This is a genomic window from Citrobacter sp. CtB7.12, assembly GCF_001297795.1.
Classification (GTDB): Bacteria; Pseudomonadota; Gammaproteobacteria; order Enterobacterales; family Enterobacteriaceae; genus Citrobacter_A; species Citrobacter_A amalonaticus.
Window position 1 is genome coordinate 1 of sequence record NZ_LIFT01000016.1, and the last position, 57,671, is coordinate 57,671.

The 57,671-nt window shown below is 50.7% G+C and carries 40 protein-coding genes, 1 tRNA gene and 2 pseudogenes (1 of these 43 running past the window's edge); 23 read left to right on the forward strand and 20 right to left on the reverse strand.

Annotation, left to right across the window (positions count from 1 at the left end):
- The first annotated feature begins 19 nt into the window (after positions 1–19).
- The 4 genes and pseudogenes from AOY24_RS17240 to AOY24_RS17250 all read left to right on the forward strand — a co-directional run bounded on the left by AOY24_RS17240 (position 20) and on the right by AOY24_RS17250 (position 2,698).
- Positions 20–592, forward strand: a complete 573-nt coding sequence (locus AOY24_RS17240; protein WP_054177078.1) for a DUF1349 domain-containing protein — start codon at positions 20–22, stop codon at positions 590–592.
- Positions 593–630: 38 nt separating this feature from the next.
- Positions 631–1,299 (forward strand): annotated as a pseudogene (locus tag AOY24_RS17245) (MFS transporter); the annotation flags it as partial.
- A gap of 99 nt (positions 1,300–1,398) precedes the next feature.
- Positions 1,399–1,503 (forward strand): annotated as a pseudogene (locus tag AOY24_RS25415) (hypothetical protein); the annotation flags it as partial.
- Positions 1,504–1,711: 208 nt separating this feature from the next.
- On the forward strand, positions 1,712–2,698 hold the full coding sequence (locus AOY24_RS17250) for a sugar-binding transcriptional regulator (RefSeq protein ID WP_054177044.1): 987 nt from the start codon (positions 1,712–1,714) through the stop codon (positions 2,696–2,698).
- Between the two features lie 40 nt (positions 2,699–2,738).
- Here the strand turns inward: AOY24_RS17250 and AOY24_RS17255 are convergent, their stop codons facing one another.
- From AOY24_RS17255 to mtnK, 4 genes are all read right to left on the reverse strand, one after another.
- On the reverse strand, positions 2,739–3,743 hold the full coding sequence (locus AOY24_RS17255; RefSeq protein WP_054177045.1) for a multidrug DMT transporter permease: 1,005 nt from the start codon (positions 3,741–3,743) through the stop codon (positions 2,739–2,741).
- 103 nt (positions 3,744–3,846) lie between these two features.
- Entirely contained in the window at positions 3,847–4,488 is a 642-nt protein-coding gene (locus AOY24_RS17260; protein ID WP_054177046.1) for an L-fuculose-phosphate aldolase, read from the reverse strand.
- Positions 4,489–4,518: 30 nt separating this feature from the next.
- Positions 4,519–5,634, reverse strand: a complete 1,116-nt coding sequence (gene mtnA / locus AOY24_RS17265; protein WP_054177047.1) for an S-methyl-5-thioribose-1-phosphate isomerase — start codon at positions 5,632–5,634, stop codon at positions 4,519–4,521.
- A gap of 9 nt (positions 5,635–5,643) precedes the next feature.
- A complete protein-coding gene (gene mtnK / locus AOY24_RS17270; RefSeq protein ID WP_054177048.1) occupies positions 5,644–6,903 on the reverse strand; it encodes an S-methyl-5-thioribose kinase in 1,260 nt (419 codons plus the stop codon).
- Between the two features lie 937 nt (positions 6,904–7,840).
- Here mtnK and AOY24_RS17275 point away from each other — a divergent pair.
- The 4 genes from AOY24_RS17275 to AOY24_RS17290 all read left to right on the forward strand — a co-directional run bounded on the left by AOY24_RS17275 (position 7,841) and on the right by AOY24_RS17290 (position 11,895).
- Positions 7,841–9,049: a PfkB family carbohydrate kinase gene (locus tag AOY24_RS17275; RefSeq protein ID WP_054177049.1), complete on the forward strand. Its 1,209-nt coding sequence runs from the start codon at positions 7,841–7,843 to the stop codon at positions 9,047–9,049.
- A 21-nt stretch (positions 9,050–9,070) separates the two neighbouring features.
- Positions 9,071–9,832: a glutamine amidotransferase gene (locus tag AOY24_RS17280; protein ID WP_054177050.1), complete on the forward strand. Its 762-nt coding sequence runs from the start codon at positions 9,071–9,073 to the stop codon at positions 9,830–9,832.
- Positions 9,833–9,898: 66 nt separating this feature from the next.
- Entirely contained in the window at positions 9,899–10,864 is a 966-nt protein-coding gene (locus tag AOY24_RS17285; RefSeq protein WP_054177051.1) for a DMT family transporter, read from the forward strand.
- Complete coding sequence (locus AOY24_RS17290) at positions 10,864–11,895, forward strand: phosphotriesterase (RefSeq protein ID WP_054177052.1); 1,032 nt, start codon at positions 10,864–10,866, stop codon at positions 11,893–11,895. The genes AOY24_RS17285 and AOY24_RS17290 overlap by 1 nt, the downstream gene beginning before the upstream one ends.
- Before the next feature lie 218 nt (positions 11,896–12,113).
- Here AOY24_RS17290 and AOY24_RS17295 read toward each other — a convergent pair whose 3' ends face one another.
- Entirely contained in the window at positions 12,114–13,031 is a 918-nt protein-coding gene (locus AOY24_RS17295; protein ID WP_054177053.1) for a hypothetical protein, read from the reverse strand.
- Positions 13,032–13,446: 415 nt separating this feature from the next.
- Between AOY24_RS17295 and AOY24_RS17300 the strand changes: the two genes are divergently transcribed.
- The 4 genes from AOY24_RS17300 (at position 13,447) to AOY24_RS17315 (ending at position 25,132) form a co-directional block, all read left to right on the forward strand.
- Entirely contained in the window at positions 13,447–14,025 is a 579-nt protein-coding gene (locus AOY24_RS17300; protein ID WP_054177054.1) for an inovirus-type Gp2 protein, read from the forward strand.
- A gap of 107 nt (positions 14,026–14,132) precedes the next feature.
- On the forward strand, positions 14,133–14,342 hold the full coding sequence (locus AOY24_RS17305) for an AlpA family transcriptional regulator (protein ID WP_077266533.1): 210 nt from the start codon (positions 14,133–14,135) through the stop codon (positions 14,340–14,342).
- 1,169 nt (positions 14,343–15,511) lie between these two features.
- A complete protein-coding gene (locus AOY24_RS17310; RefSeq protein ID WP_054177055.1) occupies positions 15,512–18,799 on the forward strand; it encodes an STY4851/ECs_5259 family protein in 3,288 nt (1,095 codons plus the stop codon).
- 12 nt (positions 18,800–18,811) lie between these two features.
- On the forward strand, positions 18,812–25,132 hold the full coding sequence (locus tag AOY24_RS17315) for a DEAD/DEAH box helicase (RefSeq protein ID WP_054177056.1): 6,321 nt from the start codon (positions 18,812–18,814) through the stop codon (positions 25,130–25,132).
- A 71-nt stretch (positions 25,133–25,203) separates the two neighbouring features.
- On the opposite strand, the gene AOY24_RS17320 is transcribed toward AOY24_RS17315, so the two are convergent.
- The 5 genes from AOY24_RS17320 to AOY24_RS17340 form a co-directional block, all read right to left on the reverse strand.
- Positions 25,204–26,565, reverse strand: coding sequence for a restriction endonuclease subunit S (locus AOY24_RS17320; RefSeq protein ID WP_054177057.1), 1,362 nt, complete (start codon positions 26,563–26,565; stop codon positions 25,204–25,206).
- Entirely contained in the window at positions 26,562–28,151 is a 1,590-nt protein-coding gene (gene hsdM, locus AOY24_RS17325; RefSeq protein WP_054177058.1) for a type I restriction-modification system methyltransferase, read from the reverse strand. The genes AOY24_RS17320 and hsdM overlap by 4 nt, the downstream gene beginning before the upstream one ends.
- Positions 28,152–28,222: 71 nt before the next feature.
- Complete coding sequence (gene hsdR / locus AOY24_RS17330; RefSeq protein WP_054177059.1) at positions 28,223–31,735, reverse strand: type I restriction-modification system endonuclease; 3,513 nt, start codon at positions 31,733–31,735, stop codon at positions 28,223–28,225.
- Positions 31,736–31,971: 236 nt separating this feature from the next.
- Positions 31,972–33,237: an integrase arm-type DNA-binding domain-containing protein gene (locus AOY24_RS17335; protein ID WP_054177060.1), complete on the reverse strand. Its 1,266-nt coding sequence runs from the start codon at positions 33,235–33,237 to the stop codon at positions 31,972–31,974.
- A 198-nt stretch (positions 33,238–33,435) separates the two neighbouring features.
- Positions 33,436–33,520, reverse strand: a tRNA-Leu gene (locus AOY24_RS17340).
- A 201-nt stretch (positions 33,521–33,721) separates the two neighbouring features.
- Between AOY24_RS17340 and AOY24_RS17345 the strand changes: the two genes are divergently transcribed.
- Positions 33,722–34,741: an NAD(P)-dependent alcohol dehydrogenase gene (locus AOY24_RS17345; RefSeq protein WP_054177061.1), complete on the forward strand. Its 1,020-nt coding sequence runs from the start codon at positions 33,722–33,724 to the stop codon at positions 34,739–34,741.
- Positions 34,742–34,765: 24 nt separating this feature from the next.
- On the opposite strand, the gene idnK is transcribed toward AOY24_RS17345, so the two are convergent.
- Complete coding sequence (gene idnK / locus AOY24_RS17350; protein ID WP_054177062.1) at positions 34,766–35,308, reverse strand: gluconokinase; 543 nt, start codon at positions 35,306–35,308, stop codon at positions 34,766–34,768.
- A 217-nt stretch (positions 35,309–35,525) separates the two neighbouring features.
- Between idnK and idnD the strand changes: the two genes are divergently transcribed.
- The 5 genes from idnD to AOY24_RS17375 all read left to right on the forward strand — a co-directional run bounded on the left by idnD (position 35,526) and on the right by AOY24_RS17375 (position 41,365).
- Positions 35,526–36,569 carry an L-idonate 5-dehydrogenase gene (gene idnD / locus AOY24_RS17355; RefSeq protein WP_042999263.1) on the forward strand — a complete coding sequence of 348 codons (1,044 nt, stop codon included), beginning with the start codon at positions 35,526–35,528 and terminating at the stop codon, positions 36,567–36,569.
- Positions 36,570–36,580: 11 nt separating this feature from the next.
- Complete coding sequence (gene idnO, locus AOY24_RS17360; protein WP_042999262.1) at positions 36,581–37,345, forward strand: gluconate 5-dehydrogenase; 765 nt, start codon at positions 36,581–36,583, stop codon at positions 37,343–37,345.
- Positions 37,346–37,408: 63 nt separating this feature from the next.
- Entirely contained in the window at positions 37,409–38,728 is a 1,320-nt protein-coding gene (gene idnT / locus AOY24_RS17365; RefSeq protein ID WP_042999261.1) for a gnt-II system L-idonate transporter, read from the forward strand.
- Between the two features lie 57 nt (positions 38,729–38,785).
- Positions 38,786–39,784 (forward strand): LacI family DNA-binding transcriptional regulator, encoded by a 999-nt coding sequence (locus AOY24_RS17370; RefSeq protein WP_042999260.1) that lies wholly within the window; start codon positions 38,786–38,788, stop codon positions 39,782–39,784.
- Between the two features lie 78 nt (positions 39,785–39,862).
- Positions 39,863–41,365: a helicase HerA-like C-terminal domain-containing protein gene (locus AOY24_RS17375; RefSeq protein WP_054177063.1), complete on the forward strand. Its 1,503-nt coding sequence runs from the start codon at positions 39,863–39,865 to the stop codon at positions 41,363–41,365.
- A 63-nt stretch (positions 41,366–41,428) separates the two neighbouring features.
- On the opposite strand, the gene lptG is transcribed toward AOY24_RS17375, so the two are convergent.
- From lptG to ytgA, 3 genes are all read right to left on the reverse strand, one after another.
- On the reverse strand, positions 41,429–42,511 hold the full coding sequence (lptG, locus tag AOY24_RS17380; RefSeq protein ID WP_054177064.1) for an LPS export ABC transporter permease LptG: 1,083 nt from the start codon (positions 42,509–42,511) through the stop codon (positions 41,429–41,431).
- Entirely contained in the window at positions 42,511–43,611 is a 1,101-nt protein-coding gene (lptF, locus tag AOY24_RS17385; protein ID WP_042999257.1) for an LPS export ABC transporter permease LptF, read from the reverse strand. The genes lptG and lptF overlap by 1 nt, the downstream gene beginning before the upstream one ends.
- Positions 43,612–43,673: 62 nt before the next feature.
- Positions 43,674–43,724 (reverse strand): protein YtgA, encoded by a 51-nt coding sequence (gene ytgA, locus AOY24_RS25420; RefSeq protein WP_211180521.1) that lies wholly within the window; start codon positions 43,722–43,724, stop codon positions 43,674–43,676.
- A 153-nt stretch (positions 43,725–43,877) separates the two neighbouring features.
- Here ytgA and pepA point away from each other — a divergent pair, with 153 nt between their 5' ends.
- The 3 genes from pepA (at position 43,878) to AOY24_RS17400 (ending at position 48,787) form a co-directional block, all read left to right on the forward strand.
- On the forward strand, positions 43,878–45,389 hold the full coding sequence (pepA, locus tag AOY24_RS17390) for a leucyl aminopeptidase (RefSeq protein WP_044253264.1): 1,512 nt from the start codon (positions 43,878–43,880) through the stop codon (positions 45,387–45,389).
- A 99-nt stretch (positions 45,390–45,488) separates the two neighbouring features.
- The gene (gene holC / locus AOY24_RS17395) at positions 45,489–45,932 is read left to right on the forward strand and encodes a DNA polymerase III subunit chi (protein WP_042999255.1); all 444 of its coding nucleotides are present in this window, start codon (positions 45,489–45,491) and stop codon (positions 45,930–45,932) included.
- Entirely contained in the window at positions 45,932–48,787 is a 2,856-nt protein-coding gene (locus AOY24_RS17400) for a valine--tRNA ligase (protein ID WP_042999254.1), read from the forward strand. The genes holC and AOY24_RS17400 overlap by 1 nt, the downstream gene beginning before the upstream one ends.
- Positions 48,788–48,841: 54 nt before the next feature.
- Here AOY24_RS17400 and AOY24_RS17405 read toward each other — a convergent pair whose 3' ends face one another.
- Complete coding sequence (locus AOY24_RS17405) at positions 48,842–50,041, reverse strand: YjgN family protein (protein WP_054177065.1); 1,200 nt, start codon at positions 50,039–50,041, stop codon at positions 48,842–48,844.
- Positions 50,042–50,231: 190 nt separating this feature from the next.
- On the opposite strand from AOY24_RS17405, the gene AOY24_RS17410 reads away from it, so the two are divergent.
- On the forward strand, positions 50,232–50,729 hold the full coding sequence (locus tag AOY24_RS17410) for a GNAT family N-acetyltransferase (protein ID WP_044253259.1): 498 nt from the start codon (positions 50,232–50,234) through the stop codon (positions 50,727–50,729).
- Between the two features lie 6 nt (positions 50,730–50,735).
- On the opposite strand, the gene AOY24_RS17415 is transcribed toward AOY24_RS17410, so the two are convergent.
- From AOY24_RS17415 to rraB, 3 genes are all read right to left on the reverse strand, one after another.
- Positions 50,736–51,566, reverse strand: coding sequence for a hypothetical protein (locus AOY24_RS17415; RefSeq protein WP_044253257.1), 831 nt, complete (start codon positions 51,564–51,566; stop codon positions 50,736–50,738).
- Between the two features lie 87 nt (positions 51,567–51,653).
- Positions 51,654–52,418, reverse strand: coding sequence for a tRNA isopentenyl-2-thiomethyl-A-37 hydroxylase MiaE (miaE, locus tag AOY24_RS17420; protein ID WP_054177066.1), 765 nt, complete (start codon positions 52,416–52,418; stop codon positions 51,654–51,656).
- Between the two features lie 61 nt (positions 52,419–52,479).
- Positions 52,480–52,905, reverse strand: a complete 426-nt coding sequence (rraB, locus tag AOY24_RS17425) for a ribonuclease E inhibitor RraB (protein WP_042999249.1) — start codon at positions 52,903–52,905, stop codon at positions 52,480–52,482.
- Between the two features lie 163 nt (positions 52,906–53,068).
- On the opposite strand from rraB, the gene argF reads away from it, so the two are divergent.
- Positions 53,069–54,073 carry an ornithine carbamoyltransferase gene (gene argF, locus AOY24_RS17430; RefSeq protein ID WP_044253254.1) on the forward strand — a complete coding sequence of 335 codons (1,005 nt, stop codon included), beginning with the start codon at positions 53,069–53,071 and terminating at the stop codon, positions 54,071–54,073.
- 95 nt (positions 54,074–54,168) lie between these two features.
- Here the strand turns inward: argF and AOY24_RS17435 are convergent, their stop codons facing one another.
- The gene (locus tag AOY24_RS17435) at positions 54,169–56,616 is read right to left on the reverse strand and encodes a molybdopterin guanine dinucleotide-containing S/N-oxide reductase (RefSeq protein WP_046401402.1); all 2,448 of its coding nucleotides are present in this window, start codon (positions 56,614–56,616) and stop codon (positions 54,169–54,171) included.
- A 27-nt stretch (positions 56,617–56,643) separates the two neighbouring features.
- Positions 56,644–57,671, reverse strand: the 3' portion of a protein-coding gene (locus AOY24_RS17440; RefSeq protein ID WP_054177067.1) for a NapC/NirT family cytochrome c. It continues 73 nt past the right edge of the window; only the last 1,028 of its 1,101 coding nucleotides appear in the window; the start codon falls outside the window, past its right edge; it ends in the stop codon at positions 56,644–56,646.

Genomic DNA, 57,671 nt, shown 5'->3' on the forward strand with positions numbered 1-57,671 from the left:
GGATGACAGGAGAATAATGATGAGTTGCAAGTTTGAATGGATCAATGAGCCCGCCATATGGCGCTACGAAAATAACGCCCTGTCGGTAATCACAGATGATCATACCGATTTCTGGCGTCGTACCTGGTACGGGTTTGAGCGTTTTACCGGTCACATCTACGCTACTGACGTAACAGGAGATTTTACTTTTCAGGTCAGGATCCGCGCAGACTTCACCACACTTTATGACCAGGCCGGAATTATGATGCTCTCTGACGAACAGCACTGGCTCAAAGCTGGCATCGAATTTAACGATGGAGCACCTGCAATCGGGAGTGTACTCACGCTGGGAAATTCCGACTGGGCTACAGGACTCTTTCCAGGGGATCCGAAGGAGTTCTGGCTGCGTCTGACCCGTAAGAAAGATGCGTTACGATTGCAGTACTCCTCAGATGGACAGCACTGGCCATTACTTCGCTTATGCTATTTCCCCACGGGCCCAGTAAGAACGGGCGTCATGTGTTGTACACCTCAGCGCCAGGGATTGGAGGTAGAATTTCTTGATCTCAGACTGACTCCTGTGATGGATAAAGGACTGCACGATCTGAGCTGATAAAATTCAATAAATTATAAAAAACGGAGAATCCGTTTATGAAGCCATTTTCGGGAGGCCTTAGCAGGTATTGCAGTGTTCTATTATTTCCACTGGCGATGCTCATCTACGATTATTCAGCCTATCTGATCACGGCTCTCATCCAGCCGGGCATCATCCGCATTTTCCGTGAGCTTCAGGTTGATATCACCCAAGTACCCGCCTCTATCAGTCTTTATTTGGCCGGAGGTCTGGCGTTCCAGTGGTTTCAGAGGCCTCTCTCCGACCGGATTGGTCGCCGTCATGTTCTGCTCACAGGTGTAATGATCTTTGCCCTGACCTGGCTGAGCATGATGTTTGTCACCTCGATCGAACAGTATTTTACTGCCCGTTTTATACAGGTAACCAGTATTTGCTTCATCTCCACCGTTGGTTATGTATCAATACAGGAGGCCTTTGATGAAAAGGATTCCATCCGTATTATGGCGGCTCTGACCTCCATCATATTGCTTGTGTCTGTCATCGGCCCACTGGCTGGAGCAGGTTTAATGCCCTTTATGCACTGGAAGCTGTTATTTGTGATCATCGGAGTGATGAGTCTGATGTCCTGGGCCCTGCTGATGTTTAAAATGCCGGAGACTGTCAAATGTCAGGGCCGAAGTTTTCATCCTGGAGATGTATTATCCGATTTTATCCGCGCCTTCAGACATCCGGTGGTACTGACGGGTGAATCGCCACGGATAATCTAGACACTTCTGAGCTGTGATTGGACTGTCGTGGGGTCAGTTCCATAAATGACTCCGAGGTGTCTGTTAAACTCGTTGAGATTCACTGCTGGCGAAAACTACGACGGTCACTATCTGCGAGGTGACGAACTGCAGGTGATTAAAAAAGAGAGCGATATTGAACCGTTGATTGTGCTGAAGGAGTAACCTCTCTCTAAAACTGATGAACCTGGGACATCACTCCGGCTTTTTAGACTGGGGAAAACGAGATCGGTCGCTCAATGAGTATGCTGATTCAGGTAATGTCAAAGAATAAAATATCTGTATAAAATCATGCTACTGGCAATTTGCATCAAATCTCCGGGTAAACAGGGTCAAGATGAGAATTTTCCCGGCATAATACAGGGATACAAAAGTGGATAGAGATCAAACAAACAGCAGCCTGTTCAATGGTGATCCCGTACTTCATGCAACATGGCTGTACTATCAGGAAGGCAAAAGCCAGACTGAAGTTGCAGCTATCATGGGGGTGTCCCGCGTCACGGTTGTCAAATACCTGCAAACAGCCCGGGAAAATGGACTGGTTCATATCAACCTGGATGTGAATGTCTTTGGATCTATCGACGCTGCTTTGCAAATTCGCGATAAATTCAATCTCCAGAGAGTGATCATCGTGCCTGATGGCGAACATGCCGGAAAACGTGATGATACAAAGCTGATGCGGACTCGCCTTTCACGTGCCGGTGGCATGTATCTGAATCAGGTAATTGAGAATGGTGATGTGCTGGGAGTTGCCTGGGGAAGAACAATTCATCAGATGAGCAAAACCATGACGCCGAAGTCATGTAAAAATGTCACCGTTATTCAGATGCTCGGTTCCATGCCCTCTCAACCAGACCTGACGATTATTGAATCCTCATCGCAAATCGCTTACAAGCTTTCAGGCCGTGTCGCCTCGCTGCACGTGCCCGCCGTGGTATCAAGCGCCAGACTGGCCATGGAGTTACAGGCAGAGCCTATTATTCGATCGAATTTTGACGTTCTGACTCGCTGTACGAAAGCCTTTTTTGTCGTGGGTAACGCGCTTGATGAAAATCCCCTGATTCGGGTGGGCGTGCTGAATAAGAAGGAAATGCAGACGTATCGTGATTTAGGCGCAGTAGGTGTCATTTGTGGCCGCTTCTATGATAAGGAAGGGATGCCCGTCGTGGCGGATGTTGACCAGCGTATTCTGGGAATCAGTCTGGCTCAGTTAAGGCAGATTGAACGGAAGATCTTCCTTGCTGGTGGGGAAAGAGGCTATGACGCAACGTTGGGTGCCCTGCTGGGAGGATATGTCACGGACCTGATTGTTGATGAAGGAACGGCAGAGTTTTTGCTGGCGTGTGAATTACCACACTAAAAGAATGAACAACTGCCCCATGTGGATATGGGGCAGGATTTTATTGATTAGCGGCGATAATAAGAACAATACCCACAATATATGAAATAAACATAGTCAGCAGCAGTTTATTGGTTCCGGCTGGCGCACTGGCAAATTCTCTCCAGATGAAGACTCCCCAGATCACGGCAATCATTGTGGCACCCTGTCCCAGACCGTAGGAAATGGCATAACCCGCCTGACCAGACGCAATCAGACTGAATGCCAGACCGACACACCAAATCATACCGCCCAGCCAGCCGCAAACATGATCCCGTAAACTCCCGGAAAAATACATTTTCCCGTTGACCGCTTCTCCTGAAATAGGCTTTTTCATGACCAGCGTGTTAAGGACAAAGTTCGACAAAAACAGCCCCGCGGCAAACAGAACAAGTGCTGAGTACGGCGTCATCAGACCGCTGGCAGGCTGGCTGAAATTGTCAGACATGGAGTCCGCCAGGAAGCGGAAAAACCATCCCATGATGATACCCGCCAGAATGGCAGTAATGAGACCTTTATTACGGCGAGATTTATCCGCCTCCTGCGTGACACGACCATAGGCTATCGCGGTAAAAATAATGGCGATCACAACGCAGGCGACACCGAGGAACAGAATGAGCGGATCGCCCTGCGGATTGCCGATATAGGTGGTGATCACACCCAGAGCCAATGCCAGCCCCACCCCCACAGGAAAAGCTACCGCCATACCGGCAAGATTAATAGAAGCGACCAGAAGAATATTGGAAATATTGAAGATAATCCCTGCCAGTATTGCCGACATCAGACTACTGCTGCTCGCCTGCTGAATATCAGGTATAAAACTGCGACCGGCTTCGCCCATAGAACCCAGCGTGAAGGCAAATAACAAAGAACACAGCAATAATCCAATTGAATAATCCCAATAGAATAGAGGGAACTCCCATTTTTTATTGCTGACAAGTTTGGTTGTATTCGCCCATGAACCCCAGCAAATCATGGTAATAAAACACATTATTATGGCGACAGCATACGATTCCACGATAAACATAAATAACTCCTTGTGGTAGTTATAATCAATCGTTGTGGACAGAGGGGATAGCAGCCATTCCGCGAATGGCTGCTATATGTTATTAATTAAAATAAAGCTGTAATTACGCTTTCAAACCATATGTTTTGAATTTTTCAAGAACAATGGTCATTTCGGCTTCAGACAGAACGGGAACATCGTGATGTAATCCGCCACATTTGATGTATAAATCAGCCAGCGTCTCGGTTTCACCCGCCAGCCACAACGTCTTTTCCAGCGTGACGTCCATGGCCAGCATACCGTGGTGCTGCATCAGCAAGGACTTACTTTCTCTGATCCCTTTAGATACACCGTCAGCCAGTTCAGGGCTGCCAAAGGTATAATAGGGAATACAGGGAATATGATCCGTCCCCGATACCGCCACCATATAATGAATGGCCGGAATTGAATGATTATGTATTGCCACCGCCGTGGAATTCACCGCATGCGTATGTATGACAGCATTCAATTCTGGTCTGGCTTTATAACACGCCAGATGAAATAACCATTCACTTGATGGTATTTTACCCGCTTCAGGTATTCCCTTATCGTCTACAAAGACAATCATGTCCGGCGTCATCTTTGAATAAGCGATCCCACTCGGCGTAATCAACATGCCACCGGTATACCTGGCACTCACATTACCTGATGTTCCTTGATTAAGACCTGACGCATTCATTTCCCGACAAGTGGAAATGATATTTTCTGCTAACTTAATCCTTTCCATTCCTGCTCCTTAACAGCAGTGGTCGTCGTTTTAATGCTGCTCATCCTGGAGTGCTTTACTCTTCAGGTCAGCAAACATATCCGCCAGCGCTGACTTACTGGCAGCACAGACTCCGCGCTCAGTAATGAGGCCGGTAATGTAGCGGGCAGGCGTGACGTCGAAAGCGTAGTTCCCACAACGGGTTCCTTCAGGGGCGGTATTGACCCAGCTCAATTCTCCCTGAGGGTTTATCCCGTAGACATGGGACTGCTCTTTTCCGTCACGTTGCTCAATCGGAATGCTTTTTCCGTCCTCGATAGTCCAGTCAATAGTGGGAGAAGGTAACGCGACGTAGAAGGGAACATGGTTATCATGGGCCGCCAGCGCCTTAAGATAGGTACCAATTTTATTACAGACATCCCCCCTGGCCGTAGTTCGATCGGTCCCCACAATGCAGAGATCAACGTCACCGTGTTGCATCAGGTGGCCACCCGCGTTGTCGGCGATCAGGGTGTGAGGAATACCGTGTGAGCCCAGTTCAAATGCCGTGAGTCCGCCCTGATTACGTGGCCGCGTTTCGTCCACCCAGACGTGAACAGGGATTCCGTTTTCATGCGCTTTGTAGATCGGAGAAAGCGCTGTTCCCCAGTCTACAGTCGCCAGCCAGCCTGCGTTACAGTGCGTCAGGATATTGACCACACTCCCGGCCAGTTTTTTCTGGGCTATTTCGCGGATGACTTCTGCACCATGTAATCCAATTTGTTCACACAACGCGACATCTTCCTCGGCAATTTCTGCCGCCAGCGCCCAGGCCACATCCTTGCGCTCTGATACACAGAGATCCTTCAGTGTGGCTATCATCCTGTCGAGAGCCCATTTGAGGTTAATTGCCGTTGGTCGGGTTTTGATAAGAAGGTCATAGTAACGCTGCAGACCCATGTCACTGGCATCGTGATTCATTCCCAGCGCGATACCATAGGCTGCAACGACACCAATAAGCGGAGCGCCACGAACCCACATCTCCTGAATAGCCGTAGCGGCCATTTCCGCAGAGGTAAGCGCCACCACCTCGAACTTAAAAGGCAACTTAGTCTGATCGATGATTTCTACCGCTTTTCCATCCCCGGAAACCCAGACCGTACGGTAGTGTTTACCTTTAATATTCATAATGACCTCTTACTTAACCTTCGCAGACTGGATGACGGAATCCATATTTTTAAACTGGCGGGCATTGACGATAAGATCGCGCGCCATGGTCAATGCACGTCGTTCACATTCTGCGCGAAGCTCTGTATTTTCAATCTGTTTCAGCTCGGCAACGCCAGCAAAACCAATGATCCGGCGATTCATTTCCATGCCGGCATTCACCAGGGAATCTTCAAGCAGCGTGGCAAAAAACTGATCCTGTGCGTCCTCAAGAGCGGCACTGTTCTGTTGATACATTTCTGTCGGCCACGCGTCACCCTGTGTTTTGTTGTCCCAGAGCTGGCGGAACTCCCGGGTGAAAACGGACCAGGTTTGGACAATCTGCTGAAGCAGCCATTCCTGATAGTCAGCGCGACGTTGCTCATTCGCATCCCACCCAGGGCGTGAGAAGAACGCCAGCAGAAGGTTGCCAATATAGTTGCCGATATCAAACGCCATTGGCCCCATGAAACCGAACTCCGGATCAATCACTTTGGTATCCGTGTCGGTCACCATGATTGAGCCTGAATGAAGGTCGCCATGTAACAATGCCTGCCCTTCTGTCATAAATTTATACTTATAACGCATGGCAACCTGGAGCATCTCTACATCAGCCCAGGCCTTATGGACGGCATCGTCCAGCTCAGGAGAAGTCCAGTTATTCCGTTCAGCGTTGTAATAGGGCTCTGTGAAGATCAGATCTTCCGTAATTTTGCACAGCTCATGATTCAACGCGAACTCGGCAGTAAGCGCTTTTTTCTGTTCTGCTGACATGCCAATGTCAGACGTATTGAAGAGAGTCTGTGCTAAAAATCTGCCGATATCTTCAGCTAGCTTAGGGAATTTTTTACCGTTGATCAGTTCCTTACGCAGGATTACGTGAGGCGTCAGATACTCCATGGCAAACAGTGCCATCTCCGGGTCATAAAAATAGACCAGGGGAATCAGTGTGTGACCTGCGTACTTGGCTTCCTGACATAAGACGTTGTACTCAAAGCCCGCACGGCTCAGAGATAAAGGCCATCCTTCGCCTCCTGCACGAAGCCAGGGCAAAGCTTGTTTTACAATGATGGTTTTATGTGTCCCCTCAACGATAAACACCATGTTCAGGTTTCCGTCCCCCACTTCTGAAACTTTCCACTCATCAGGTAAACCTCCTGGTTCACATGAAGGGGTCAGTCTGGACGAGAGATAACCAGGCAGCGTGTCACATGTCAGCGGCTTGTAGCCTGATGGAATTGAATCCGTCATAACAGTTCTCCTTGTCTACACAGAACGATAATCAACTTGTCACATGACAACTATAAATTGTCATGTGTAAACTTGTATGTGATGCATGTAGATTATTTAAACAGAGATAACCAGAGCAATGATGCATGTCATTGTGATGCTTACAGATCCAGGAGAGATAATAATAAAATTAATAATTAATATTCATGTAGTTATGAAATAATAAGAGTATCATCAGAGGAGTTAACACAGGTTCTCTTAAGCGAAAATGACGTACGGGCGTGACAGAGAAAACTGCACACAAAACAATACATATGTATTTGTGATTTATCCATTGTTTAAGGATTATAGATTTTTTTGCTGAGGCTTTTGATAATCCGCTGCTGAAAAAACCGAAATGCGCACCTTCTTTGTTCAAAAAAGCAGAGAGCCGCCCTTTGAACTCGCTTACTGGCACAAGAATTCAACAGACAGTTATCCATTGCTGACACTCTCAATGATGGCTTTGTGTGGTGTATGGCGCCCTTCCCGTTAACAAACTGTAAAGTGACGTCTTTAGTCTGCATACCGATACGCTGCCCGCCATGTGCGGGCATTTTTTATTCACATTTTTGTCATCCGCAGACCCGGTTTTCATGTACTGCACAAACATTGAGGTGTAACCATAAGTCGCATCCTTAACCTCCACTCGGCGAATGATACATTCTGTTTTTCCGAAGCACGTGTTTAATCTACGTTAATAACCAACAACGTCATAAATTATTTTTCACAAATACATCAACAAACACCCGTTCATCCGATTTATCTAACAAATTAAGCGAAGGTATCTATAACCTCCAGGATAAAGAGAATAACCTTTACTTTTTTTTGCTTTTTTTTGGTTTTGCGAACAATTTTACGGATACCATCACAGCCCTAAATAACAGGAGTATTACATTTGAACTCAGTGAGGTGACGTATGAAAACAGAACGCCATCATGAAATAATAAAATTAATCAGCACAAAAGGTTTTGTTCGTGTAGCTCATCTTTCTCGCCATTTAAAGGTAACGAAAGAAACGATTAGAGCAGATCTTAATGAGCTTTCCCAAAGAGGCTTATTAAATCGCTGTCACGGTGGTGCTTATATCGATATTCATTCTCTTGATAGTGTCACCAAAAATGAAATCATTCACGTCCTTGAGTCTATAGACTCACATGACATAATAACAAGGGGCCCTCCTGTTATGAAAGACAACGTTTGTGTTTTGGGTTCATTTAATGTTGATATTATAAATTATCTACCACGACTTCCCACTGCAGGAGAATCCTTGCTTTCCGGAAAATTGATATTCTCACCTGGAGGCAAAGGATGTAATCAGGCCCTGGCGGCCAGTCATGCGGATGCGAGTGTGACTTTTATTACTAAAATAGGCTCCGATCATTTTAGTGAATACGCCAGTTCTTTCATCAATGCGTCAATCATAAAAAAATCTGTCATTTATAAGTCTGAAGATGTTCAGACTGGCACTGCTTCAATTCTGGTCGATGAGGGTACTGGTGAAAACATGATAGCGATTTTCCCTGGTGCCAACATGACATTGTTGCATGATGAAATTTCGCTACAGCAAGATGCGATAACGGAGTCAAATATTTTGCTTTTACAGCTAGAAACAAACCCTGAGGCTTTAGAACGCGCTATTGAAATTGCAAAGAGAAATAATACCTCAGTTATTATAAATCCCGCTCCTTATAACTCATGTGTTAACCATTTACTGGATGGGCTGGATTATCTGACGCCTAATGAAACCGAAGCAGGATTACTCACTGAAATTTCTGTAATTGATACTACGTCAGCAATGGAAGCTGCAAAGGCAATCTATCACAAAGGTGTAAAAAACGTCGTTATTACTCTTGGCAAAAAAGGATCTGTGGCCTATGACGGCAAAAGATTCATTATTTCCCCTGCTTTTCCTGCTGTCGTAAGGAATACAGCCGGTGCCGGTGATGCATTTAACGGAGCATTGGCATCAGAGCTTGCACGAGGACGCTCTCTGGAAAATGCGTTACTCTACGCCTCCGCATTTTCATCACTGGCAGTAGAAACTACCAATGCCTCAGATATGCCTGATAACAAAGCAGTTCTACATCGAATAAAAACAACGCAGTATCGTCAGGAAATTTATTAAATAACCATAAAGGAACCTAACATGAACGCAGAGACTTCCTCCTTAAAAATCCTGTTTATTGGTGAGTCATGGCATATCCATATGATTCACTCAAAAGGTTACGACAGTTTCACATCAAGTAAATATGAAGAAGGTGCAACATTTTTACTGGAAAACTTACGCCAAAACAACGTGTCCGTCACTTATATGCCAGCTCATCAGGTGCAGATTTCTTTCCCGCAAGAGCAGGCAGAACTGGAGCAATATGATGCCATCGTCATTAGCGATATCGGCAGTAACACGTTCCTTCTGCAAAATGATACTTTTTATCACTCCAGAATCAAACCTGACGCGCTGGACATGATAAAAGAGTATGTCAAAAATGGCGGAGGATTATTAATGATAGGTGGATACCTTTCGTTTATGGGAATTGAAGCCAAAGCAAATTATAAAAATACTGTATTAGCTGAAGTTCTTCCGGTAATTATGCCAGATGGCGATGATCGTATCGAAAAACCCGCCGGTGTGTATGCCTCTCCGGTTGAGCATGAGCATGAAACAGTCTTAGGTTTCTCCGACTGGCCCATTTTTCTGGGCTATAACAAAGCAGTGGCAAAAGAAAACGCAACCGTTGCATTAACTATCAATAACGACCCTCTCCTTGTTTATGGATGTTTTGAAAAAGGCAGGACAGCCTGTTTTATGAGTGACTGTTCACCACACTGGGGTAGCCACGAATTTCTGAACTGGAAATATTACACTCCGATGTGGTTAAACATTCTGCGTTATATCGCCAGCAGTTAATAATAACGGGTCAGAAGCTTATATCTTCGGACCCATTCCTGACTGATTAATATACAGGATGGACTTATGAACAAAAGCAAATATTCTGTTCCTTTACTGATGCTTGCAACAATTCTTGCGGGTACGCTTTCTCCAATGCAGTCTGCTGTTAATGGCGAACTCGGTCACTGGCTCAACGATGGAAATGCCTGCGCAGTGATTTCTTTCGCCAGTGGTTTAGTCGTGATGTTCTTTATAATTATGGCCAAAAAAGAAACCCGTCAGCAATTTGCCTCTATTCCTTCACTGATAAAACAGCGGAAAATACCGCTATGGAACTGGTTTGCTGGTCTGTGTGGGGCAATGGTGGTGTTTTCTGAAGGTGCATCCGCCAGCGCGCTCGGCGTGGCAACTTTTCAAACAGCGTTAATCTCGGCACTCATTCTTTCTGGTTTACTGTGTGACCGATTTGGTATTGGGGTTAGCGAGAAAAAATACTTCACTTCATACCGGATTATCGGAGCCATTTTCGCCGTTGTCGCTACGGTGTTTGTGGTTTCTCCTCAGTGGCGTTCCACGTCGTTTATCCTTCTGGCCATTCTGCCATTTATGGCTGGTTTACTCGCTGGATGGCAACCTGCCGGTAACGCGAAAGTCGCGGAAGCGACTGGATCGATGCTGGTATCAATCACCTGGAATTTCATCGTCGGTTTTACCGTCCTGGGTATCGCCCTTCTCGTCAGGATCTCGCTTGGTCACGTCAGCTTCCAGTTGCCTGATACATGGTGGATGTACCTCGGCGGACCACTGGGGCTTATGTCCATTGGATTGATGGCGATTCTGGTTCGTGGACTGGGATTATTGATGCTGGGCGTGGCCTCCACCGCCGGACAGCTTCTTGGGTCAGTGCTTATTGATGTACTGATTCCGGCGCTTGGCAATACCGTCTATTTTGTCACCCTGGTAGGAACGGTATTTGCCCTTGTGGGAGCGATTGTCACCACCATCCCCGACTTCAAACAAGCACGGCTGGCGAAAGCGGAGGCACAGTAATGAAAGGTTATTTGCAGACTGTTACCGGTTCAATACCTAAGGAAGAGATGGGCTTAACTTTGCCACATGAGCACCTCTTTAATGACCTGTCTTCTGTCGTTGATAAACCCTTTTATAGCTGGTCTGAACAGATCGTTGACTCCTGCGTTTGCCCGGAGAAACAGTGGGCACTTAAGCACGATCCATACTGCTGCGCTGATAATATGAGTAAAAAGGAAATTGAAGACGTCATTGAGGAGATAACAAGCTTCATGGCGTTGGGGGGTAAAACCATTGTCGATGCCACAGGCTCTGCGTCGATTGGTCGCGATCCGTTATCGCTTTATGAAGTTGCCCGCCGAACAGGTATTAACATTGTCGCCTCTTCTGGCCCGTACCTTGAAAAATTCGAAGGAGAAAAACTTCATCAGCAAGTGGACATTCTTGCCCGGACTATTGATCGTGAACTGAATGAAGGGATTGACGGAACGGATATCCGGGCAGGAATGATTGGCGAAATCGGTGTCTCTCCGGAATTTACCGATGCGGAGAAAAACGGTCTGCGAGCCGCCTCACTGGCCTGGAAAGACAATCCGGATGTTTCAATCAATATTCACATGCCTGGGTGGTTAAGACGTGGAGATGAGGTTCTGGATATCGTTCTGGGAGAAATGGGAGTCTCCCCAAGGAAAGTTTCCCTGGCTCATTCAGATCCATCCGGAAAGGACCTTGATTATCAACGCCGTATGCTCGACAGGGGAGTCTGGCTGGAGTTTGATATGATTGGGCTCGACATTACGTTTCCGAAAGAAGGTGCGGCTCCTGGGGTACAGGAGACAGCCGATGCCGTCAGCAAGCTCATTGAACTGGGGTATGGAGATCAGCTTGTATTAAGTCACGATGTTTTCCTGAAACAAATGTGGGCAAAAAATGGAGGGAACGGATGGGGATTTGTGCCAAACGTCTTCCTGGGCTATCTGTCCAGCCGCGGGGTCGATGCGGAGTCAGTGAAAAAACTTTGTGTTGATAATCCGGCAAATCTCCTGGCCTGACAATTACCCGGCAGCCCGAACGACGTGCGGGCTGCATCTTCCCCCACTGACCTTTATGAAAAGAGAGTCAATACGGTTCCCGCTATACGCTTACTCTTTCACAAGTATGTGCTCTGTACGTAACGGGACAAAGAGGGAGATAGATAGAAGACCCCGGGTCGACTCAGATTCATCACTACATTGAGAAATCAGACCAACAAACCACTGGGATCACAACGCTATTTAGCGGATCGCCGATAAGATTTTGATGACTGCCAGGCATGTTTCATCTTCTCAATAAACTCCAGCTTCTCTTCAGGTTGGACGTTCCACACATCTATAGCCGCAATAATCATGTCATAACGCATAGACGTATTATATGGGCGAAGATAGCCTACTATTCGTTCTTTTCCTTTGAGATAGTCCCAGAGATATACTAACTGAGTTTCATCATCACGTGATATCCATTCAAAGTCTGTCAGAAAAAAATCGTATTGCTCAAGCCAGCGTTTATGTAGTTTTTTAAAATAAGAGATCTTATCTCCAAGTGAGCATGGAGCTCCATCAATGTAACTCATCACACCATTGATGAGTTCACGCTCAGTTACCGGAGTAGGGTTGTACAGATCGGTACTTGCTCCCGCGTTCAGATAAAATCGGGAGAAAACACGTTTCGGTTTTTTCGAAGCAGCAGCCTGTGGATTTGTTATCAGGTCCCAATCAATATCGTCCAGGTCGATATTCAAATTAGAGAAATCAAGATTTGTGAAGATATTATCGTCCATTAAAAGAGAATTAAAACCACCTGAACAACCGATGTCATTCCCCAACCCACCAAGTGTCAACCCTGCAGGTAATACTGGATATTCAAAAATATAATGGTGAGCAAACCACGAAGCTCTTGCTGTACCTTTGAAACAATTAAAATAATCCTTATCAATCAGTAGCAAGTCAGCCCAGTCTTTAAGTCTTTTCCACGCAACTTTGATCCTGTCCTGATCGCCAGAGAAATGCCGTTCAAGTATCTGAGAGATCAAATGTCGAAACTGATCCGGCGTATCATAAGTACTCCACTGTAAGGAGTAATCAGTGTTGGAAAGCGCACCAAGCATTTTTAAATACATTATCTCGTAGCGGATCATATCGTAATGCAACATCGTCTCTTCCCTCTGCTTCTGGCTTCCAAACAGAGATTAACATGGGCATCTTTTTGGTAGATGGAGGCGAGTCACAGACTGAGGGATAACTGACTTTTTACTGATATCTTTCTGATTTTATTGTGATAAAAGCCTGACATTTTACTGCATTATTCCTGTTGTTTTCACTCTACGATCCTCCTCTGTTCACCTCATTAGAATCGTTCAACAGCAGATATGAACATTTGGGTTTTTAGTATAATTAAGGGGCACTCCCTGTTTCTATACCACTCTGTTCACTGTTACTTCCCCCAACAAGCAACCCTGCCTGTCTCACACTAGATACATAGTTCCCTTTATCTGCCATAACCTCACTTCTCTTAAAAATTACATCTCATCCCAATCCTTTGTACTCCATTTGACAAAGGATGAATCAATGCACACACCTTACCCCTTTAATCCCAGATACACGATGAACTGGTTTCTACTGTCTCTGATCAATGACCACCTGAATCAGCTACTGAACCGGTACTCCCGAATACAGGCACTCAGACTCGACTTGTTCTATCAGAAAGGTACAGAGCGCTATAAACGTCATTCCTGGAACGAAACTGAGCGAGAAGTACGCATGCTGGTTGAACGCACTCTGCAGCACACAAATCTGGCAGGGTATTACTGGGTACTCGAGAACTCTGTAGACCACGGATGCCATGCCCATATCGTGTTCTATCTCGACAGGCACCTTAACCAGGCTACCTACCCAATAGCTGAAAGAGTGGGAACAATATGGCGGGAAATAACGCAACGAGAAGGCTATTACAACCGCTGCGAGTACAAACCCACTTATGAAGTCAGTATTAATAGGCCGGTGAACTACGGTGATACCGAAGCCATCGATAACCTGCGCTACATCATCAGCTACCTCGCCAAAGAAGAGCAAAAACACGGTCACTATCACTACGGAGCCAGTGAGGTACCGTCGCCCAGCGGACTGGGGCGTCCTCGCGCGGTGTAACTCACGTTCTGCACTTTTTTACGTATTAATCCATTGATGTGGAAGGGCTGGTGGTAACGAGTAATCAACCACCAGCTCAGGACAACCCCACACTGGAAGACAGCATCATGACAGAACAAATTTCTTTGCTCGATGATCAACTGGTGGATATGCGATTCATCACGAAGCTTACAGGGCTTACGGACAAGTGGTTTTACAAGCTTATAAAAGATGGCCAATTCCCAAAGCCGATCAAGTTGGGCCGCAGTTCCCGCTGGAAGCAAAGTGAAGTCGAAGACTGGCTACTGCAACGTATTGCGGTCTCACGAGGCGGTTGATCAGACCAACTCCCTCTGAATTTTATCGAAGTAAGTCCCCTTCGCTTCCCGGCTTTCTCTGACACTGCTCACTGTAAGACACCAGATATTGCCAGTAGCCCCCCCTTAAAACGCTCTAACTTGATAAACCCGCCAGTCTGCCCGCACCGGGATGAACCAAACCTGCGTGTCATCTGGCGGTAAGGAACATTACACGTACGCAAAATCCTCTATCGCACTAGACGGTAATGCTCGCCTGATAAAGGGGAGTCACTGGTGCAGACTGACACCAGTCGTCTGTACAGACAGCGCTGCCCGACAAGCAGGACTTCAACTGTCGTGGGCAGATGGTGGCGCTCGGTGATACGACGCTGAAACTCATCAGTGCGCTGACGAACACAGGCACACTGGCCGCCAGAAAAACACACAGACACAGTCACCAGCAGCGGTGTAATGCAGAGAAATGTTCTAGTGATGAATGACGAAAGTAACTTTGCCAACAATGCCCAACACACTACCGTATTTTCAGTGCACAGAGCTTTTTGCTGAACGCCTCAGGCACGCTCTGGACTGGTGGAGACGTACAGCTGACTTCGCATGGCAATATCACCATAAACGGTTTCACAGGCACCCTACTCAATACTGCGCAGTTATACGCAGGCAATAATCTATCCCTGCTCACTGCGTATATTGCCTCATAACTTGAAATTATGAGTAACATATAGGTATTTTCTACACGATGCCTCTGGTTATTAGTTCAGTAACCCCTTCCGCTGCGCGCTTAAGAATATATCTCCATTTAACGCATTGATAATAATATAGAAATACTCCTGCAATACATATAATGTAATGCATACACAGCAAACATCAACCCCATGTATTCTTGACTGATGATACAACTTTTATTACTCCTGGTTGTATAGTTCTCCTGATTGCTCTATATCATAGAAGATAAATTATTCGTCATTGTGCATAGCGACGCCAAAGTAAAACTTCCTTTTATTTGAAATAATAAAACAACTCGATAAATAGGATGGAATCAATCAATTTTTGTTATCATTTAAATAAAAACCACCTGCGAGATACACCCACAAAAATTAGTAGTTGAAGTTATACCAACACAAGAGTAATCTGATCTGTTTTTTAACTAAAACTATAAGGTTTTTTCGCTTGTCTGTAAGGAGTTTGCCTTGAGTCAATCAGAATGCATTTCTTGGGTAAAATGTACTTCCTGGCTAAGTAACTTTCTTAATCGTAGAGGATTGAGACAACCTGATAGCCGTCCCCTATATGAATATCATGCGACCAATGATGAATACAATAATCTAACACAACTACTTCGTGCAGTTGGTCAAGTACAGAGTAATATCGATGATAAAGGTTACGCTGCCTGTTTTGTCCTTTTTTGCTCTGAATGGTATCGCAGAGATTATGAGCGCCATTGTGGTTGGATGTGGGACCCTATATATAGAGCATTGGGAGTATCATTAACGTCGACTGAATTAAGGATTATTATCCCTAAAGGGATGGAAGGTTACTGGAACCGCCCAATCCGATTTTACGAATCAGAACGACGTAATTTTCTCGGAACATTGTTCAGTGAGGGGGGATTACCGTTCCGCTTACTGAAAGAATCGGATAGCCATTTTCAGAATGTATTCTCCCGGATTCTCAATCAATATGGGCAGGCACAACTGGCAGGATTTTCCATACTTTCTCTAGTAAGAACTGTCATAGAAAAATCAGCCCTGCCAACTGTTTTTAGCGAAGACACCTCTGTAGAACTCATCAGCCATATAGCGGAAAAACTCAGCTCGCTGGTTCTAATGTACAACCTGAGCAATCATACCGAACCCGTGAAGCAGCTTGATAAAGTGCATCCAAAATGGCGTGATGAGTTCCCTATGCCTTTGGATGATGAAACAGGTACTCGCTTTCTTAATGGGTTGCTATGTACTGCCTCCGTAGAGGCTAAATCCCACTTACAAAAAAATAAGGGTTCCGGTTGTCAATTCTATTGGTCGGAAAACCATCCCAATCAAATCCAGGCGATAATTTCGCTGCCTGATGAACTCACCTTCCCAATCATCAGCACTCCCTCAACGACGCGATTTGAACTTGCCATTTATGAAGATGGTGAAGAAGTCACCTGTCTCGGCCCCGCCTATGCATCCCTGGAGAACGCCCATGCCAAAGTTCGCCTGCGTAAAAGTGAGTCGAGATTTGTCAGACGCCAGCCAGCTGCGAGCTTAACGATTGTTGCACGAACTGGAGGAATGATTGTTGGCACCATAAAACTTGAAGATAGTGAAATCGCCGTTGGCGAGGTACCACTTACTTTTGTTGATGATGAGGAACGCTGGTTATTGCAAGGGCAAGCTTCTTGTACTGTACGTAATAGCAATGTTCTTATTGCCTTACCTCAAGAAAAAACCACTATTTCAGGGTGTGAAGGCTCTCCAGGTACAGCGTCGTTATTAGGACTCAGAACACTGTCCGTAAAAGGACGCCAGGATATAACCATTTCCGGAGATGAAACATACAGGATCCGCACCGGGAGGGAACAATCTAATCAGAGCGGATTTGATTTTTATGGAAAACATGTTACCTGGAATTGCCATCCTGATGAAACATTCCTTGGTGTACCTAAAGTTACGGCGAAAAACCTGAATGCTGAAGATATACAATTCAAACGTTACCTGAGTGGCATATCGTTAGATGAATGTCAGGTACAAGAGATGATGGGTACGCAATATGTTTCTGTCAGAAATACTCACAATGAAACTCTACTGCGTCGAAAAATTGGGATCTTGCCAGCAGATTTTAACATTGAAATAAAGGGTGGTGAGCTAGCCAATGAAGGTTCCATTGTTATCTCAACGCAACATCCCTGCATGTCTGTCTTAAAAGATAAAACACTAGAGGTTGCTCGCAAACGCTCAGCAGGACAAACAGAAATATTACTTAAAGCAGAAGGAATACCTCCTGCGTTTGTCTCTTTGCAGATTTACCCAAATTTGGGTGCAGCCCCAGTAGAGATGACTCTACCTTTCCCTGCAAAAGGTTGCCTGGCCCTTGATGCAAATGGATGCACTCTGGATAAAAATATTACTCTGCATAATTTGCTGGGTTCGAGAGCCTTTTTATTTGGTAAAAATGGCGATCCGACACGTTTTTCACTGGAATTACATTTACGTTCCAAAAGTGGGTTACAGGCATGGCATGAATGGTGTTATACCGCGGGGGAACACCCCGTCGAACTCAATTTATACAGCCTGAGAGAGCATATTGAAAACTTACTGTCTCTTGAGACAGGAATTGACCAGGTTGTTGAGATGCAAATCAAAGGCGCAGGTGCTGTAATGAGCTGGCAGATTCGCCGCTATAAATACAGTTTACGCTATGATTATGAAAGAGAACTTCTCATCAGCCAGTCAACCCATTATCGTACCGAGCAAATGTCTTCACCTGTCATCATGTTATTGAGTGAGCCGGAGAGAAAAATCACCCCATTATCATCAAGAATGAGCGAAGGTGTACCGACAGGTGAATATGAACTGAGTTCGGTTATTAACAAAAATGGGCCGTGGTTAGTCGTCCCCAAACAGGGTGAGGAAATGGCGTTTCGCCCCTGCTTCATTCGTGGGGAACCGTCGTTACCTGTGGATGAAAGTAGTATTCGTTCATTGCAGAAAGCGACCCAGCTTTTTAATCCCCAGTCTGAAGTTAATACCATTACACTGGTACTTGAACAGATGGCTAACGATCCCGCTCATTCCGGCTGGCAATTTATGCGTTGCCTGTACGACCAATTTGGTTATCTGCCGCTGGCAACCTTTGAAGTTTGGCGTGCGCTAGTACAGCATCCACGAGCACTGGCGATGTCGCTATTTAAATTTGAGATGTCAGCTGAGTATCTGAGCCGCATTGAAAATGAGTTCCCTATTTTATGGGAGTTCTTCCCCATCTTCGAAATCAAAACCGCAGCCGATCGATTTAAATTGTTCCTGAGCCAAAAGGGTGCACCGGAAGAAACCCAGAATTTACTGGTGAAGAGCTTGTATCAGCGATTGGGGCTCGTTTTCCCGACATATGCCGACGAAATTGAGAAATGGTTAAGTTATGGACAATTCCCTCCGCCCATTCCAGAGTTCTTCATTCGCGAGTGGTATCAGGAGCTTTTACGTGAGCATAGTGAAGCTCGCTGGCCAGAGTACGGCAGCAAGCGGCTGCATAGCTGGATGACATCACAAAAAAATCCAGTGATCAGCATTAATCCTGACGCAGAATACCGCTATTCCGTTGCCTGGTTACCCGTCTTCGCCGCAGCTGTAGCAAGCGGCAATACCTCTTTTGAAGCCGTATTTGACCGTAAACCGGGTGCCGTATTTTTCCTGAGACAGGTCAGGGACTTCGATTCCCGCTGGTTTAAGGCCATCTTCCAGTGCAGCCTGTTGCGTTATTTTGCTCAAAAATAAAAAGGGATAAGAATGACTACACGCTATTTTTTGTCACTTATTGAACAATCGTTGTCTCGTTCAACTGAAGCAACACTGAGTATCATGGGGGTCACAAACCCGCAGTTGCGTGAGCACCTCGCGCAACAAATGGGCGCCGATTGTGGGAAATCAGGCTCATTCCTTGCTTCTCCCGTTTTCCAACAAATGTTTGGCTGGAAAGCGTCAAACAAAACGATGCGTAGCCTGACGGAAGGCAAGGCATTGCTCAGTAAAGCTGTGGTTGATTCGCTGGATGATCAGAACAATGGACGCTATCGTTTTGGTGCTGACTGGAAACCCTTTACTCACCAGCTAGCCAGTTGGAAGGCTCTGCTGGAAAAAAAACATTCTGTGGTAGTGACCAGCGGTACGGGTTCAGGCAAAACCGAATGTTTTATGGTGCCGGTGCTGGAAGACCTCTACCGGGAATTACATGAAAATGGCAACAACCCACTTATCGGCGTCAGGGCCCTTTTCCTCTATCCACTTAACGCCTTAATTAATTCGCAACGTGAGCGCCTGGACGCCTGGACACGTGGTTTTGGTTCCGGAATCCGATACTGCCTCTACAACGGAAATACCGAAAATCTACACGCCGCAGTGAAAAGCGAACAGGTAAAAAGACCGAATGAAGTACTCTCGCGCGAAAAAATGCGTGAAGAACCCGCTCCAATTCTAGTGACCAACGGCACAATGCTGGAATATATGATGGTCCGCCAGATCGACGCTCCAATTATCCAGCAATCTAAATCACAAAAATCATTACGCTGGATCGTATTGGATGAAGCGCATACCTATGTCGGCTCGCAGGCCGCTGAACTGGCGCTGCAGTTACGCCGCGTGATGACGGCCTTTGGTGTGACTCCAGATGATGTTCGCTTTGTAGCAACCTCTGCAACCATTGCCGGAAGCGATGCCGAAAAGCAATTAAAAAAATTCCTCTCTGAATTATCCGGTATACCGCAAGAGCGCATTGACGTACTGGACGGAAGCCGGGTTATTCCGGAACTGGAACCATGCAAACACGTTTTTATTCCGTTAGAAGAAATTGAGCAAATCCCTGATACAGACATGAAGGGCGTAAGCCCAGAGCGCTTTGATGCACTTACGCATTCACCTGAAGCGCATTACTTGCGTGAAATGTTAGTTACTCAATCGAATCCAATGAAGTTGGATGATATGACGCAGCGGTTGAACTCGCTAACAAAACAGCATTATAGCCAACAGGATGTGTTGCGCTGGATTGACGTCTGCTCTGGCACACAACCCAATACTAAGGATCCCGCATTTCTTAAGGTCAGGGCGCACATATTCCAACGCAATACCCAGGGGGTGTGGGCCTGTGTTGATAAAGAATGCAGATTAAAGCACGGTACCCCGCTGGAAAAGGGTTGGCCTTTTGGCTATGTGTATGTGAACAAACGCCAAAATTGCGATTGTGGAAGCCCGGTTTACGAGCTGGCATTCTGTAATGAATGTAATGAGCCACATCTTCTGGCGCGGGACAAAAAGGGAAAACTTGTCCAATGGGAAAATAAAGGCGGTGATGAGTTCTCTTTGCAAGATGATGTGCATATTGAAAATGATGCCGCAGAAGAAAAAGTTGATAAAGAGAGTCGTTTTCAGCCCCCACTCATTATCGCCGCAGAGAAGACCAGCGAGGCGGGTTATACCCTACAGCGTCTGGACCGTCAGACACGTCGTATTGGTGTTATTAACAATGACAGCATCCCGCTGGTTATTAACGACATTGAACAAGTATGTAGTGCCAGTAGCTGTGGCTACAGAGGCGCGAGCGGAAAACAACCGTTCCGCCGAGCCTTATTAGGTGGGCCATTTTACGTCACCAATATTGTGCCAACCGTTCTGGAATATTGTCAGGATTTTATTAGTGAAGAAGGAAAAGAGGGCGTCGGACCTGATTCGTTACCAGGTCGAGGCCGTCGACTTATTACCTTTACCGACAGCCGGCAAGGAACGGCCCGAATGGCGGTGCGCATGCAGCAAGAAGCTGAGCGCAGCCGCTTACGCGGTAGTGTGGTCGAAATCCTGAGCTGGCATCAACGAACACAGACTTCTGCAACACCGAATGCCAATGCCGATCTGGAAAAGTTAGCGACGAGGGCAAAACAGGCCCGCCATGAGGCGAAAGAATATAGAAGCTGGGGAATGCCGGAACAAGCAAAACTGGCTGAAGCGCAAGCCGAACAGCTTGAACAGGCTATTCAGGCCGCGACCGGTGGCAAAGCTGCGACTATTCTGGTTTCGCGGACCTGGATTGAAATGGTTAATGAACTTAAAGAGAAAGCCGATATTCGCGGTCCTATTCTGCAATATAACCACTATCTGAAGCCTGAAATTTTCAATGAAAATGGCGGGCCGCTGAAGCTTTCTGAAATGTTGTTATTCCGGGAGTTTATGCGCCGGCCCAAACGAACTAACAGCCTGGAAACGCAGGGATTAGTTCAGGTTGGTTATCAGGGGCTGGAGAAGATCCATAAGATGCCGGTGCATTGGCAAGAGAAAGGGCTGACGCTGGATGACTGGAAGGATTTTCTTAAGGTTACGCTGGATCTCTACGTACGTGAAAGCAACTTCACACAACTGGACGATGAGTTGAAAAACTGGATTGGTAGCCGTTTTTCATCGAAATTCGTCCGTAACCCGGACACAAAAGATCCCGAAGATAATCAGAACAGACGCTGGCCGCAAATTCGTAATGGCAATATATCCCATCGTTTAGTGAAGTTATTAATGCTTGGCGCAGGATTCAAAACCGTAAATACGGCGACGATGGATATTATCAATACGTGGCTGAAAGAAGCGTGGACCCAACTTACTGGGCCACTTGCAGTGCTGAAACCTGATGGTAACCGTTTCTATCTGCCAAAAGAGCACATGACTTTTTCTTTAATCACAGATGCCTGGATTTGTCCGGTAACCAATAAGATTCTGGATACGGCCTTTAAAGGCTTAACCCCTTATCTGCCCACCCACATTTCGTTTGAACACCTTACCAAGACACAATATGACGCTTTTGTCGCACAAAAGGTCACCATGCCGGAAATCTGGAAGCTGGATCGTTCGCAAGAAGACTACGCTCCGGGTCTGGCGAAGGTACGTGACTGGGTTAGTAAAGAACCACTGATCGCACAATTACGTTCGGAAAACGTCTGGACGGATATCAACGATCGTGTCGTTGAAGGTGGCTTCTACTACCGCACTGCAGAGCACTCTGCCCAGCAGTCTTCAGAACGTTTGCAAAGCTACGAAAAGATGTTCAAAAACGGACAGCTTAATGTTCTCAACTGCTCCACCACCATGGAAATGGGGGTTGATATCGGTGGCATTACCGCCGTAGTGATGAACAACGTACCGCCCCATCCGGCTAACTATTTACAGCGTGCCGGGCGAGCCGGGCGTAGTCAGGAATCGCGTGCGATCTCTTACACACTATGTAAAGGGAACCCGCACGATCAACAGGTTTTTGCCAACCCACTCTGGCCATTTGAGACCATGATCCCAGCCCCGATGGTGGCAATGAATTCCGCCCGGCTGGTGCAACGCCACGTTAATGCGTTATTACTGTCCGACTTTTTATGTCACGTCATTGGCGAAACGGATAAAGAAAAAACCAGTCTCGATAGCCTCTGGTTTTTCGGTGAAGACGACGGGCAATCAAAGTGTGAACGCTTTAAAGTCTGGCTTGAGCGTCCGGTTCTTGATATCGACGCGGCGCTGGAACGGCTGGTGAAAGGCACAGCATTACATGGTGCCAGACCCGACCTGTTGCGAGATAAAACAATCCAAGCGATTACGTTCATGCAGCAGCGATGGCTTTCCGTCTACCGCGATCTTGTAGCCCAGGAGCGAGAGTCGCAACCACAAACACCTTATCGCAAGCGCATAGAACTGGAGAAAAAACGACACTGTGGCGAGTATTTGCTGCGTGACCTGGCGGCCAGGACTTTCCTGCCGGGATACGGCTTCCCGACAGATGTGGTGACGTTTGATAACTTCACTATGGAAGACTATATCCGTGAAAAATCACAGAAAAGCCGGGATAAAAAAGATCGCGAAGATAATGTGTCACGTTATAAGGGACTTCCCTCGCGTAACCTGGGCGTTGCCATCCGTGAATATGCACCAGGTGCAGAGATCATACTGGATGGCCGGGTCTTCCGCTCTGCTGGCGTCTCACTGCACTGGCACAATATTAATGCCGATACCAATGAAGCCCAGCGTCTGGATTGCGCCTGGCGCTGTCACAAATGCGGGACCATAGGCTATGAAGAGGGGTTGAGCAGTTCCGGGACGCTATTTTGCACCAACAGCGCCTGTGGTGAAAAAATCATCATGGATAATCGTCGCCAGGTGTTGCAGCCAGCCGGGTTTGTAACTGATGCGCATGCGCCGGTGACGAACAATATTGAAACCATGAAATTTATCCCGGTTGTCCCTGCCTGGGTATTTGTCAAAGCAGAACCCGTACCGCTGCCGAACCCGATAATGGGGTATATGGCATCTGGCGCTGATGGGCATGTTTTCCAGCAAAGCCTTGGAGAAGGTGGGCATGGTTACGCACTTTGCCTGAGCTGCGGTCGTGCAGAGTCGATGTTGAACGCAAACGATGCGCCGAAAAGTATGGAAGCCCACTACCCGCCGCGTCCGGGAAAAGCGGATCGCGACAGCCAGAATCAACGTCTAATTTGCCCCGGTTCGACGGCGCTCATGAAGAACGTCACGCTGGGGGCATTGGCGCGAACGGATGTCTTTGAAATGGTTCTACGCAAGCCGCAAAACGGTGAATATCTCCCGGATAGCACGGAAGAAGGCCGGATTGTTGCCATGACTCTGGCGGTTGCCCTACGTCAGGCGCTGGCCGGGGTTTTGGGTATCTCCGCGGCAGAACTGGGCTACGCCGTGCGTCCGGTCAGACTGGCAGATGGACAATCGGTATTAGCCGTTCAACTTTACGATGTGATTAGCGGTGGTGCGGGTTTTGCATCCAGTGCGCCGATGCACATTGAGGCCATTCTGCGGGGAATGGTGAAGCAGTTGGGTTGCCACCACTGCGATACAGCATGCAGTGAATGCCTCCTCGACTCCCAGACTCGCCACGATCACGATTTGCTGGATCGTAAAGCGGCACAGGCATGGCTTGGTGATGACTTCTCGTACTACATCGGTTTGCCGGATGATGAAACATTCTCGCTACCGGATGCCCGATATTGCCCGGGAGCCATTGGCGATACCCTTCGTCGGGCGATTAACGAGGGTGCTGAAAAACTCACACTGTGGATGAATGGGCCACTCAATGAGTGGGATCTTTATGCCCGTCAATTCCGGGCGGCTATTCAGAACTACCGGATTAAAGACAATGTTGCGGTCGACCTTGTCATTCCTGCTGGCGTCGATGATCCGGAGCTGTTGCATGAGCTTTCGCAGTTTACTGCTTTGGGCGTGCGTTTGTGTCATAGCGAACAGGCTCTGGAATTGCCGATTGTTGCGCAAATCGCCTTTGCCGATCGCGTAATGACGCTGGCTTCACGCAGCCAGCAGGCAACTATCCCAGGGCCAGGCTGGCACCTGAATGACGAACTGGTCGTTCGCAGCCTCGGCTATAACACGGTAAAACTGAACGAGTTTGTTTTGCCGGGGAAAGCAGCGAACGCGGTTGAGCGTGTCAAAGACATAGAGATTCATAAACAGCTAAATGGTCCACTTTCGCAGTTCGGACAACGCTTCTGGGACGTGCTGTTTAACAGCCATGAAGAAGCACAGTCGCTGATGAAAAACCAACGAATCACCAGCGTTCACTATACCGATCGCTATCTGCAAAACCCGGTTGCGCTGGCACTGCTGGGGGCGATCCTGAAACCGCTAAAAACAAAGCTGACCGATGACGCGGAGCTTGAGCTTGATACTCTGTTTAAGCCCAAAGATCGTTCAGGAAATCGCCCCTCTCATGACTGGATGAGCGAAGCGGATTTTCAGGATTTCGCCGACCAGTGGTTTACTGCGGCAATGGGCAGAGCGGTAGAACTGACGGTGTTCGATTCGCCACGTGATATTCCACATCATCGTAAGCTGACGGTGACCTTTGAAGATGGTCAGACGTTAAAAATCCGCTTCGACCAGGGAATGGGATACTGGCGTATCGACTTCCCGTATGCATGGCGTAACTTTGACTTTACTGACGATGTGACTTATCAGCTAGTAAAACTGGCGCAAGCCTGCCAGGAGGGCAAAGTCCTTAATAGCGAGGAAAGCTGGGCAACGGATGTGCTGGTAGAGGTGATGACGTCTTAATGGATTAGCACTCCCAATTAAAAATTGGGAGTGCTAAAACGACTCGAGTCAGCGATGTTTGATAACCATCATTACGCTTTTTTACGCGCGGCTTTTTTACCGCTGCTGGCAGCGCGTTCGGCCTTAATTTTTTCCAGCAGCGCAGCGGCGCTGTTTTCACCGCTGATGAGATCCGGGTTTTCAGCACGCCACTGGGCGGTAAGCTCGCCGCGGAAGGCTTTCGCCAGGATCGACTGGGTAAGGTTGTTGACGCGGGTAAGTGCGCTGTTGACCTGTTTTTCGATGGTGTCGGCGTAGGCGAAGAGCTGTTCGACGCGACGGACGATTTCGTGTTGTTCGACTAGAGAGGGAAGGTTACACTTGAAAGCTCTCATTTTCTTAATACCAAACGCTGCTTGGGATGTTGAGTTAGCTTGCTGTGTTATTTCCTGCATAGTTAGTGGCGAAGACAGAAAATATCTCAAATAATCTGATGATACTTTGTCTTTAATTGGCTGAATGAGGATAACATTTGCTGATAATGTATATTTGAATCCAATCGGTAAAACACATGCTTTACCTAAAGTCCCAATTTTTCCAAAGATAAAATCACCTTCGTTTAAAGTATATCTCGCCCTATGCTCTATGAATACATCCACTGAAACTTTGCGCGCACTTGTAAAGTTAATTTTACCATCAGGTTGAATGTCTCCTATACCAATATATGGTATGCCGGCATCATCAATTTTGGGTGTCCTATGGCTGGGATGAGGGTCGATTATTGTTGCTATCTTATCTAAAGTAACTTCATTTTTCTTGGTTTGTGTTAAGTGCTTAGTTAATTCTCCACTTACAGCTGCTGCCAAAACCGCCTGACGAAAACGTTTCAGGATTTGCAGGATTTGCTCAAGACGTGCTTTGGTGCTGTCTACCTGTGCCAGCAGCGTATCGAGTTTTTCGGCGATAATTTTTTGTTCATCTTTAGGAGCTATATTAATCGTGAGCTTTTTTAGAGCATTAAGATAGATCCCTTTTTGTGCCGTTCCTTTGGAGTTTTCATGAATTTGAATCTGAAAATCTCTATTTTCTAATGCATAGCGAAAATAGGACGGCTCTAATTCTGAGGTTGATAATACCGCGACACTACGCTGTAGTGTAAATGGTGTGAAATCCTGTGGTACTAATGCTGTTCTACCTAACGTTCCTACGATAGTCAGCAAAACATCACCACTTTCAATATTTGTTCGCTTATTTTCTTCCCAAAATTCAGCTTCAGAGATAATTCTATGAGTTTCGCTAAAAATAATAGAACCATTGTTAATATTTTTTGCACTGATCATTGGTAGCCCAATTTCACTAGCTTTAGGGGGGTTATGCGAACCATCAGTAACTTTTTTGCATAAATCACCTATGCTGGATGTTTGCCACCCCTCCGGCAATTTCCCCCCACTCATGCCTTCACCTCACCAAACGCTTCATTCAGCAACTGACGCTGCGCATCCGCCTCATCCCCCGCCCCCAGCTCGCGCATTAGCGCATCCAGTTCGCCCAATGCTTGTACCAGCTCGCCCATCGCTTCTGCCGCCAGCACGTCCGGCTCCGGAAGACTGTCGGCGTCGATGCTGTCCTTATCTTTCAGCCAGGAGATATCCAGCGAATCAAATTTTGCGCTGCGGATCCACTCGCGGGTGAACTTGCGCCAGCGGCTGGTGGCCTGGTGCTGGTCGGTGTTTTTGTTCTCTTCGCTGTCGGCGACTTCGCTCTCTTCGGCGTTAAAGCTCCACTCGCCTTCTTCACGCGGGCTTAAGCCGTGCGGATCTTCGCCGTAGACGGTTTCAAACGGCTGCAGGTGCTGCTCGGTGAACGGCGTGCGCTTGCCGAAGCTCGGCATATTGGTCCGCAGGTCATACACCCACACGTCGTCGGTGCAGTTTTTATCCTTATTCGGATTGGCGACCGTGCCTTTGGTAAAGAACAGCACGTTGGTTTTGACGCCCTGGGCGTAAAAGATGCCGGTCGGCAGACGCAGGATGGTGTGCAGATGGCATTTGTCCATCAGGTCGCGACGAATATCAGTGCCTTTGCCGCCTTCAAACAGGACGTTATCCGGCACGACTACCGCCGCGCGGCCGCCGGGGCGCAGGGTTTCAATAATATGCTGCATAAAGCACAGCTGTTTGTTGCTGGTCGGGTGCACGAAGGTGCGGGTGATGTTGGTGCCCGCGGCGCTGCCAAACGGCGGGTTGGTAGCGACGATATCGGCCTGCGGTAAATTCTCGCCGTCGCTGCCCAACGTGTTGCCCAGACGGATGGCACCGCCGTGGTCGAGGTTGCCTTCAATATCGTGCAGCAGACAGTTCATCAGCGCCAGACGACGGGTGCCGGGTACCAGTTCAAGCCCGATAAACGCGCGGTGGATCTGGAAATCCTGGGTGTCGCCATCAAGATCATCCAGATCGTGGGTCTGTGACTTCACGTAGCGGTCGGCTTCAATCAGGAAGCCCGCGGTCCCGGCGGCCGGATCCTGCACCACTTCACGCGGCTGCGGCTTCAGCAGATGGATAATGGTTTTGATCAGCGGACGTGGAGTGAAGTACTGGCCCGCGCCTGATTTGGTTTCGTTGGCGTTCTTTTGCAGCAGCCCTTCGTACATATCGCCGAAGTCATCGCGGGACTTCCCGTGGTTGCCGTTGTACCAGTCCAGCGCGTCCATATAGCTGACCAGCTCAGTCAGCTGTTTGGGTTGCTCAATGGTGGTACTGACATTATGGAACACCGCCTGCACCAGTTTTTTCTCGTCCGCGCCCAGATGCACCAGCAGGTTTCGGTAAAACTGCAACTGCTCCTGGCCAATGCGCGATTTCAGGTCATCCCAGCGGTAGCCTTCCGGCAGGTAGTCCGCTTCCTGGCCGGTCTCTTTACACATTTTCAAAAACAGCAGCGAGGCGAGTTCATTGACGTAGTTTTGATAGGAGACGCCGCCATCGCGCAGGTTGTCGCACAGTTTCCATAGTTTGGCGACCAGATCGTTATTGTTCATTGAAGATCCCATGTAAAACAGCGGCCCTTATCGGGGCCGCAGAAGAAGAAATTGCCGGGGATGATAACGCGTCAGGCGAGCTCATCCCAGATGTAATCGCTGAACTTATCCAGCACGCTATCGAGGTTGTCGTCAAAGGCGCGCTGTAACATGGGCTTACCGCCGCGACGGTGGAAATTGCCGGTTTTGAAGACGTCGTCGTCGAGCACCACTTTCTCTTTGAGCGCCTGCGCTAAACGGTCGAGCCAGCTTAGCTGTTCATCGCTCCAGTCGTTTTCGCCCTTGATACGTGCCAGCGCGTGATCGACACGCTCGTCGAACGGTTTGAGCGCATCGCCCACCGCCGCACGACGGATGTGGCCGATCAGCCGGGCGGCGATATCCTGATTGCGCGTTGCCTTCCATGCGCTGCGCAGGGAGGACTCTTCAAAATGCTGGCGGTCAAACCACTCCTGCAATTCCACCAGCCCTTTACGGGTGAGGTCGCGCGGACGATTGATCACCGCCTGCAACGCGGGCTGGGCGTTAGGAGCGTGCTGCACCAGCGCATCGAACGCTTCGAGGAAATCCTGCGGCGTGTCGTAATCACCGTACAGCGATTTAACGCTCACCACCTCATCGTCAATATCGAGGAAAATAGGGGCCTCGCGCAGGGCGTTGATATCGGTTTTCAGCCTTTCGAGGCGCGCGATAAAGCCGGGAAGCTTATTGAAAATCTCGGCGCTCCAGTGCGGTCCTTTTTCCCGCAGGCGTGAGGCCAGACCGCCAAAGTTGACGCCCGCGGCATCCAGGCACAGCTCGTCCAGACGGCGAACCTGCTTATCCACCGCTTCGCTGCGATCGCGGTTATAAATGGCGAGGCCGATGATTCTCTGCAACTTAGCGACCAACTGTTCATGGCTGTGCTCGGCAAAACTGCGGCCATCCGCTTCAATGGTTTTGTAGGTTTCTGAGTCGGTAATTTCATTGACCAGCGTTTGCAGTTCCACCTGTGGACGCACAACCACCGGGCGCATGGTATCGACGCTTTCCAGCGAGCTGTAGATATCAACACAGTCGAAAATCTTAAAGCTTGTTTTCCCCACCGACGGGCACAGACGCGTGGCACGGCCCTTCATCTGCTCGTAGAGAATGCGGCTTTTGACTTTGCGCAGGAACACAATATTACAGATTGACGGGATATCCACGCCGGTGGTCAACAGATCGACGGTAACCACAATATTGGGTAGCCGCTCTTTGTTGAAGCGGACGATCATGCTTTGCACTTTCTTCGCGTCTTTATCGGCATCACCGGTGATCTTGATAATGGCGTCGTGTTCAAGCTGCGGATACTTTTTCTTAAACGCGGTGCGCAGCTCGTCAACCACCATGTCGGCATGGGCGTTGGTGACGCAGAACACCAGCGTTTTTTGCTGTCCGGTGGGATCCAGGTATTTGGTGAGCTCACCGCATACCGCACGGTTAAACGCCGGGATCACCAGGCCGCGGTTAAAATCGGCAACCTCAAAATCCTGATCGTCAGCCAGCGTATCGTTGATCAGCTCGCCTTGCGGGTTCAGGCGCTCCACCTGTTCGCCCTCGGAAAGATAGACCCCATCCTGCGCGTTACGTGTGACAATCTGAATGGGGGGATCCTGGTCGATCAAGTAGCCGTCGATCACCGCCGTTCGGTAGGTGTAGCGGTAAACCGGCTCGCCGAAAATATCTACCGTGTGCAGCGCTGGCGTGGCGGTCAGCGCAATTTTTACCGCATCGAAATGATCGAGAATGCGGCGGTAGGCGGAAACATAATCCAGCTGGCTTCGGAACTGCAGCTCGCCTTCGGTCTGCTCTTTATCAAGAATGTAGCCGCGATGTGCTTCATCGACGACAATACAATCGTAACGGCCGACCGGCATCGGTTCATCTGATTGCAGCGTGCGTTTAACCAGCGACTGAACCGTGGCGACGTGAATTTTGGTGCTGTCTTCCGGGAATTTATCGGTCAATCCTTTGATATCGAAAATGCTGTTAAAAGTGTCGCCGTTAATCCGTGTATCTTCAAACGATCCCAGCGCCTGCTCGCCGAGCGAGCGACGATCAACCAGGAACAAGACGCGTTTGAAACGCTGCGACTGGATCAGGCGGAACATCAGGGCGATGGCGGTACGGGTTTTACCGGTACCGGTCGCCATTGCCAGCAGGATCTCTTGTTGGCCGTTAACAATGGCCTTCTCTACCGCGCGAACGGCATCCTCCTGGTAATAACGCAGACCCAGTTCGCTCATTCCGGGGTTATCGGCAAACCACTGATTCTGTTTTTGCGGGTCGCTGCCCAGCATATCCAGCAGCTCTTCCGGGCGATGCCATTCCGGCAGCGCTTTCGACATATTGGTGGTGTGGCGGACGTCGCGATACCAGATACCGCTTTTGGTCTTCATTGCCGCGCGGTATTCACGCCCGTTGGTGGAGTAGCAAAAGGGGATTTTAAAACGCTGTGTGCCGCTGGTGTCCTGCCAGCTAATTTCGTAAGCAGGTACCGCTTCATGTACTTCATCAGGAGAGTAGTGTTCTAACAACGTGTCGCGTAAGAACGCGTTATCGAAGTATTTACTGTAGCGATACGATTCGTTGAGTTTGCCGGGAACATCGATATTTTTACGTTTTGCTTCGACCACTGCGATAGGCTTAAGGCCCACGAACAGAACATAATCCGCAAAACCTTGCTTCCCGGTTTCATCTTTGCCAGTTGGCCATTCGGCAATGGCTTTATTTACACCCGGTTCTGGACGCTCACCTTTGGAGAAACGTAACGTTTTACTATCGGCCTGCCAGCCCGCTTTACGCAGTTGGGCATCAATCAGGAAGCGGCTTTCTTCCTCGCTGAGATTCAGTGTGCGCTTGATAGCCTGGTCGATAATCTCTTTATGATATGCCTTGCGTTCCTGTTCGGTTTGTTTTGCTAACTCGGCGTTTTTGGCGGCGAGTTGCGCTTCCAGTGCGGCCACGCGTGCTTTGGTTTGTGCTTCGGTTTCCTGCTGTTTGCCTTCGAGAACGGCAATGTAGCCGTTGAGTGCAATTAATCGTTGCTGCTGAGCTTCCAGTTCTGCCTGGCTTTGTACTTTTTCCTGTGTCTGCTGTTCCAGTTGCTGTTTGAGGGTGAGAACTTCGGCGTGGTAGCGATCCTCACCGTGCTCAGGCAGCACAAAAACCGGCACAGGAAAGTCGTAATCTTTGGTTACCAACCGGTAATACCAGACGGCAAGACGGAAACCCAGGCGCAGGCACATCTGGGCATCATCCAAATCATTATGGTATTCGTGGACGGCCTGGTTACCAATTCGGCGCAATTTATGGAATACAGAAAGGATGTTGTCATCAACAAAGGAAATTTTGCCCAGTTCACGCAGAAGATCGTGTTGATTCTCACAGAGGGGGATATCCAGCAGCAGGCCAAGGTGTTTAGCCGTCGCTTCGCCAAACATACGCATTTTCACCAGTGCGGTGTTGGGATCATCCGGGTAATTATTTTCCGCCGCACAGGCGATGGCATAGGTGAAATCGTTGACGCCCTTCAGGAACTCAAAATTGGATTTAGTCATCATTAGGTTTTAATCCATCGCTGTGCGAGCCTATCCATATATTTAAGGCTCATAACTCTTTATCTTAGCTTTCCACATCTTCCCGGGCAATGACCAACGTCACAGCAACTGACTAATTCTTAAGGGTTCGTCTATTTTGTAGTGTTGAACTAAACACAAAAAGTCCCAAACACTTCAACCACGTCAGCTGACCATATCGAGCGCACACTTTTAAATTATAAAATCGATAAATAATTAAATCATTTCAACACATTACCATTGTTCCCAAAATCAAACGGACTCACCCCCTTCTCCCGGTTCGCATCCAAATAATCAGCCCACCACTGCAGCATCAGTCTGCGTTCATCCAAGTGCTCCGCCTTATGGATATAAGCCGCCCGCACAGAGCTACGCTCCTGATGGCTCATCTGCCGCTCTACCGCATCCCTCGACCACAATCCTGATTCAATCAAAGAACTACACGCCATTGTCCTGAACCCATGTCCACAAACTTCCGTTTTCGTGTCATAGCCCATCACTCGCAGAGCTTTATTCACTGTGTTCTCACTCATTGGTTTACGGGGATCATGATCGCCTACAAAAATCAGTTCTCGATTCCCGCTCATTCTTTTGATCTTTTTCAGAATGGCGAGAGCCTGCCGCGATAAGGGTACAAGATGGGGAGTTCGCATCTTCGAACCTCGCTGAGAATGTTTAACACCTGCCAGCGGCTCACGCTCACCAGGAATCGTCCACATAGCCGTTTCAAAATCCACTTCTGTCCAGCGAGCAAAACGTAACTCGCTCGAACGGATGAAAACCAGTAACGTCAAATCCACAGCTAACCGCGTTAACGGCCTGCCGGTGTAGTTATCAATACGATGGAGTAACTCAGGAATGCGGTTGAGATCTAGCGCAGCGCGATGCTTTCGTTTAGCTGTTGCGATCGCACCAGAGATCTCTTGTGCAGGATTGTAATCAATTAAGCCGTTCTGTACCGCAAAGCGCATTATTGCCGTTGTTCGCTGTTGAAGACGCGCAGCCACTTCAAGGCGTCCTGACTTTTCCACTGCTTTAATTGGAACCAGTAAGTCACGAGTACCAATATCTTTGATATTTCGCTTCCCAACTGAAGCAAATAAATTGTCTTCCAGGCTTTTCAATACACGAGCACTGTGCGACTCAGACCACTTTTGATTGCTGGCGTGCCAGTCTCTGGCTACCACTTCAAACGTTATCGCCTCTTGCTCCAGCTCTACCTTAACGGCTTTCTTGTTCTCACTGGGATCGACGCCATTAGCTAATAGTTTACGGGCTTCATCCCGCCGTGACCTGGCATCCGCCAGCGAGACTTCGGGATATTTTCCCAACGCCAGCATCTTTTCTTTACCGCCGAAGCGATAACGCAACCGCCAGTATTTGGAGCCGTTAGGGTGAACCAGCAGAACCATGCCGTCGCCGTCAGTCAGTTTATAGGCTTTTGCTTCAGGCTTAGCCGAACGAACCTTCACATCACTCAGAGCCATGATGAGTATCCTTTCAAGGGTCCTGTGTGGGTACAAACATAATCGAACCGGGATATACCCGCAGTTGTACCCGCATCAGTAAGTTGATGTAGATTGAATCAGGTTGACTTAGGTTGAGTGAAAACGCGAGGAAAGCCTTGCAGATACTGGATTTTAGGCACAAAAAAAGACGTCCGTTGACGTCTATTGATGTTCCGATGGTGCCGAAGGCCGGACTCGAACCGGCACGTATTTCTACGGTTGATTTTGAATCAACTGCGTCTACCGATTTCGCCACTTCGGCACTGAAGAGGTATGCGGAAAACGTTGTGGATTATACCTGTAGCACGCAACCATGCAAGCGCTAGCGTGTGTCTTCTCCGTTAAGTGTCGAAAAAATCAGCATACATCCATCCCGCGCTCTTCTTAATCCCCCCTTCTGCAAAGCGACGCCGTTTCCCATGCTCTACACTTTTCTGTTCAACACCACACTGAGGGAAACACGATGTCGATGATTAAAAGCTATGCCGCAAAAGAGGCGGGCAGCGAACTCGAACTCTTTGAATACGATGCAGGCGAACTCAAGCCGGAAGATGTCGAGGTGCAGGTCGATTACTGCGGTATCTGCCATTCCGATTTGTCGATGATCGACAACGAGTGGGGATTCTCTCAGTATCCACTGGTTGCCGGACATGAGGTGATTGGTCGCGTGGCCGCCCTCGGTAGCGCGGCGCAGGGGAAAGGCCTGAAGATCGGCCAGCGCGTGGGGATTGGCTGGACGGCGCGCAGCTGTGGTCACTGCGATGCTTGTATCAGCGGTAATCAGATCAACTGCCTGGAAGGAGCGGTGCCCACCATTCTTAATCGCGGCGGCTTTGCCGAGAAGCTGCGCGCAGACTGGCAGTGGGTGATCCCGCTTCCAGAATGCATCGATATTGAATCCGCCGGTCCGCTGCTGTGCGGCGGTATCACGGTGTTTAAACCGCTGCTGATGCACCACGTCACTGCCACCAGCCGCGTTGGGGTGATCGGTATTGGCGGACTGGGACATATCGCTATCAAGCTGTTGCATGCAATGGGATGTGAAGTCACCGCGTTCAGCTCTAACCCGGCGAAAGAGAAAGAAGTGCTGGCGATGGGTGCCGATAAAGTGGTGAACAGCCGCGATCCGCAGGCATTAACGGCGCTGGCGGGCCAGTTCGATCTCATCATCAATACCGTCAATGTTGATCTCGACTGGCAGCCCTACTTCGAAGCGCTGGCCTACGGCGGCAACTTCCATACCGTCGGCGCAGTGCTGAAGCCGCTTCCGGTTCCTGCCTTCACGCTGATTGCAGGCGATCGCAGCGTCTCCGGTTCGGCGACTGGTACACCGTATGAACTTCGTAAGCTGATGAAGTTTGCCGGACGCAGCAAGGTCTCGCCGACCACCGAGCTGTTCCCGATGTCGAAAATCAACGAGGCAATCCAGCACGTGCGAGACGGTAAAGCCCGTTATCGCGTGGTACTGAAAGCCGATTTCTGACGGTCTGACTCAGCGCCTCCCTGCTCAGAGTGAGGCGCTGAGTCGCTCTCGTGCCTGGCGAAACGCCAGAACCGCCTGCTGGCACTGCGCCGTCACATTCTCAATATCATGATTAATGTCGATACGCGCGATATCGGCCTCCTCCGCCAATGGGCACTCCAGCGCATCAAACTGACTTTTCAGCAAACCAACCGGCATAAAATGCCCTGCCCGACGCTGCATCCGTGCCAGAATAATATCGTAGTCGCCATCCAGCCAGAGAAAATGGACGTTAGGACTGCCCTTACGTAAAAAATCGCGATACTGTTTTTTTAATGATGAACAGACAATAAATCCGGTCTCATTCTTTTTATACAGACTATAAGACGCATCATTTAAGCGCTCTAACCACGGCAGTCGATCTTCATCAGTTAACGGTATTCCCTGGGACATTTTATCAATGTTTTTGGCGGGATGGAGATCGTCGCCATCAATAAACTTCGCCGATAATAATGCCGCCACCTTACTACCAATTAACGATTTACCACTTCCTGAAACGCCCATCAAAATATAGCTTTCCCCGGCCATGTAAAACCCTCTGCGTCATATTTCATGGCGCGATATTACGCCTGCACAATCGGCAATTTCACGCTTTTTTGTTTCTATAGATGAGAATTATAAAGCGCATCACGTTATGCGTAACATTGTAGTGTAACAATTTTCCAGTGTGATCTAACTCACAAATAAGGACAATTAAAACCGCTTAAATGCACCGGAGATGAAGACCTGACCCAGTGAGGCATTTATGGAAGTGAAAACTCAATCCTGCGTTGTCGCGGGTAAGCGCTCTGTTGCCGTAACACAACAGAATATCGAATGGAATAATAAAGGCACGCTCGTAAAAATAACCCGCGGAGGAATTTGCGGTTCCGACTTACATTATTATCAGGAAGGTAAAGTCGGTAATTTTACCGTCAAAGCACCGATGATTTTAGGCCATGAAGTTATTGGTAAAGTGGTCCATAGCGATTCAGAAACATTACGCGAAGGGCAGTCGATTGCCATTAATCCGTCTAAACCATGCGGTCATTGTAAATACTGTCTTCAACATGAAGAAAACCAGTGCACTGAAATGCGCTTTTTTGGCAGTGCGATGTATTTTCCGCACGTCGACGGCGGCTTTACCCAGTTTAAAACGGTCGATACCGCCCAGTGTATTCCTTACCCGGAACAGGCGGACGAAAAGGTCATGGCCTTTGCTGAACCGCTGGCCGTTGCCATCCATGCTGCGCATGAGGCTGGCGATCTCCAGGGTAAGAAAGTGTTTATCTCCGGCGTCGGCCCCATCGGTTGCCTGATCGTCAGCGCGGTGAAAACGCTGGGTGCAGCGGAAGTGGTCTGTGCCGATGTCAGCCCCCGTTCGCTATCGCTGGCTCAACAAATGGGCGCGGATACGCTGGTTAATCCCCAGCATGACGCGCTCGACCAGTGGAAAACGGAGAAGGGCTATTTCGATATCAGTTTCGAGGTCTCCGGTCATCCCTCCTCCATTACCACCTGTCTGGAAGTCACCCGCGCAAAAGGGGTGATGGTGCAGGTTGGTATGGGTGGTGCCGTTCCAGACTTCCCGATGATGATGCTGATCGGCAAAGAGATCGCCCTGAAAGGCTCGTTCCGCTTTACCACTGAATTTAACACCGCAGTCTCCTGGCTGGCGCATAACGTTATCGATCCGCTGCCGCTACTGAGTGCGGAATATCCGTTTACCGACCTGGAACAGGCGCTGATTTTCGCCAGCGACAAAACCCAGGCGGCGAAAGTTCAGCTCGTCTTTGAGAATGAAAAATAAGGAATAACATCATGAACGATCTTTTTTCACTGGCAGGTAAAAATATTCTGATCACCGGTTCCGCCCAGGGGATCGGTTATTTGCTGGCAACGGGTCTTGGTCAGTATGGTGCGCAGATTATCGTCAACGATATTACGTCAGAGCGGGCAGAAGCCGCGGTTGCTAAACTGCAGCAGGAAGGGATCCGTGCCGTTGCCGCTCCTTTTAACGTGACGCATAAACAGGATATTGACGCCGCAATTGATCATATCGAAAAAGATATTGGCCCGATTGATGTGCTGGTCAATAACGCCGGGATCCAGCGCCGTCATCCGTTTACCGAATTTCCGGAACAGGAATGGAACGACGTGATCGCCGTTAACCAGACCGCCGTGTTCCTCGTCTCCCAGGCGGTAACCCGCCGAATGGTGGAGCGCCAGGCCGGGAAAGTGATCAACATCTGCTCGATGCAAAGTGAACTGGGTCGCGACACCATCACCCCGTACGCCGCCTCGAAAGGTGCGGTGAAGATGCTGACTCGCGGTATGTGCGTTGAACTGGCGCGCCATAACATCCAGGTTAACGGCATCGCACCGGGGTACTTCAAAACGGAAATGACTAAAGCGCTGGTGGAAGATGAAGCCTTCACCTCATGGTTATGCAAACGTACCCCTGCCGCCCGCTGGGGCGATCCGCAGGAGCTGATTGGCGCGGCGGTATTCCTCTCCTCCAAAGCCTCGGACTTCGTCAACGGACACTTGCTGTTCGTCGACGGCGGCATGCTGGTCGCAGTGTAACCACTGAACAACCCTACGCAGCGCGCCAGCGCTGCCTTTTTGGCACACATAAGAGATAAGATTATGCCATTAATCATAATTGCGGCAGGCGTCGCGCTGCTTCTGGTCCTGATGATTGGCTTTAAAGTCAATGGCTTCATCGCCCTGGTCCTGGTCGCAGCCGTCGTGGGATTCGCCGAAGGGATGGACGCACAGGCCGTTTTACATTCCATTCAAAACGGGATCGGCGGCACGCTCGGCGGGCTGGCGATGATCCTCGGTTTTGGCGCAATGTTGGGAAAATTGATTTCTGATACGGGGGCCGCGCAACGCATCGCGACCACCCTGATCGGAACGTTTGGTAAAAAACGCGTGCAGTGGGCGCTGGTCGTCACCGGACTGGTCGTTGGGCTGGCGATGTTCTTCGAAGTCGGCTTTGTACTGCTGCTGCCGTTGGTATTTACGGTGGTGGCCTCATCCGGTTTGCCGCTGCTGTATGTCGGCGTGCCGATGGTCGCTGCCCTTTCGGTCACCCACTGCTTCCTGCCACCGCATCCGGGACCGACAGCCATTGCGACGATTTTTGAAGCCAGCCTCGGCACCACGTTGCTGTACGGGTTTATTATCACCATTCCTACGGTGATTGTCGCAGGCCCACTGTTTTCAAAACTGCTGACCCGCTTTGAAAAAGCGCCGCCGGAAGGGTTGTTTAACCCGCACCTGTTCACCGAAGAGGAGATGCCGTCCTTCTGGAACAGTATCTTTGCGGCGGTGATCCCCGTCATACTGATGGCCGTTGCCGCCGTGTGCGAAATTACACTGCCCAAAACCAACTCGGTACGGGTATTCTTTGAGTTTATCGGGAACCCTGCCGTCGCGCTGTTTATCGCCATCGTGCTGGCGATTTTCACTCTCGGCCGACGCAATGGCAGGACGATTGAACAGATCATGGATATCGTCGGTGACTCTATCGGTGCCATCGCCATGATTGTGTTTATCATCGCCGGTGGCGGCGCGTTTAAACAGGTTCTGGTGGACAGCGGCGTGGGTCAGTATATCTCGCACCTGATGACCGGCACCTCGTTGTCGCCGCTGCTGATGTGCTGGACAGTGGCCGCGTTACTGCGTATTGCACTGGGATCGGCGACCGTCGCCGCGATCACGACCGCTGGCGTGGTATTGCCGATCATTAACGTCACCCATGCCGATCCGGCGTTGATGGTGTTGGCGACCGGGGCCGGTAGCGTAATCGCTTCGCACGTAAACGATCCGGGATTCTGGCTGTTCAAGGGCTACTTTAACCTCAGCGTCGGTGAAACGCTGCGGACGTGGACCGTGATGGAAACGCTGATTTCAATCATGGGACTGCTGGGCGTGCTGGCACTGAATGCGGTTCTGCATTAAGGCGTGATTAACCACCGGGGGGCGATGTCGCCGCCGCTCCCCGGTACCGGAGAGAAGATGAGGAACCACAGAATTTCTTTGCAGGACATCGCCACGCTCGCGGGCGTAACCAAAATGACGGTGAGCCGCTATATCCGCTCGCCGAAAAAGGTCGCAAAGGAAACTGGCGAGCGTATCGCGCAGATCATGGAGGAGATCAACTACATCCCGAACCGTGCGCCAGCCATGTTGCTGAACGCGCAAAGCTACACGCTTGGCGTGCTCATTCCCTCCTTTCAGAACCAGCTCTTCGCCGACATTCTTGCCGGTATCGAATCGGTGACATCCGACCATAACTACCAGACGCTGATTGCCAACTACAACTACGATCGTGAGTCGGAAGAAGAGTCGGTGATCAATCTGCTCTCCTACAATATCGACGGCATCATTCTTTCCGAGAAGTATCACACCCTGCGCACGGTGAAATTCCTGCGCTCGGCGGCCATTCCCATTATCGAGCTAATGGATATTCAGGGCGATCGGCTGGATATGGAAGTCGGGTTTGATAACCGCCAGGCGGCATTTGATATGGTCAGCACCATGCTGGATAAACGCCAGCGGCGCAAAATTCTTTATCTCGGCTCGAAAGACGATATCCGTGATGAACAGCGTTTTCGCGGTTACTGCGATGCGATGACGCGGCGAGGCCTGACGCCGCTGCGCGTGAACCCGAAAGCGATCTCGTCGATTCGTCTGGGCATGCAACTGATGCGCGACGCGCTGATTGCCCACCCGGATTTAGACGGTGTGTTTTGCACCAATGATGATATTGCGATGGGCGCGCTGCTGTTTTGCCGGGAACGCGACCTGTCCGTGCCGGAACAGGTCTCCATTGCCGGTTTCCACGGTCTGGAGATGGGCCGACAGATGATCCCAAGTCTTGCCAGCGTCATCACCCCCCGCTTTGACATTGGCCGCATGGCGGCGCAGATGTTGCTGAGCAAAATCAAGAACAACGACCACAACCACAATACGATCGATTTGGGATACCAGATTTACCACGGCAATACGCTATAAGTGATTTTCTCTCCCCGGCGCATATTCTCTTGCACTCACATTGCCTATACTCGACGCAGGATAAATGGAGGAAATCTCATGAGCTCACCCCTGCTGATTGCCCGCACGCCAGACACTGAACTGTTTTTACTCCCCGGGATGGCGAACCGCCACGGGCTGATTACCGGGGCGACCGGGACCGGGAAAACCGTCACGCTACAGAAGCTGGCCGAGTCGCTGTCGGAAATTGGCGTACCGGTTTTTATGGCCGATGTAAAAGGTGACTTAACGGGCATCGCTGCCGAAGGCCAGGCTTTCGAAAAACTGCTCGCCAGACTGAAAAATATAGGCATTACCGACTGGCAACCGCACAGCAATCCGGTGGTACTGTGGGACATCTTCGGCGAAAAAGGTCATCCGGTTCGCGCCACGGTCTCAGACCTCGGGCCGTTGCTGCTGGCGCGTCTGCTGAACCTCAACGAGGTGCAGTCCGGCGTGCTGAACATTATCTTCCGTATTGCCGATGACCAGGGTCTGTTGCTGCTGGATTTCAAAGATCTGCGGGCCATCACGCAATACATCGGCGATAACGCTAAATCCTTCCAGAATCAGTATGGCAACATCAGCAGCGCTTCAGTCGGAGCGATCCAGCGTGGGCTGCTGACGCTTGAACAGCAAGGTGCGACGCACTTCTTTGGCGAGCCGATGCTCGACATCAAAGACTGGATGCGGACCGATGCCAGTGGCAAAGGGATCATCAATATTCTCAGCGCCGAGAAGCTCTACCAGATGCCAAAACTCTACGCAGCCAGCCTGCTGTGGATGCTCTCCGAGCTTTACGAGCAACTGCCGGAAGCCGGCGATCTGGAAAAACCGAAGCTGGTCTTCTTTTTCGACGAAGCGCATCTGCTGTTCAACGACGCCCCGCAGGTGCTGTTGGATAAAATTGAACAGGTGATCCGTCTGATCCGCTCGAAAGGGGTTGGCGTCTGGTTTGTTTCGCAAAACCCGGCGGATATTCCGGATAACGTCCTCGGTCAGTTGGGCAACCGCGTTCAGCATGCCCTGCGCGCCTTTACGCCGAAAGATCAGAAGGCGGTGAAAACCGCCGCGCAGACCATGCGCGCCAATCCGGCGTTTGATACAGAGAAAGCGATTCAGGAACTGGGCACCGGTGAAGCACTGGTTTCATTCCTCGATGCGAAAGGCAGTCCATCGCTCGTCGAGCGGGCAATGGTGATCGCCCCGTGCTCACGGATGGGACCGGTGACGGATGATGAGCGCAATGGGCTTATCAACCACTCTCCGGTTTATGGCAAATATGAAGACGACCTGGATCGTGAATCCGCGTTTGAAATGCTGCAACAAAGTGTCCAGGCAACGACCGAAGCGCAAAGTAACCCGACGGCGAAAGGCAAAGAGGTGGCGGTTGACGACGGGATCCTCGGCGGGCTGAAGGATATTCTCTTCGGCAGTACCGGACCGCGCGGTGGCAAGCGCGATGGCGTAGTGCAGAGCGTGGCAAAAAGCGCAGCGCGTCAGGTCACCAATCAGCTCATTCGCGGGATGTTAGGCAGCCTGATGGGCGGCAGAAAACGCTAGTACCAAGGATAAGCGCAGCGCCATCAGGCACTGCGCTTTACGTTGCCGGATGGCGGCGAACGATTATGACTTACGCATCATCAGCCAGAGACTGATCAAGAAGAACGAGGCGCTTGGCAACAGGGCGCCGATAATCGGCGGAATACCGTACACCAGCGTCAGCGGGCCAAAGATCTGGTCCAGCACGTAGAAAACAAAACCAAAGCTTATCCCCGTCACCACCCGCACACCCATTGGCACGCTACGCAGCGGACCAAAGATGAACGACAGCGCCATCAGCATCATCACCGCAACGGACAGCGGCTGGAAGACTTTGCTCCACATATTGAGCTGGTAGCGCCCGGCCTCCTGGCCGCTCGACTTCAGGTATTTCACATAGTTGTGCAGACCGCTGATAGAGAGCGCATCCGGGTCCAGCGCCACCACGCCCAGTTTGTCTGGCGTGAGGTTGGTTTTCCAGGTACTGCTCACCATTTGCGAACCGGTGATCTGCTTCGGATCGGTCAGATTCGACTCATCCACCTGCGACAGACGCCAGACCTTCTGTTCCGGGTCAAACTTCGCCGACGCAGCATAGCGCACGGATTGCAGACGACGCTGATCGTTGAAGGCATAAATGCTGATGCCGACTAACTCTTCGTCACCTTTCACTCGTTCGATGTAAACAAAGTTATTGCCGTCTTTCGCCCACAGCCCCTGCTGGGTGGAAAGCAGCGAACCGCCGTACATCGCCTGCGCACGGTAATTACGCGCCATCTGCTCGCCCTGCGGCGCAACCCACTCGCCGATGGCCATGGTCAGCAGCACCAGTGGGATCGCGGTTTTCATCACCGAGAACGCAACCTGCATACGGGTAAAACCCGACGCCTGCATCACGACCAGCTCGCTGCGCTGCGCCAGCATCCCGAGTCCCAATAGCGCACCAAGCAATGCCGCCATCGGGAAGAAAATCTGCACATCTTTCGGCACGCTGAGCAGGGTGTACATCCCCGCGCCCAACGCGTCGTAGCTCCCCTGCCCGGCTTTTTTCAGCTGGTCGACGAACTTGATGATGCCGGAAAGCGACACCAGCATGAATAACGTCATCATGATGGTGGTGAAAATGGTTTTACCGATATAGCGGTCAAGGACACCAAATGGCTGCATCACACCGCTCCTTTACGCGAAAAACGGGCGCGCAGACGGCGCACCGGCACTGTATCCCACAGGTTAAGACCCACCGCCAGCGCCAGATACAGCAGGTTGACCACCCACATCCAGATAACCGGGTCCAGCTTTCCTTTCCCGCCATTGGATTTCAGGGAGGTCTGGATCAGGAAGAACATCAAATAGAGCAGCATCGCGGGCAGCATCGACAGCACGCGGCCCTGACGCGGGTTGACCACGCTCAGCGGGACGACCATCAGCGCCATCATAAATACGGTGAATACCAACGTGATACGCCAGTGCAGTTCCGCACGGGCGCGATCGGTATCAGTGGACCACAGCGTGCGCATGTCCATCTGGTCGGTGTCGTTCGGATCCAGCGCCACCGCCTGGTGACCGATAATCGCCTGATAGTCCTGGAAGTCGGTAATACGGAAATCACGCAGCAGTGCGGTGCCTTCAAAGCGGGTGCCTTTGTTCAGCGTGACCACCTGCGAACCGTCGCGCATCTGCGACAGATGTCCGGAATCGGCGACCACCACAGAAGGACGGGCGTTACCTTTCGGGCGAATTTGTGCGAGGAACACATCCTTGAAATCGCTACCGTCAACGCTTTCAATAAACAGTACCGAGCTGCCATTGGTGGCCTGCTGGAACTGCCCCTGCGCCAGTGCGGCCATACCGGGGTTGGCTTTCGCCTCGGCCAGCACTTCATCCTGATGTTTTGACGACCACGGCCCCGCCCACATGACGTTAACGGCGGCGATGATCCCGGTGAACAACGCCAGGATCATGGCGGCTTTCACCAGCACGGCCTTGCTCAGACCGCAGGCGTGCATCACCGTAATTTCACTTTCGGTATACAGTTTGCCCAGCGTCATCAACAGTCCGAGGAACAGGCTGAGCGGCAGGATAAGCTGCGCCATTTCAGGCACGCCGAGGCCCAGCAGCGAGAGCACCAGATTTGCCGGAATGTCACCGTCAACCGCTGCGCCGAGGATCCTCACTAACTTTTGACAAAAGAAGATCAAAAGCAGAATGAAGAGGATGGCAAGCTGGCTTTTGAGCGTCTCCCGCACCAGATATCTTATGATTATCACTTTAAATACGCCCGTAAAAACTCGTCTTTTGCAGGAATTTAGCTTGTTTCATGGCTTAAACGTCATTTATTCTCTTGAGTCGTCGAAATCGTCGCTAAAATTATTATACTCAGCGGATTCGCCACTCAGAACGCGTTCTGATGTGCCAATGCCGTAATAACGTTAAGATTAACACGAAGTCACCGCAACTGCGGATATGAGTTACGAAAGCTTGCAATTCTAACCGCAGGCGCCGCCGTTGTCTTTAAGATTCAGGAGCGTAGTGCATGGAGTTTAGTGTAAAAAGCGGTAGCCCGGAGAAACAGCGGAGTGCCTGCATCGTCGTGGGCGTCTTTGAACCACGCCGCCTTTCTCCGGTTGCAGAACAGCTCGATAAAATCAGCGACGGGTACATCAGTGCCCTGTTGCGTCGTGGCGAACTGGAAGGCAAACCGGGTCAGACCCTGTTGTTACACCATGTCCCCAACGTACTGTCCGAGCGTATCCTCCTCATCGGTTGTGGCAAAGAACGCGAGCTGGATGAACGTCAGTATAAGCAGGTGATTCAGAAAACTATCAACACTCTGAATGATACCGGCTCAATGGAAGCCGTCTGCTTCCTGACCGAACTGCACGTCAAAGGCCGCAACAACTACTGGAAAGTGCGTCAGGCTGTCGAGACGGCCAAAGAGACGCTGTACAGCTTCGATCAACTGAAAACCACCAAAAGCGAGCCGCGCCGCCCGCTGCGTAAAATGGTCTTCAATGTGCCGACCCGCCGTGAGCTGACCAGCGGCGAGCGTGCGATTCAGCACGGTCTGGCCATTGCTGCCGGCATTAAGGCCGCGAAAGATCTCGGCAACATGCCGCCGAACATCTGTAACGCCGCCTATTTAGCCTCTCAGGCGCGCCAGTTAGCTGACAGCTACAGCAAGAATGTGGTCACCCGCGTCATCGGCGAACAGCAGATGAAAGAGCTGGGAATGCACGCATACCTCGCCGTCGGTCACGGTTCGCAGAATGAATCGCTGATGTCAGTGATTGAGTACAAAGGCAGTCCGTCCGAAGACGTGCGTCCGATTGTGTTGGTCGGTAAAGGGCTCACCTTTGACTCCGGCGGTATCTCCATCAAGCCAGCTGAAGGCATGGACGAGATGAAGTACGACATGTGCGGTGCGGCGGCAGTGTATGGCGTAATGCGCATGGTGGCGGAGCTTCAGTTGCCAATCAACGTCATCGGCGTGCTGGCAGGCTGTGAAAACATGCCAGGTGGTCGCGCCTATCGTCCGGGCGACGTGCTGACGACCATGTCCGGTCAGACGGTTGAAGTGCTGAACACCGATGCCGAAGGCCGTCTGGTACTCTGCGACGTCTTAACCTACGTTGAGCGTTTCGAGCCAGAAGCGGTTATCGACGTGGCGACCCTGACGGGCGCCTGCGTGATTGCGCTGGGCCACCACATTACCGGTCTGATGTCGAACCATAACCCGCTGGCGCACGAGCTGATCGGCGCGTCCGAACAAGCGGGCGACCGCGCATGGCGTCTGCCGCTGGGTGATGAGTATCAGGAACAGCTGGAATCCAACTTCGCGGATATGGCGAATATCGGCGGCCGTCCTGGCGGCGCAATCACCGCAGGCTGTTTCCTGTCGCGCTTTACTCGCAAGTACAACTGGGCGCACCTCGACATCGCCGGTACCGCATGGCGTTCCGGGAAAGCCAAAGGCGCAACCGGTCGTCCGGTGGCGCTGTTGTCGCAGTTCCTGCTCAATCGTGCCGGTTTTTCTGGCGAAGAGTAAGTTTGAAATTGCCCCGTAGGCCGGATAAGCGCAGCGCCATCCGGCCTACGGTGTGCAATAAGACAACGCATTTAAATCCACCACAAGAAGCCCCATATCATGAGAAACGCAACGTTCTATCTTCTGGACAACGACACACAACACGATGGCCTTAGCGCCGTCGAGCAACTGGTGTGTGAGATTGCCGCAGAACGTTGGCGCAGCGGCAAACGCGTGTTGATTGCCTGCGAAGACGAAAAACAGGCGATTCGCCTGGATGAGGCGCTATGGGCCAGACCGGCTGACCGTTTCGTCCCGCACAATCTGGCCGGTGAAGGGCCGCGCGGCGGTGCGCCGGTAGAAATCGCCTGGCCGGAAAAACGCAACAGCAGTCCGCGCGATCTGCTCATCAGCCTGCGCGTTGGCTTTGCAGATTTTGCCACCGCTTTCACAGAAGTGATAGACTTCGTCCCTTACGAAGATTCTCTGAAACAATCGGCACGCGAACGCTACAAAGCCTACCGCGTGGCTGGTTTTAACCTGAATACGGCAACCTGGAAATAATGGAAAAGACATACAACCCCCAAGATATCGAACAGCCGCTTTACGAGCACTGGGAAAAGCAGGGCTATTTCAAGCCTAACGGCGATGAAAGCAAAGAGTCCTTCTGCATCATGATCCCGCCGCCGAACGTCACCGGCAGTTTGCATATGGGTCATGCTTTCCAGCAAACCATCATGGATACGCTGATCCGCTATCAGCGCATGCAGGGGAAAAATACCCTGTGGCAGGTCGGGACCGACCACGCCGGTATCGCGACCCAGATGGTGGTTGAGCGTAAAATTGCCGCTGAAGAAGGAAAAACCCGCCACGACTACGGTCGCGATGCCTTTATCGATAAAATCTGGCAGTGGAAAGCGGAATCCGGTGGCACCATCACCCGTCAGATGCGTCGGCTCGGCAACTCCGTGGACTGGGAGCGCGAGCGCTTCACCATGGACGAAGGTCTTTCCAATGCCGTGAAAGAAGTCTTTGTCCGCCTGTACAAAGAAGATCTGATTTACCGTGGCAAACGCCTGGTGAACTGGGATCCAAAACTGCGCACCGCCATTTCCGATCTGGAAGTGGAAAACCGCGAGTCTAAAGGCTCGATGTGGCACATCCGCTACCCGCTGGCCGACGGCGCAAAAACGGCTGACGGCAAAGATTACCTGGTGGTGGCGACCACCCGTCCGGAAACCCTGCTGGGCGATACCGGCGTGGCCGTTAACCCGGAAGATCCGCGTTATAAAGATCTGATTGGCAAATTCGTGGTGTTGCCGCTGGTGAACCGCCGCATTCCGATCGTCGGTGATGAACACGCCGACATGGAAAAAGGCACCGGCTGCGTGAAAATCACCCCGGCGCACGACTTTAACGACTACGAAGTCGGTCGTCGTCATGCCCTGCCAATGATCAACATCTTCACCTTTGATGGAGATATCCGCGAAACGGCGGAAGTGTACGACACCAAAGGCAATGAGTCCGACGTCTACTCCAACGAAATTCCGGCGGAATTCCAGAAACTGGAGCGCTTCGCCGCACGTAAAGCGGTGGTTGCGGCGATCGACGCGCTGGGCCTGCTGGAAGAAATTAAACCGCACGACCTGACCGTCCCGTACGGCGACCGTGGCGGCGTGGTCATCGAACCGATGCTGACCGACCAGTGGTACGTCCGTGCCGATGTGCTGGCAAAACCGGCGGTAGAAGCCGTTGAGAACGGCGACATTCAGTTCGTGCCGAAGCAGTACGAAAACATGTATTTCTCCTGGATGCGCGATATTCAGGACTGGTGTATTTCCCGTCAGCTGTGGTGGGGTCACCGTATTCCGGCATGGTACGACAACGACGGTAACGTCTATGTGGGTCGCAACGAAGACGAAGTGCGTAAGGAAAACAACCTGAGCGCAGACGTAGCCCTGCGTCAGGACGACGACGTGCTGGATACCTGGTTCTCCTCCGCGCTGTGGACCTTCTCCACCCTCGGCTGGCCGGAAAACACCGACGCACTGCGTCAGTTCCACCCAACCAGCGTGATGGTTTCCGGCTTCGACATCATCTTCTTCTGGATTGCCCGCATGATCATGATGACCATGCACTTCATCAAAGATGAAAATGGCAAGCCGCAGGTTCCGTTCAAAACCGTCTACATGACCGGTCTGATCCGCGACGACGAGGGCCAGAAGATGTCCAAGTCCAAGGGTAACGTAATTGACCCGCTGGATATGGTCGACGGTATTTCGTTACCGGAACTGCTGGAAAAACGTACCGGCAACATGATGCAGCCACAACTGGCTGAAAAAATTGCCAAACGTACCGAAAAACAGTTCCCGGACGGCATTGAACCGCACGGCACCGATGCCCTGCGTTTCACCCTGGCAGCGCTGGCTTCGACCGGTCGCGACATCAACTGGGACATGAAGCGCCTGGAAGGTTACCGTAACTTCTGTAACAAGCTGTGGAACGCCAGCCGTTTTGTGCTGATGAACACCGAAGAACAGGATTGCGGATTCAACGGCGGCGAGATGACCCTGTCGCTGGCGGACCGCTGGATCCTCGCGGAATTCAACCAGACCACCAAAGCGTACCGTGAAGCACTGGATAACTTCCGCTTCGATATCGCCGCGGGCATTTTGTATGAGTTTACCTGGAACCAGTTCTGTGACTGGTACCTGGAGCTGACCAAACCGGTCATGACCGGCGGAACGGAAGCTGAACTGCGTGGCACCCGCCATACGCTGGTGACCGTGCTGGAAGGTCTGCTGCGCCTGGCGCACCCGATCATCCCGTTTATCACTGAAACCATCTGGCAGCGTGTGAAAGTGATTGCCGGCATTACCGCTGACACCATCATGCTGCAGCCGTTCCCGGAATATAACGCCGCACAGGTTGATGAAGCCGCACTCGCGGACACCGAATGGCTGAAGCAGGCGATCGTTGCCGTACGTAACATCCGTGCGGAAATGAACATTGCGCCGGGCAAACCGCTTGAGCTGCTGCTGCGGGGTTGCAGCGATGACGCGATGCGTCGCGTAAACGACAACCGCAGCTTCCTGCTGAACCTGGCGCGTCTGGAAAGCATCACCGTACTGCCTGCTGATGACAAGGGTCCGGTCTCCGTGACTAAAATCATCGACGGCGCCGAACTGCTGATCCCGATGGCGGGTCTCATCAATAAAGACGATGAACTGGCGCGTCTGGCGAAAGAAGTGGCGAAAATCGAAGGCGAAATTAGCCGTATCGAAAACAAACTCGCTAACGAAGGCTTTGTGGCGCGTGCGCCGGAAGCGGTGATCGCCAAAGAGCGTGAGAAGCTGGAAGGTTATGCCGAGGCGAAAGCGAAACTGATTGAGCAGCAGGCGGTTATCGCCGCGCTGTAATCGCGGAAAGCGATAATGTATAAAGGCCGGAGCTTGCTCCGGCCTTTTTTATCACTACATAAAATTGAGCGTCGGCATCACGCCGCGTGAGAGTCGCGATACCAGACCGTTATCCACGCGCTCATCGCTGTCAGCAAGTGGTAACGTATCGAGATCGCCCACCACGTACGTATTTTTCGCCAGCCAGGTAATCAGCCACATGCGCAGCAGTGGATACGCCAGCCCACCAGTGATAGCAGAAATCACATATAACCCCCCCAGGCGATAAACCATGCCATGGAAAGTCAGCGTGGAACGAAAACGAATGTGTCCGTCGGCGAGTTGCAGGTTATTCAGAAAGTGATTACGAAACGCCACAATCAAATAACTCATTGAAATGGCAATGCCCAGATAATAGATAATCTGGCTTATCACAATCTGTCGTTGATATTCGATGAGTATTAACGCTTCAATTTCCTCTTCCGCCATCCCCGTCACATCGAGTTCGTATATCGATTTAAACAGCGCAATCGCGATAAAACCGACCACGGCGAGAAAAGGCAGCAGCGCTGCCATGGCCAGAATCGCGGATTTAATACAATGCCAGACATTTATCTGCACAGAGAATGCGTGGACACCAAAGCGGCCGCCATCCCCCACCATCCTCATCAACCGACTGTACGTCACCCCGCTGACCACTCCCACGCCGGCAAGGCCCGTCAGCCCCAGCACGATTACCGTGAAAATCACTTCTCCCGGGCTTTCTGTTGGACACACCTGTAGCAGGCAAAATATCACCACCCCCAGCGCCATAAGCAACAGCACGGGCAGACACAGAATATTCCAGAATGCCTTAAGCGCAGAGAAACGAAAACCAAAACGGATACTATTTAACGAGGTCTTCACTGCCTGATATTGCAGATTTTTCATCACCAGGACAGGTATTGCTAAGATCAGTGCTGCCAGTAAGGCCGCGCCAATGACAAAATATTCCATGCTTATCAATGTCATGCCTGCAATATAAATCACCAGCAGCATAAACCAGCTCAGGAACACATCGCCACCTGTCACCTTCCAGCTAAACGGCTGTCCATTTAAGGTCATATTGGAATAAATATAGCGACGGCATTTCATTAATGCCCACGGCAGGTAAATTCCTAATGTCACCAGTACCAGCAACGAATTGACCAGACAAATAAGAAAATAACTTCCGCCATCGCCACGAAATTCAAAAGCGTGTGATGGTGCCTCTTCTTTTATAAGATATTCCTGCATAATAAATCCCTGTCGTTAATCATCCTTAAAAATACACATTATTAGCAGGCAATAGGAATACCAGCCAATAGAGATATTACCTTATTATCTGCATAAATAACATCCACCCGCTATGTTATAAGGTGCTTGCATCACCTGGCCGGGGATGCTATTAGTTCAAATTATTAGTATTGTTTAACCGGGTAGTAAAATGAATGTTTTTGACGCGCTCACGTTACGTCGCCTGACGGCCAGGGATAACCAGGTCATCGCTGCCGTTATCCGTCAGGTTTCCGCCGAATATGGCCTTACCGCTGATAAAGGCTATACCGTTGCCGATCCAAATCTTGATGAGCTGTATCAGCTCTACTCGCAACCAGGACATGCATATTGGGTGGTGGAGCGTAATGGCGAAGTGGTGGGGGGCGGCGGAATTGCGCCGTTAACCTGTAGCGAACCCGATATTTGCGAACTGCAAAAAATGTACTTTTTGCCCGTGGCGCGCGGACAAGGCATGGCGAAAAAGCTGGCGCTGATGGCGATGGATCACGCCCGCGCGCTGGGATTTAAACATTGCTATCTGGAAACGACCGCCTTTTTACGCGAGGCGATTGGTCTATACGAACATTTAGGGTTTGAGCATATCAGCGAACCGCTTGGCTGCACCGGGCACGTCGATTGCGAAGTGCGGATGCTCAAACCCCTGTAATACCGGCTATTGCATCTCAGGCGATACCGAAAGTCGAATCACGCCAGCGGCCTGCGCGGCTGGCAATTTCAGCACTTCCGTCCACATATCCTGCACCAGATTGCAGACGACCTTTTCTTTCCCGATCCCCTTCTCCGGCTCAGCCATAAGCTGAACATCCTGCCCGTAGCGCTGCACCAGTACTGGTACGACGCTTTGCAGATCCTGCATGGCCTGCTGCTTCTCGGTGTCGGTTACCGTGTGTTTATTAGGACCGTATGCCGCTCGCATCATCGCCGCATCACCTTCCATACGCCGTTTCAGAATATCCGGTGAGATCAGACGCGTCGGGTTAATGCCGCCTTTGACCTGAGGGAAGAGAAAGCGGAAACACTCATCGTCGCCTTTTTTCTGCACCGCCGCAGTCTGTTCGAGATTGATCTTCATATAGTCAATGACATTACTGTCCGGCGCCTGCTGTAAACGCGACATCTGAATTTGCAGCACCTGCGGTTGAATGGTATCGATTATTTGTTGTTCGGTTTTGCCTTCATTTTTCAGCTGCAGCGCCTGGGTGCGAAGATGGACCCAAAATGCCGGCTCCTGTTCCTTCAGTACCTGAAACGTCGGCATTTGCAGTAGCGCGGCATCAAACTGCTGCTCTTCCGTCTGACCGGACGCCGCTTTTTCTCGCGGGATCAGGTAGTGCACGTCAAACAGGTTCCACGCGACGATCGCCACAATCATCAGCACCGCGCCAGAAGCCTTCCCTACCCAGCCTTTTTTACGCATGAGCCCTATCACCGCGGCGATGACCGCGCCGACGTAGCCTGCGAGAAGTACATGTGTCCAGTTCATCGGTATTGGTATTCCTTGCCCTGAAAAAGAGACATTTTTCACTGCCCACGTCGGGATGTCACCTTGCGGCGGGCAGAACTACCGAAATTAAGAGGCGACGGGGACACCGCTGTGAAAGCGAAACTCGTTGTCCGGCGAGACGATCAGCGCCGCTTCCACGTCGCCAAAATAGCGGACGCGGGGAGAAATATCTTCCTGCGAAACCTGTTGCGCCAGCGCCAGATAGTCCTGATAGTGGCGCGCTTCGGATCGCAGCAGCGACAGATAGAACTTTTGCAGATCGTCATCGAGAAACGGAGCCAGCGCGGCGAAGCGTTCACAGGAGCGCGCTTCGATGTAAGCACCGCAAATCAGCTTATCAATCAGCGTCAGCGGCTCGTGCGTGCGCACCGCTTTCAGCATCCCTTTCGCGTAGCGACTGGCGGTGATCTTCACGTAAGGAATGTTGCGGGCCTGCATCGCTTCGCGCACCTGCCAGAAATGGTGCAATTCTTCCTTTATCAACAACACTATGCTGTCGATAAGCTGGCGGCCCCACGGATCGTCCGTTTCCGGCATTACGCTTTTACCAATCTGTTTATGGAGCGCAACAAAGTCCGGTTCCGGCCCTTCCCGGAAGGCAAAGGCTTCATACGGCTGTAGCCAGGCGAGCAGCGCATCCGCACCCGGTTTATCCGCTACATACTTACGCACCAATAGCATCGCCGTTTGTGCCGCCTTGAGTTCGCATATCAGATGATCGGTGAGCAGCAGAGGGAGGTTTTGCGGATCGCGCGCCTGGTCAATCCATGCCTGCGGGGTCGGACAGTGCAGAAAGTTAAGCACCGGAGAAAGTATTTGCGGGTAGTTCATGAGTAACCTGTTGGAAGAGTACGACAGCAGGCGCTGCCGTACTTTTTAACCCCTGGTAATCTTAGTGACGCACGCCGTCGTCATCTTCGTCGACGTAGTCTTCGTCGTCGCCCTCTTCACCGTCTTCACCGTTCGGATCTTCAAAGTAGGTGCCCCAGCCGTCGTATTCGACGTCATATTTCTCGGCCAGGTTCATCAACTGTTCAACCTGCGCGTCGATAAGGTCAGCTTTCAGCGCACATTCACTGAGGATATCGCAGCAAATCACAGTGTCGCCTTCTTCGACTTCCAGCTCTTCTGGCTCAGTGACTTCATAGCCGAGTTTAAACGCTTCTACCGCCGCTTTTTCCAGGGTTTCGAAATCGTCTGCGGAAAGGTGGTGTTCGATGGTGTACAGCGCGTCCGGGTCGCTACCATCATCCAGTAATTCTTCAATAATCAGGCGCGTCTCTTCACGCTGCTCTTCCAGTAGTTCCGGGTTTGCCATGGCTCGTTCCTCATAATGTCCTGCCGATACTCTTATTGTCACATACCGCCGTCATTGCCTCCACCTTTCCAGAAAAGATTTGTGAAACGGGGTTGCAAATGCATAATCATCCATATAAATTGAATTTTAATTCAATAGGTGGCATTCGCCATAGGAGGGAACTATGTCAGGTTTTTATCAGAAGCATTTTTTAAAGTTACTCGATTTCACCCCTGCTGAACTCACCGCACTCGTCCAACTTGCCGCAAAACTGAAAGCTGATAAGAAAAATGGCAAAGAAGAACAAAAGCTTACTGGCAAAAACATCGCGCTCATCTTCGAAAAAGACTCGACCCGTACACGATGCTCTTTCGAAGTTGCCGCTTACGACCAGGGGGCTCGCGTCACTTATCTCGGTTCCAGCGGCAGCCAGATTGGGCATAAAGAGTCAATTAAAGACACCGCTCGCGTGCTGGGCCGGATGTATGACGGCATTCAGTATCGCGGTTACGGTCAGGAAGTAGTCGAAACGCTGGCCGAATATGCCGGTGTACCGGTATGGAATGGGTTGACCAACGAGTTCCATCCTACGCAATTACTGGCTGACCTGCTGACGATGCAGGAACATCTACCAGGTAAGGCGTTTAACGAGATGACGCTGGTTTACGCGGGCGATGCGCGCAATAACATGGGTAACTCAATGCTGGAAGCCGCCGCGCTCACCGGGCTGGACCTGCGTCTGGTGGCCCCCAAAAGCTGCTGGCCGGAAGCGTCGCTGGTCGCAGAATGCAGCGCAATGGCGAAGAAAAATGGCGGTAACATTACGCTCACCGAAGATATCGCGGCGGGCGTGAAAGGGGCGGACTTTATCTACACCGATGTCTGGGTGTCGATGGGCGAACCGAAAGAGATGTGGGCGGAACGTATCGCCATGCTGCGCGACTATCAGGTCAACAGCCAGATGATGGCGCTTTCCGGGAATCCGCAGGTGAAGTTTCTGCACTGTCTGCCCGCATTTCATGACGATCAGACCACGCTCGGTAAAAAAATGGCGGAGGAATTTGGTCTGCACGGCGGAATGGAAGTCACCGATGAGGTGTTTGAATCCCCGGCCAGTATTGTGTTTGACCAGGCTGAAAACCGGATGCACACCATTAAAGCAGTGATGGTGGCGACGCTGGCGCAGTAATATTGTTCGCAAACAAAAACCCCACATAACACTGTGGGGTTCATCACCAGTCTGAGGCGAAAATCACCATTTTCGCCCAGTATTACAACCGTGAATTATGCGCCCATTGGCGGCGTAAACGCGGTAAGTTCCAGCTCCGGTCCGGTGTATTTCTCCGCCATCACCAGCGCAGTGTTGCCCGCGCAGCCATTCGCCAGACGCGAGGTCGGGATGTCTTTGGTAAGCACGTTAGCTCCACCGTTTTTACAGATCCCGGTACCTGCGTAATCCAGATCCGGCCATGCGCCTTCATGGATACATACCACACCTTGCTTGATGCCATCAGTAACCTTCGCGCCGGTTAACACCTGTCCACGCGTGTTCCAGACACGCACCAAATCGCCGTCGGCAATGCCACGTTTTTTCGCATCTTCTGGATGGATGTATAACGGCTCGCGGTTGGCCACCGCATACTGTTTGCGCAGCGACGCATAGTTAAGCTGACTGTGTAAACGGTGCGCCGGGTGCGCGGTCAACAGCTGCAGTTCACCCTCTTTAGCGTTGCCAGCCCATTCGTCTGGTTCCAGCCAGGTCGGATGCGCCGGGCAATCCTTATAGTTGAAACCTTCGATGGTTTTCGAGTAAATCTCGATTTTACCGCTCGGCGTGCCCAGCGGGTTCATCACCGGGTCCTTGCGGAAATCGGCATAGCGCACGAAAACTTCTTCTTTCGGGTTCTTACGCATTTCGATCAGCTTGTTCGCTTCCCAGAAGGCGGTGAACTGCGGCATATTGACGCGCTGCTGACGCGCGCCTTTCTGCGCCACGTCGTAGAACTCGCGCAGCCAGTCCATTTCGCTCTTGCCTTCGGTATAAACGGCTTTACCGCCTGGTTTCAGCAGCTCAGCCATATCCGCGAACACGTCAAAATCATTGCGGGCTTCGAACTGTGGGGGGATGGCTTGTTTCATCGGCACCAGATGCTGGTTGCTGTAGTCACCGGTCATGGTCAGATCGTTACGTTCAAACGATGTGGTGATCGGCAGAACAATATCCGCGTGCTTGGCGGCAGCCGTCCAGTAGCACTCGGAGATCACCACCAGTTCCGGTTTTTGCCAGGCTTTTACCAGGCGGTTGGTATCCTGATGATGAGTGAAGTTGCCACCGCCGGCCCACCAGATCATGCGCAGATCGGGGAAGGTTTGTTCCTTACCGTTATGTTGATATTTGCCGCCGGGGTTTTCCAGGGCTTCAACGATACGCGCAACCGGGAACGCTTCCACCGCATCGGAGGTTGCCCAGTCGTTGCCAGCAGACGAGCCGCCTGCGATTGTCGCTGAAATGGCCGACAGCACTCCGCCACTGCGAGTTGGGTTGCCGCCGTTAGAGTAATGGTAAGAGAAACCAAAACCGCCGCCCTCGGTACCAATCTGGCCGAGCATCGCCGCCAGGGTAACCAGCATCCAGTGGCGCTGTTCACCATACTGCTGACGCTGAATGCCCCAACCCGCCATCAGCATGGTTTTATTCTTGGCAAAGATTTCCGCCAGAATTTCCATTTGCTTCGCCGGAACGCCGCAAATCTTCTCGGCCCAGGCCGGATTTTTCGGCGTGTTGTCGTTTTTACCCGTCAGATACGCTTCGAATTCGCCATAGCCAGTGGTGTATTTATCGAGGAAGGCTTTGTCATGCAGTCCTTTTTCTACCAGCGCGGACGCAATACCTAACATCAGCGCCACGTCGGTACCCATATTCGGCGCAATCCACTGTGCTTTATCACCGAAGAAATCGATAGTTTCTGAGCGTTGCGGATCGATGGCGATAACAGTTTTGCCGGACGCTTTCAGTTTATTGAAGTACTCGAGGCCTTGCTCATCCGTACTGGTCCAGGCAATTTTCAGGGTGTTCAGTGGGTTAAGACCCCACAGGACCACCACCTGACTATGTTCGAGGATCAGCGGCCATGCCGTTTGCTGTTCGTAAACTTCTACCGAGCCGACGACGTGCGGCATGATCACCTGCGCCGCGCCAGTGGAGTAGTCGCCGGTATGCCCGGTATAGCCGCCCGCCATGCTCATGTAACGCTGCAGCAGCGTCTGCGCTTTGTGCAGCACACCACTGGAGCGCCAGCCATAAGATCCCGCAAAAATGGAAGATGGGCCATGCTCGGCACGGATACGGGCGTGCTGCTCGTGGATGAGCTTCAGAGCGTCTTCCCATGACACTTTGACGAATTCGTCTTTACCACGATTGCCATCCGGTTTGCCCGGCGCATTGAGGAAGCCTTTACGTACCATCGGAGATTGAATACGGCACGGGGTATGCGCCTGATCGGGTGCGGTAGTTTGCAGATCGTTGGGAATCGTTTTCGCCAGCGCACCGCGCGACGACACAATTTTGCCGTCTTTAACGTCGATGTACATCGCCCCCCAACGTCCTGCGGTCAGGATGGCATTACCCGGCGCGTCTGCTGCCCACGCTGGCATCGGGATTGCCGAGGTAATCATCATCGCGCCAGCGGAACCGCCAGCATACTTAATAAAGTTACGTCGTGTAAGGTTCATAGGTTTTCCTTTAATCGTAATTGTTAGTTATTCCTTAGAGGTAAAATCTTTGGCGTGATACTGGAACCAGCGAGTCAGGATGTCTAAATCCTCGGCGCTAATATCCGTTCTCGCGCCCATCCCTTTTGCTACGGAAGGCCAGGCATTTAAGGTGTAATGTTCGGAGGAAATCGGCGCATGACATCCGGAACAATACGTTTTGTCGAGAGTTTTGGCGTAATCCCAGATCACGTCGGGTTTACTCAGTGCGGGTTCAGCCAGAGGTGCGCGTAGAGACACATTGCGCCATGCGTTTCCGTAGGGATCCTTTTCCCAGTCGCTGGAGATTTTGAGCGCTTTTTGACCTTCGTCGGTAAGTGTGGCAAGGACCAAACGCTGACCCACCGCGAAGTAAATCACCTGTTCAGCGCCTTGCATTTGGCTACCGATAATCTCCACTTCCCGCGCATCGCCGGAATGTCCCACCACGTTCAGTTTGGTGGCCGGATAAACTGTGCCCAGGTTACCCAGTGCGGCAGGCGCGACGGGGTACACTTCTTTCGCATCAACCGGCGTCTGGCGTGCGTTTTCCATCAGCGCATCATGCGCTTTGGTGTCAATGGTGATTTCAGGCGGGAAGTGCGCGATACCTTTATGGCAATCAATACAGGTTTGTTTTTCTTTAATACCCAGCGCATGCATTTTCTGTGCATCGGCACTCTGCTTTTGAAGATCCATGGCGTCAAACTGATGGCACGAGCGGCAGGTCGCCGAATCGTTAGCTTTCATCTGCTCCCAGACGGTCTCCGCCATCTCAAGGCGATGCGCCTCATATTTTTCCGGTGTATCAATTTTGCCGGTGACAAACTCATGCCAGATATCCTTACTGGCCCGAACTTTGGTGATCAGGTAATCCATACCCGATTGCGGAATGTGGCAATCACGGCACTCCGCACGGATACCTTTTTGGTTCATAAAGTGCGCAGATCCCTGGTACTCTTCATAGGGTGCTTGCATTGTGTGGCAGGAGAGACAAAACGAGGTGTCTGACGTTTTATGCATCATCCACATAGATG

What these genes read in the sequence shown, in the direction of transcription:
- AOY24_RS17240 (WP_054177078.1), top strand. Translation starts at nt 20, where the DNA reads ATGAGTTGCAAGTTTGAATGGATCAATGAGCCCGCCATATGGCGCTAC.
- AOY24_RS17255 (WP_054177045.1), bottom strand. Translation starts at nt 3,743, where the DNA reads ATGTTTATCGTGGAATCGTATGCTGTCGCCATAATAATGTGTTTTATT.
- AOY24_RS17260 (WP_054177046.1), bottom strand. Translation starts at nt 4,488, where the DNA reads ATGGAAAGGATTAAGTTAGCAGAAAATATCATTTCCACTTGTCGGGAA.
- mtnA (WP_054177047.1), bottom strand. Translation starts at nt 5,634, where the DNA reads ATGAATATTAAAGGTAAACACTACCGTACGGTCTGGGTTTCCGGGGAT.
- mtnK (WP_054177048.1), bottom strand. Translation starts at nt 6,903, where the DNA reads ATGACGGATTCAATTCCATCAGGCTACAAGCCGCTGACATGTGACACG.
- AOY24_RS17275 (WP_054177049.1), top strand. Translation starts at nt 7,841, where the DNA reads ATGAAAACAGAACGCCATCATGAAATAATAAAATTAATCAGCACAAAA.
- AOY24_RS17280 (WP_054177050.1), top strand. Translation starts at nt 9,071, where the DNA reads ATGAACGCAGAGACTTCCTCCTTAAAAATCCTGTTTATTGGTGAGTCA.
- AOY24_RS17285 (WP_054177051.1), top strand. Translation starts at nt 9,899, where the DNA reads ATGAACAAAAGCAAATATTCTGTTCCTTTACTGATGCTTGCAACAATT.
- AOY24_RS17290 (WP_054177052.1), top strand. Translation starts at nt 10,864, where the DNA reads ATGAAAGGTTATTTGCAGACTGTTACCGGTTCAATACCTAAGGAAGAG.
- AOY24_RS17295 (WP_054177053.1), bottom strand. Translation starts at nt 13,031, where the DNA reads ATGTTGCATTACGATATGATCCGCTACGAGATAATGTATTTAAAAATG.
- AOY24_RS17300 (WP_054177054.1), top strand. Translation starts at nt 13,447, where the DNA reads ATGCACACACCTTACCCCTTTAATCCCAGATACACGATGAACTGGTTT.
- AOY24_RS17305 (WP_077266533.1), top strand. Translation starts at nt 14,133, where the DNA reads ATGACAGAACAAATTTCTTTGCTCGATGATCAACTGGTGGATATGCGA.
- AOY24_RS17315 (WP_054177056.1), top strand. Translation starts at nt 18,812, where the DNA reads ATGACTACACGCTATTTTTTGTCACTTATTGAACAATCGTTGTCTCGT.
- AOY24_RS17320 (WP_054177057.1), bottom strand. Translation starts at nt 26,565, where the DNA reads ATGAGTGGGGGGAAATTGCCGGAGGGGTGGCAAACATCCAGCATAGGT.
- hsdM (WP_054177058.1), bottom strand. Translation starts at nt 28,151, where the DNA reads ATGAACAATAACGATCTGGTCGCCAAACTATGGAAACTGTGCGACAAC.
- hsdR (WP_054177059.1), bottom strand. Translation starts at nt 31,735, where the DNA reads ATGATGACTAAATCCAATTTTGAGTTCCTGAAGGGCGTCAACGATTTC.
- AOY24_RS17335 (WP_054177060.1), bottom strand. Translation starts at nt 33,237, where the DNA reads ATGGCTCTGAGTGATGTGAAGGTTCGTTCGGCTAAGCCTGAAGCAAAA.
- AOY24_RS17345 (WP_054177061.1), top strand. Translation starts at nt 33,722, where the DNA reads ATGTCGATGATTAAAAGCTATGCCGCAAAAGAGGCGGGCAGCGAACTC.
- idnK (WP_054177062.1), bottom strand. Translation starts at nt 35,308, where the DNA reads ATGGCCGGGGAAAGCTATATTTTGATGGGCGTTTCAGGAAGTGGTAAA.
- idnD (WP_042999263.1), top strand. Translation starts at nt 35,526, where the DNA reads ATGGAAGTGAAAACTCAATCCTGCGTTGTCGCGGGTAAGCGCTCTGTT.
- idnO (WP_042999262.1), top strand. Translation starts at nt 36,581, where the DNA reads ATGAACGATCTTTTTTCACTGGCAGGTAAAAATATTCTGATCACCGGT.
- idnT (WP_042999261.1), top strand. Translation starts at nt 37,409, where the DNA reads ATGCCATTAATCATAATTGCGGCAGGCGTCGCGCTGCTTCTGGTCCTG.
- AOY24_RS17370 (WP_042999260.1), top strand. Translation starts at nt 38,786, where the DNA reads ATGAGGAACCACAGAATTTCTTTGCAGGACATCGCCACGCTCGCGGGC.
- AOY24_RS17375 (WP_054177063.1), top strand. Translation starts at nt 39,863, where the DNA reads ATGAGCTCACCCCTGCTGATTGCCCGCACGCCAGACACTGAACTGTTT.
- lptG (WP_054177064.1), bottom strand. Translation starts at nt 42,511, where the DNA reads ATGCAGCCATTTGGTGTCCTTGACCGCTATATCGGTAAAACCATTTTC.
- pepA (WP_044253264.1), top strand. Translation starts at nt 43,878, where the DNA reads ATGGAGTTTAGTGTAAAAAGCGGTAGCCCGGAGAAACAGCGGAGTGCC.
- holC (WP_042999255.1), top strand. Translation starts at nt 45,489, where the DNA reads ATGAGAAACGCAACGTTCTATCTTCTGGACAACGACACACAACACGAT.
- AOY24_RS17400 (WP_042999254.1), top strand. Translation starts at nt 45,932, where the DNA reads ATGGAAAAGACATACAACCCCCAAGATATCGAACAGCCGCTTTACGAG.
- AOY24_RS17405 (WP_054177065.1), bottom strand. Translation starts at nt 50,041, where the DNA reads ATGCAGGAATATCTTATAAAAGAAGAGGCACCATCACACGCTTTTGAA.
- AOY24_RS17410 (WP_044253259.1), top strand. Translation starts at nt 50,232, where the DNA reads ATGAATGTTTTTGACGCGCTCACGTTACGTCGCCTGACGGCCAGGGAT.
- AOY24_RS17415 (WP_044253257.1), bottom strand. Translation starts at nt 51,566, where the DNA reads ATGAACTGGACACATGTACTTCTCGCAGGCTACGTCGGCGCGGTCATC.
- miaE (WP_054177066.1), bottom strand. Translation starts at nt 52,418, where the DNA reads ATGAACTACCCGCAAATACTTTCTCCGGTGCTTAACTTTCTGCACTGT.
- rraB (WP_042999249.1), bottom strand. Translation starts at nt 52,905, where the DNA reads ATGGCAAACCCGGAACTACTGGAAGAGCAGCGTGAAGAGACGCGCCTG.
- argF (WP_044253254.1), top strand. Translation starts at nt 53,069, where the DNA reads ATGTCAGGTTTTTATCAGAAGCATTTTTTAAAGTTACTCGATTTCACC.
- AOY24_RS17435 (WP_046401402.1), bottom strand. Translation starts at nt 56,616, where the DNA reads ATGAACCTTACACGACGTAACTTTATTAAGTATGCTGGCGGTTCCGCT.